This is a genomic window from Pseudomonas sp. SDO524_S393, assembly GCF_054071875.1.
On sequence record NZ_JBSVVZ010000012.1, the window covers coordinates 1 to 57,671 of the forward strand.

The following is a 57,671-nucleotide window of genomic DNA, read 5'->3' on the forward strand; positions in this document are numbered from 1 at the left end:
AGCCTGTAAACCATGTCCCCGGTTAGAAATGTAAACGATGTCTCCGGTTTGTACCGGGACAAGCCCGCTCACCACATGCTGAGGTTTCAGGATCAAACCTCAGCCTGGGCCCCTTCGAACCACTTGAGCTTCTCGCGCAGCACCACCACCTCACCCACGATCACCAGTGTCGGCGCATGCACTTCATGTTCCGCCACCAGGCGCGGCAGGTCGGCCAGGGTGCCAGTGAATACACGCTGGTTGGACGTGGTGCCCTGCTGGATCAACGCTGCCGGAGTGTCCGCTGCACGCCCATGCTGGATCAGCTGTTCGCAGATGATCGGCAACCCGATCAGCCCCATGTAGAACACCAGGGTCTGGGACGGTCCCACCAAGTCATGCCAGGGCAGGTCCGACGTGCCGTCCTTCAAATGCCCGGTGATGAAGCGCACCGACTGCGCATAATCGCGGTGGGTCAGCGGAATCCCGGCATAGGCCGCACAACCGCTGGCCGCCGTGATGCCCGGTACCACCTGGAACGGGATGCCGTGGGCCGCCAGCTCCTCGATCTCTTCACCACCGCGTCCAAAGATAAACGGGTCGCCACCCTTGAGACGCAGCACGCGCTTGCCCTGGCGAGCCAGGTCCACCAGTTGCTGGTTGATCTGGTCCTGGGGCACGGCGTGGTCGGCGCGACGCTTGCCGACGTATACGCGCTCGGCGTCACGGCGACACAGCTCGAGAATCGCCGGTGCGACCAGGCGGTCGTACAGCACCACGTCGGCCTGCTGCATCAGGCGCAGCGCGCGGAAGGTCAGCAAGTCCGGGTCGCCAGGGCCTGCGCCCACCAGATACACCTCACCCGGCGCATCCGGCGGAGCGCCGTTGACCTTCTCGATCAACAGGCGTTCGGCCTCGGCACCCTGCCCGGCCAGCTGGCGGTCGGCAATCGGACCTTGAAACACGTCTTCCCAGAACGCACGACGTTGCTGTACATCCGGGTAAAGGCTTTTGACCTGAGCCCGAAACCGCGCCGCCAGCCCGGCCAACTGACCATAGGTGGACGGAATCCAGGTTTCCAGCTTGGCGCGAATCAAGCGTGCCAGCACCGGCGCGTCGCCGCCGCTGGACACCGCGATCACCAACGGTGAACGGTCGACAATCGCCGGGAAGATCACGCTGCACAAGGCCGGCGCGTCCACCACATTGACCGGCACACAACGACGCTTGGCGTCACTGGACACTTGCGCGTTCAGTGGTTCATCGTCGGTAGCGGCGATGATCAGGGTGCAACCATCGAGGTCGGCCTCCTGATAACCGCGCAGAATCAGTTCCCCGCCACTGCCCAGCACCAACTCATTGAGTTGGCTTTCGATCTGGGGAGCAACCACCCGCAGCACTGCACCGGCATCGGCCAGCAGCCGGGATTTGCGCAAGGCAATCTCCCCACCGCCGACGACCAACACGCGACTGCCGCGCAGGTTATGAAACAGCGGCAGAAATTCCATTTAGCCGATGACCTCGACGCCCGCCATGTACGGCTTGAGCACGTCCGGCACGCGGATCGAACCGTCGGCCTGCTGGTAGTTTTCCAGCACTGCCACGAGGGTACGGCCTACGGCCAGGCCCGAACCGTTGAGGGTGTGCACCAGCTCCGGCTTGCCGGTTTCCGGGTTGCGGAAACGCGCCTGCATGCGGCGGGCCTGGAAATCGCCACAGTTGGAGCACGACGAAATCTCGCGGTATTTGTCCTGGCTCGGCACCCAGACTTCGAGGTCGTAGGTCTTCACGGCACTGAAACCCATGTCGCCGGTGCACAGCGCCAGCACACGGTACGGCAGTTCCAGCAGTTGCAGCACGCGCTCGGCGTTGGCGGTCATGCCTTCCAGCGCCTGCATCGACGTCGAAGGCTCCACCACCTGCACCATCTCGACCTTGTCGAACTGGTGTTGGCGGATCATGCCGCGGGTGTCGCGCCCCGAAGCACCGGCCTCACTGCGGAAGCACGGGCTATGGGCGACGAATTTCAACGGCAGTTGCTTGGCGTCGAGGATCTCGCCGGACACGATGTTGGTCAGCGACACTTCAGCAGTCGGGATCAGATAGAAGTCCGCTTCCCCCTCACGAGTGATCTTGAACAGATCCTCTTCGAATTTCGGCAGCTGGCCAGTGCCCTCCAGAGCAGGCGCCTGGACCAGATAAGGCGTGTAAGCCTCTTCATAGCCGTGCTCGCCGGTGTGCAGGTTGATCATGAACTGCGCCAGGGCACGGTGCAGACGCGCGATCGGGCCGCGCAGCAAGGCAAAGCGCGCACCGGACATCTTGGCGGCGGTTTCGAAGTCCAGGCCGCCGGTCAGCTCACCCAGGGCAACGTGGTCCTTGACCTCGAAATCGAAGGCTTTGGGCGTGCCCCAACGGCGCACTTCGACGTTGCCGTCTTCGTCCTCGCCCACCGGGACCGACTCATGCGGCAGGTTGGGAATGCCCAGCAGGATGTCGTCCAACGCCTTTTGAATGTTCTCCAGCTCGACTTTGCCATCGGACAGCTCGGTGCCCATGCGCTCGACGTCCGCCATCAGCGGTGCGATGTCTTCGCCACGCTGCTTGGCCTGACCGATGGATTTGGAGCGCGCATTCCGCTCAGCCTGCAGTGCTTCGGTGCGGGTCTGGACGGTCTTGCGCTGTTCTTCCAGCGCTTCGATGCGCGCAACATCCAAGGCAAAGCCACGGGATGCCAGGCGGTCCGCTACGTCCTGAAGGTTGCTACGTAACAGTTTGGAATCGAGCATGTCGGTCTCTCGTTTATCAAAGTTTGGTCAAGGACAGGCCGGCCCAGGTGGCGAGCAGCCCGCCGAACACACTGATGGCCAGGTACCCGAAGGCGACCGGGGCCTGCCCGCTTTCCAGCAGGCGCAGCGTATCCAGTGAAAAGGATGAAAAGGTCGTCAGACCGCCTACAAAGCCGACAATCAAGCCGGCACGAATTTCAATCGGCACTTCCGGGCGCAACAGGAACCAGCCGTACAACAGCCCGATGATCAGACAGCCCACCAGGTTGACCGCCAGTGTCGCCGCATAAAAATGCTTCGGCCAATTGGCGCTGACCCAAGTGCCGGTGGCGAAACGCAATAATGTACCAGCGATGCCGGCGACGGACACGGCAAGAATCGTCTTGAGCACTACTTTCTCCGCTGCCTGGGGCTGAGTCGATCGAGTTGGGCGAGGTGATTGAGCTTTTCCCCGATCTTCAGCTCCAGGCCACGGGGCACCGGCTGGTAGAACGGCTGCGGCTCGAGCGCCTCCGGGAAATAATCTTCGCCGGCCGCATAGGCGTCCGGCTCGTCATGGGCATAGCGGTATTCATCGCCATAACCGAGTTGCTTCATCAACTTGGTCGGCGCATTGCGCAAGTGCAGCGGCACTTCCAGGGAGCCATGCTCGGCGGCGGCACGCAAGGCCGATTTGAACCCCATGTACACCGCATTGCTTTTCGGCGCACAGGCCAGGTAAGTAATGGCCTGCGCCACCGCCAGCTCGCCTTCGGGGCTGCCGAGGCGCTCCTGTACATCCCAGGCCGCCAGGCACAGGCTCAGGGCGCGCGGGTCGGCGTTGCCGATGTCTTCGCTGGCCATGCGCACGACACGGCGGGCCAGGTACAACGGATCGCAACCACCATCGATCATGCGCGCAAACCAGTACAGCGCGCCGTCCGGGTTGGAGCCGCGCACGGATTTATGCAGCGCCGAAATCTGGTCATAGAAGGCTTCGCCGCCCTTGTCGAAGCGTCGGCGCGTATCGCCGAGCAAGCTCTGCAACAGGTCGACACCAATCTCGCCGCCGTCTTCGGCCAGGTCGGAAGCATTTTCCAGCAGGTTGAGAAAGCGTCGGCCATCGCCGTCGGCAGCGGTCAACAGAATCTGGAAACCGTCATCGCTGACACTCAACTGGCGCTTGCCCAGCCCCTTGTCTTCGTTCAGGGCGCGCTGCAAGAGCTTGCGCATCGCCGCTTCGTCCAGGCTCTTGAGCACATAGACCCGCGCCCGCGAAAGCAAAGCGTTGTTGAGTTCGAACGAGGGGTTTTCGGTGGTGGCACCGATGAAGATCAGCGTGCCGTCTTCGACATAAGGCAGGAACGCGTCCTGCTGCGACTTGTTGAAACGATGCACTTCGTCGACGAACAGAATGGTGCGCTTGCCGTACTGCCCGGCCTGCTGCTTGGCCACATCCACCGCCTGGCGAATCTCTTTGACCCCGGCGAGCACCGCCGAGACCGTTTCGAAGTGCGCATCCGAAACCTTTGCCAGCAGCCGCGCCAAGGTGGTTTTGCCCACCCCCGGCGGCCCCCAGAAAATCATCGAATGCAAGGCGCCCTGCTCCAGCGCTTCGCGCAAAGGCTTGCCGCGAGCGAGCAGGTGTTCCTGACCGACGTACTCATCCAGGTTGGTCGAACGCAAGCGCGCGGCCAAGGGCTGGGCAATCGGGTCACTGCGAAACAGGTCCATGGGCAGCGTGTTATTCCTGGATCACGTCGGCACCCTTGGGGATGTCGAACTTGAACGTGGAGGCCGGCACCGGTTGGTTGGCCTTGACCCCGGAGAACAGGATATCGGTACGCTGACCGACACTGTCGACCAGGCGCATGTTGTTGATCACACCATTGCCGAACGACAGGGACAGGGTGTCGAACAGCGTGTCCTTGGATTTTGGCTTGAGGGTGAATTCGATCACGTTGCTGGTTTGCTTGGAGGTGATATCGAAGCTGTCGTTGATCTTCGACACATCACCCGACAGCAACAGCGCCGGCGTCTGGTTCAGGCGCGGGTCGAGCTTCTTGATGGTTGCCTGTTCCAGGTCCGGATCCCACAGGGTGACCTTCTGGCCATCCGAGACGATGGTCTGCTCGGCCTTGCCTTCGGTATGCCAGTAGAACAGCCCGGGACGCTGCACGGCCATTTCGCCCGCGGTTTCCTGCAATTGGGTGCCACCGGCATCCAGGGTCAGTTGGGAAAAACGCGCGGTCAGGGTCTGGGACTTGTCCAACAGGTTCTTCAGGCTGGCGACGGAGGCCGGGTCGGCGTGCGCCGAAACAGCGGTCAGGGCCAGTGCCGGCAACAACAGCAGGCGGATAAGACGCATGGGAATCCTCATTGAGTCGTCAGGGCGAGCCGCGTGCTGCCACGCGGCCCGTGATCAGTCGCGCATCTGCCCGGGGGCGATGACTTCACGCGAGCCGTTGGTGTTCATTGCGGTCACGACGCCGGCCATTTCCATGGCCTCGATCATGCGGGCGGCGCGGTTGTAGCCGATCTTCAGCTTGCGTTGCACCGCAGAAATCGAGGCGCGACGGCTTTCGAGCACGAACGCCACGGCTTCGTCATACAGCGCATCGGTTTCCGCGTCTTCTTCGCCGCCACCGCCGCCATTTTCGAAGCCACTTCCAGCCTCTTCGACACCGTTGAGGATGTCGTCGTTGTATTCCGGCGCGCCACGCAGCTTCCAGGCCTCCACCACGCGGTGCACTTCATCGTCGGAAACGAACGCACCATGCACGCGAATCGGCAGGCTGGTGCCCGGCGGCATGTAGAGCATGTCGCCGTGGCCCAGCAACTGTTCGGCGCCGCCCTGGTCGATGATGGTCCGCGAGTCGATCTTGCTCGACACCTGGAACGCCATGCGCGTCGGGATGTTCGCCTTGATCAGGCCGGTGATTACGTCCACCGACGGACGCTGGGTCGCGAGGATCAGGTGAATACCGGCGGCACGGGCCTTCTGGGCGATCCGCGCAATGAGCTCTTCGACCTTCTTGCCGACGATCATCATCATGTCGGCGAATTCGTCGACCACCACCACGATGGTCGGCAGCTTGGTCAGTTTCGGCGCTTCGTCGTGAATGCTTTCGCGCTTGTACAGCGGGTCATCGATGGTCTCGCCACGGTCGTGGGCTTCCTTGATCTTGGCGTTGAAGCCCGACAGGTTGCGCACCCCCATCTTGGCCATCAGCTTGTAGCGTCGCTCCATCTCGGCGACGCTCCAACGCAGGGCGTTGGCGGCGTCTTTCATATCGGTGACCACCGGGCACAGCAAATGCGGAATGCCTTCGTAGATCGACAGCTCGAGCATTTTCGGGTCGATCATGATCAGCTTGGCGTCGTCCGGGCCGGACTTGAACAGGATCGACAGAATCATCGCGTTCACGCCCACCGACTTACCGGAACCAGTGGTACCGGCCACCAGCAGGTGCGGCATTTTGGCGAGGTCGGTGATCACCGGCTTGCCGCCGATGTCATGCCCCAGAGCCAGGGTAACCGGCGACTTGAAGTTGTCGTACTCCGGCGTGGACAGCACTTCGGAGAAGCGCACGATCTGGCGGTCTTCGTTGGGAATCTCGATACCCACGGTGGTCTTGCCTGGAATCACTTCCACCACGCGCACGCTGGTCACGGCCAGGGAACGGGCCAGGTCCTTCGCCAGGTTGGCGATGCGGCTGACCTTCACACCGGCAGCCGGCTGGATTTCGTAACGGGTAATGACCGGGCCGGGGTGGATCGAGTCCACGGCGACTTCGACGCCGAATTCCTTAAGCTTGATTTCCAGCAGATGCCCCACTGCCGCCAGGGACTCCGGCGAATAGTTGAGCTGTTTCTTTTCGGCCGGATCGAGAATCGAGATCGGTGGCAAGGTGCCCTCGACGGCACTGTCGACGAACAACGGTGCCTGTTTCTCTTTCTGCACGCGGTGGCTCGGCTCCGGCGGTTTGGGCGGCGCGGCGGCGATCACCGGCGGCACCTGTTTCTCGCGGTCCGACATGTGTTTGCTCAGGGCCTGCTCGCGCTCGATCAGGCGCTCCTTGACCTTGGCCTGCTCACGCCGGTCCGGCGTACTTGGGGCCACCACTTCGTTGACGCGGGTGTCCACCTCGCGCAGTTGCGCCACCATGCGCTTGCGGTCGACACGCGCCGCCCACCAGCGGTTGGCCGCGCCCTGGAACAACTCAAGCAGGTCGAGGGTGATCTTGCCGGTGACGTCCATCACCTTGAACCACGACAGGTCAGTGAACACCGTGAGACCGAACAGGAACAGCGCGATGAACATCAGGGTGCTGCCCTGGATATTCAGGGTTCTGCGCGCCAGGTCGCCGAGGCTTTCGCCCAGCGCCCCACCGGCGCCCGCCGGCAGGCCGGTGGGTGCATGAAAATGGATATGGGCCAGCGCAGCGCCGGACAGCACCAGGAACACCAGGCCGATCAGGCGCCAGGAAAACAGCCAGCCGCTCCACTGCCACGGCTCGTGACGCTGACGGAAGATCTGCCAGGTCTTGATCGCCAGCAGCAGCGGGAAGATATAGGCGAAGTAACCCAGCACCATGAACAGGATATCGGCGCTGTAGGAACCGGCAGGCCCACCGAAGTTCTGCACGTCTTCGATCTTGCTGTCGTGACTCCAGCCCGGATCGTCCTTGCCGTACGTGATCAAGGCCATCATCAGGAACAGGCACAGCGCGCCGATCGCGATCAGCGCGCCTTCCTTGAGTCGGTAATGCAGGTGCTGACGCCAGGCCGGCACAACTGCTGCTTTGGGTACTGCGGCGGATTTCTTCAAAACGGGTCTTTTCCTGCGCCTTCAGCGCGTCCATCTATTGAATGACTGTAAAGACTGCCCCATCCGGGCAGGTGAAAAATGAACGAGCGTCGTTGAATCTACGTTTAATGCAGCATGTTTGCTTGATGAAATGACGAAAGCGCCACACTGGCCGCATTGTACGGGTTTGCGTCCGCGATGCCACGCCCTTGCCCTTCACCCAGCAGCATAGCCAATTTATGTGTCACGACATGTCCAATTTGAGCATGCATTGTCTTTGCTGACAAAGGCTTATGAGCTGTTTTTGCCAATCCAGGCAAGCTTGGCAAATGGCCTGCATGGGTCAGACCCGATTACGACCACATCGCCAGCACCAAGTTGCAGAAACACCCACTTATGCTAATACACCCCAATCCCGGATTCGGGCTGGCCCCAGAGCGCCGCGTCGACAATAATCACCATTCCCGCGGCAGGTTGCTCGCCTGCCACTCCCCTCCCCTTCCGCAAGCCTGGATGCCATGCTGACCTGGTTACAACGCGATACCCTGACCTTCCCGCCATTGGCCAAGGCCATGCGTGAACCCAACGGCCTGCTGGCCGCCGGCGGCGACCTGTCAGCCGAGCGACTGGTGCAAGCCTATCGCCACGGCTGCTTTCCATGGTTCTCCGAAGGCCAGCCCATTCTCTGGTGGTCGCCGGACCCACGCACCGTGATCTTCCCGGACGAACTGCATGTTTCCCGCAGCCTCGCCAAGCTGTTGCGCCAACAGCGGTATCGCGTGACCTTCGACCAGGATTTTGCCGCCGTCATCCGCGCCTGCGCCGCACCCCGCGCCTATGCCGATGGCACCTGGATCACCGAAGGCATTCAGAGTGCCTATCTGGAACTTCACCGCCGCGGCCATGCCCATTCAGTGGAAGTCTGGGATGGACCCGAGCTGGTCGGCGGCCTGTACGGCCTAGCCATGGGCCAACTGTTTTTCGGTGAATCCATGTTCAGCCGTGCCGATAATGCCTCGAAGTTCGGTTTTGCCACGCTGGTCAGACAATTGCAGGCCTGGGGGTTTGTGCTGATCGACTGCCAGATGCCCAACGAACATCTGCACAGCCTGGGTGCCCGCTCCATTCCCCGTAGCGACTTCGCGGGCTTTTTGCGCGATCATCTGGATCAACCCAGCTCTGGACCGTGGGTTTGCTAGGCGACTTCCTCGCACCTGGCTTACACTTATTTCAAAGCTTATCCGAGGGTTGACCATGACCGAGTTGGCGCGCTTGAAGTTTTATGCCACTCAACCCCACTCTTGCAGCTATCTGCCCGATGAGCAGGCGACCACGCTGTTCCTCGACCCCAGCCAGCCAATGGATGTGCATGTGTACGCCGACCTGTCGGAAATGGGCTTTCGGCGCAGCGGCGACCATCTGTACCGGCCACACTGCCAGAACTGCAATGCCTGCGTTCCGGCACGCATCCCCGTGGCGCAGTTTCTGCCGGACCGTAATCAGAAGCGCATCCTCAAGCGCAACGCCGACCTGACCGTGACGCCGGCCAAGCCGCGCTTTACCGAAGAATATTTCGACCTGTATCAGCGCTATATCGAAGAACGCCACGCCGATGGCGATATGTTTCCACCCAGCCGCGACCAGTTTTCCACCTTCCTGGTGCGCGAACTGCCGTTTTCACGCTTCTATGAGTTTCGCCTCGACGGCCGACTGGTCGCCGTGGCCGTGACCGATCTGCTGCCCAATGGCCTGTCGGCGGTCTACACCTTTTATGAGCCCGCCGAAGAGCGTCGCAGCCTGGGTCGCTTCGCCATCCTGTGGCAAATCGGCGAAGCGTTGCGCCTGGAATTGGAGGCGGTGTATCTCGGCTACTGGATCAAAAACTGCAAAAAGATGAACTACAAGACCCAATATCGGCCTATTGAACTGCTGATTAACCAAAGATGGGTCACGCTTAACTAGAACCCCTTGGCTTGCCCCCCCTTTTTCGGGCACAATGCACGCCGCTTTTGCCTGGCGCAGTTGCACCGGGCCATTCACTGGATACCGAGGGCTTTACTGCATGTCGAAAGAAGACAGCTTCGAAATGGAAGGCACTGTCGTCGACACCCTGCCCAACACCATGTTTCGTGTGGAGTTGGAAAATGGGCACGTCGTAACCGCGCATATCTCCGGCAAGATGCGCAAGAACTACATTCGTATTCTTACCGGTGACAAAGTGCGCGTCGAGCTGACGCCCTATGACTTGAGCAAAGGGCGCATCACTTACCGCGCTCGCTAAGCAAGTCAATACAAAACGCCCGGTTATGCCGGGCGTTTTTGTGTGCGCGCGATTTAACAGTCACCACTTGACCCTGTGGGAGCAGGCAAGCCAGCTCCCACATTTGATCTTTACCACTCAATAGATATTGACCACCCCGCCTATCAAGACAGCAAAAAGGCGCCTTTCGGCGCCTTTGCTTTTTTCAACGATCGATCAAGCCATTTCAGCCGTGGTTTCGAACTCGAAGGTCAGCTCGCCATCCTTGAGATCGATGTGCACCACGCCACCATGGTCCGAGAGTTCGCCAAACAGGATCTCTTCGGCCAATGGCCGCTTGATCTTGTCCTGGATCAGACGCGCCATTGGGCGAGCGCCCATTGCCGCATCGTAGCCACCCTCGGCCAGCCAGCTGCGCGCCGCGTCCGTAACCTCCAGCTGCACGCGCTTGTCTTCCAACTGCGCCTGAAGTTCGGTGAGGAACTTGTCCACCACACTTTTGATGACCTCATGGCTGAGGCGACCAAACTGGATAATGGTGTCCAGACGGTTGCGGAACTCGGGCGTGAAGCTCTTCTTGATCACTTCCATCGCATCGGAAGAATGATCCTGATGGCTGAAGCCGATCGAAGCCCGCGCGGCGGTTTCGGCACCGGCGTTGGTGGTCATGATCACGATCACGTTGCGGAAATCCGCCTTGCGCCCGTTGTTGTCGGTCAGGGTACCGTGGTCCATGACCTGCAGCAGCAGGTTGAAGACTTCCGGATGCGCCTTCTCGATTTCATCCAGCAGCAATACGCAATGCGGTTGCTTGGTAATCGCCTCGGTCAGCAGGCCACCCTGGTCAAAGCCGACATAGCCCGGAGGCGCACCGATCAGGCGCGACACGGTGTGGCGCTCCATGTACTCGGACATGTCGAACCGCACCAGTTCGATCCCCATGGCCTTGGCCAATTGCCGCGCGGCCTCGGTCTTGCCGACGCCGGTCGGGCCTGCGAACAGGAACGAACCCACCGGTTTGTCCGGCGACTTGAGACCGGCCCGGGACAATTTGATCGCAGTGGACAGCGAATCGATGGCCGCATCCTGACCGAACACGGTCAGCTTCAGGTCGCGCTCCAGATTACGCAGCAGTTCCTTGTCGGAGCTGGTGACGTGTTTTGGCGGAATGCGCGCGATCTTCGCCACGATGTCCTCGACCTGCGGCACATCGATACGCTTGACGCGCTTCTCCACCGGCTGCAGACGCTGGAAGGCGCCCGCCTCGTCGATCACATCGATGGCTTTGTCCGGCATGTGCCGGTCGTTGATGTAGCGCGACGCCAGCTCGGCCGCCGAACGCAGGGCTTCATCGGTGTATTCGATGCCATGGTGCGCCTCGAAACGCCCCTTGAGCCCGCGCAGGATGCCGACGGTGTCTTCGACCGAAGGCTCGGACACATCGACCTTCTGGAAGCGACGCGCCAAGGCACGGTCTTTCTCGAAGATGCCGCGAAACTCCTGGAAGGTGGTCGAGCCGATGCAACGGATATCACCCGACGACAACAGTGGCTTGAGCAGGTTGGATGCGTCCATCACCCCACCCGACGCCGCACCGGCACCGATGATGGTGTGGATTTCGTCGATGAACAGGATGGCTTGCGGGCGTTTTTTCAGCTCGCCGAGCAACGCCTTGAAGCGCTTCTCGAAATCGCCACGGTACTTGGTCCCGGCGAGCAACGCGCCCAGGTCAAGGGAGTAGACGACGCTATTGGCCAGCAGGTCAGGTACCTGATTATCGACGATACGCTTGGCCAGGCCTTCGGCAATCGCGGTTTTACCCACGCCTGCCTCTCCCACCAGCAGCGGATTGTTCTTGCGACGGCGAGCGAGGATCTGCGCAACACGCTCGACCTCGAGCTCACGCCCCACGAGCGGATCGATCCGCCCCTGGCGCGCCAGTTCGTTGAGGTTGCTGGCATAGGCATCCAGTGGATTGCCCGAAGAAGAAGACTCACCGCCCTCGTCGTCCTGCATATCCTGCTCACCCTCGGAATGATCGCCGTGCCCAGGCACCTTGGAGATACCGTGGGCGATGTAGTTGACGACATCGATACGGGCAACGCTCTGCTGTTTCAGCAGGAACACTGCCTGGCTTTCCTGTTCACTGAAGATCGCCACCAGCACGTTGGCGCCAGTGACTTCACGCTTGCCGGAGCTCTGTACGTGGAAAACAGCACGCTGCAATACCCGCTGAAAGCCCAGGGTCGGCTGGGTTTCGCGGTCCTCGTCATGCACGGGGATCAGTGGCGTGGTGGAGTCGATAAACTCCTGCAGGTCATGCTTGAGTTTGTCGAGGTTGGCGCCGCACGCACGCAGAACGGTGGCGGCAGCTTCGTTATCCAAAAGTGCCAGCAGCAGGTGCTCGACGGTCATGAACTCATGACGCTTCGAACGGGCCTCCTTGAAGGCAAGATTGAGGGTGACTTCGAGCTCGCGGTTTAACATAGCTTCACCTCATACCCAAGTGGTCGGCGTTAACCGTCCTTCTCGATTTCACAGAGTAGCGGATGCTGGCTTTCCCTGGCGTACTGGTTGACCTGCATGGCCTTTGTCTCGGCGATGTCGCGGGTAAACACTCCACATACTGCCCGTCCTTCTGTGTGAACGGCCAGCATTACCTTGGTCGCCAACTCGCGGTTCAGGTTAAAAAACACCTCGAGCACTTCGACGACGAAATCCATCGGTGTGTAGTCATCATTGAACAAAACCACCTTGTACATCGGCGGCGCCTGTAGAGCAGGCTTGGCCTCCTGAACAGCAATGCCTGCAGAACCGTCGTCATCGTGTTCCTGATCCGGGCGATCCTGATTGAATGTTAGTCGAATCTGGCTGTTTGCATGCATGGAAAGAAGGTTCGTCAGTGGTTCAAATACAGTGGTGGGGGCGACCTGTCAGAATTTCAACTCTTACCGCCAGGCCGCCTTGACTATCGGCGAATCGGTGTTACAACCAATAGAACCCACAGTGGGTAAAAAAGGTCCGCGCAGTCAACCTTATTTATTCGGGTTAGGACGGATAAACTGGATGATACTCCAGTGATGGAGTCTGGTGCAGAGGGATATGGTTATGGCAAGCGGTAAGGTCAAATGGTTCAACAATGCCAAAGGCTATGGATTTGTCGTAGAAGACGGCAAGTCCGAAGATCTCTTTGCGCACTATTCAGCGATCAAGATGGATGGATACAAAACGCTGAAAGCGGGCCAGCCTGTAAATTTTGAAATCATTCAAGGCCCCAAAGGGTTGCACGCCGTGGACATCTCTGCCGCCACGAGCGCCCCTGCAGCCTCCGAAACACCCAGCGCTCATAAAGAGAAGAAAGTAACGGCCTGATCCTGGGCCGAGCGTGCAATCACGACAGAAGACCGGCCACCTCATTCAGTTCGAAGTGGCCGGTTTTTTTTGCGCCCTACATATGGGAAATCAACGCATCACCAAAGCCCGACGAAGACACCAGCTTCGCACCCTCCATCAGGCGCTCGAAGTCATAGGTCACGGTTTTGGCGCCAATCGCCCCGTTGGTGCCCTTGATGATCAAGTCCGCCGCCTCGGTCCAACCCATATGACGCAGCATCATTTCCGCCGACAGGATCAATGACCCCGGATTGACCTGGTCCTTGCCCGCATATTTCGGCGCGGTGCCGTGGGTCGCTTCAAACATCGCCACTGTGTCGGACAGGTTGGCGCCCGGCGCGATACCGATACCCCCCACTTCCGCCGCCAGCGCGTCGGAAAGGTAGTCGCCATTGAGGTTGAGGGTTGCAATCACATCATATTCGGCCGGGCGCAACAGGATCTGTTGGAGCATGGCATCGGCGATCGCATCCTTGACCACCACATTCTTGCCGGTCTTCGGGTTCTTGAACTGCATCCACGGGCCACCGTCAAGCAAGGTCGCGCCGAACTCCTCGGCCGCCACTTCGTAGGCCCATTCCTTGAAGGCCCCTTCGGTGAACTTCATGATGTTGCCCTTGTGCACGATGGTCAGCGAGCTGCGGTCGTTATCGACCACATATTGAAGGGCCTTGCGCGCCAGGCGCTTGGTGCCTTCTTTCGAGACCGGTTTCACACCGATCCCGCAATCCTGATCGAAACGGATCTTGGTGACGCCCATTTCCTCCTTGAGGAACTTGATCACTTTTACCGCTTCGGGCGAGCCGGCCTTCCATTCGATACCGGCATAAATGTCTTCGGAGTTCTCGCGAAAGATGGTCATGTCTACATCGCCGGGCTTCTTGACCGGGCTGGGCACGCCTTCGAACCAGCGCACCGGGCGCAGGCACACATACAGATCAAGTTGCTGACGCAGGGCCACGTTCAGCGAGCGGATACCGCCACCAACCGGCGTGGTCAGCGGTCCCTTGATGGACACCACGTAATCCTTGACCGCATCCAGGGTTTCCTGAGGCAGCCAGGTGTCCTGATCGTAGACTTGGGTCGCCTTCTCGCCGGCATACACCTCCATCCAGGAGATCTTGCGCTTTCCGCCGTAGGCCTTTGCCACAGCGGCATCGACAACCTTGATCATGACCGGGCTGATGTCGACACCAATGCCGTCGCCCTCGATGAACGGGATGATCGGGTTGTCCGGAACGTTGAGAGAATGGTCTGCGTTGACGGTGATTTTGTCGCCGACTGCCGGAACCTGAATCTTCTGGTATCCCATGTTGAACTCCCTCTATGGATTGAACATCTGGCTGCGTTCGAGCCTACTCCAGATAAATGACGTTCGAAACCTCACGCCCTGCTCATTTGCATCGAAAACAGCGTACTTAGTCGACTACAAGCCTGAAAGCCAAGGGAAAAGCGCCAATCTTGAGCACATTGTGCGACAAGGGGCGCAACCCGTTGCCTGCGACCTTTAGACCAATGGACGACACACCTTTTGTATGAAGGCTCGGCGTAAGCATAGCGACCTATGTATAATGCCGCCGCTGACCCAAGAGTCACGACAGCTGACCGCTCTAGACAGTAGCCCTCAGCCAGAAAGCAGGACTATTACAATAGTCCACCCGCTTGACGCTCGACTGATGCAACCCAACATCACCGCGAAGAAACCTCGACATTTCGCTCATGGATGACTTTGAACGAACGCGCTCCACCCGGCGCATCTCGAGTTTCTGCGCACGCTTTCAGCAAAGAAGAGAGTTAATCCGAATATGCCCACCCGCTCGAAGATCATCTACACCTTCACCGACGAAGCCCCAGCCCTCGCCACCTATTCACTGCTGCCTATCGTAGAGGCCTTCACCGCTTCAGCTGATATTGCCGTGGAAACCCGCGACATTTCCCTTGCCGGGCGCATCCTCTCAAGCTTCCCCGAGCAACTGGGCGCCAAGGCCGTACCGGACCACCTCGCCGAACTGGGCGCCCTGGCCGTTACCCCTGATGCCAACATCATCAAGCTGCCGAACATCAGCGCCTCCCAGCCGCAACTGCTGGCCGCGATCAAGGAGCTGCAAGCCCAGGGCTATGCCCTGCCGGATTACCCGGAAACCGTAACCACCGACGCGGAAAAAGAAACCCGCGCGCGTTACGACAAGGTCAAGGGCAGTGCCGTGAACCCGGTTCTGCGCGAAGGCAACTCCGACCGTCGCGCCCCGCTGTCGGTCAAGAACTATGCACGCAAGCACCCGCACAAGATGGGCGCCTGGGCCAAGGACTCCAAGTCCCACGTGGCGCATATGGCCGCCGGCGACTTCTACGGCAGCGAAAAAGCCGTACAGATCGAAGCGGCCGACACGGTCAAGATCGAGCTGATCGCCCAGGACGGTAGCGTTTCGGTCCTGAAAGAAAAGACCAAGGCCCAGGCCGGCGAGATCCTCGACTGCTCCGTCATGAGCAAAGCGGCGCTGCGTGACTTCATCGCCGCCGAAATCGAAGACGCCAAGAAACAAGGCGTGCTGCTGTCGGTTCACCTCAAAGCCACCATGATGAAGGTCTCCGACCCGATCATGTTCGGCCAGATCGTTGCCGAGTTCTATAAAGATGCCCTGGCCAAGCACGCCGACGTGCTGGCCCAGATCGGCTTCAACCTGAACAACGGCATCGGCGATCTGTACGCCCGCATCAAGGCCCTGCCGGCTGAACAGCAAGCGCAGATCGAAGCCGACATCCAGGCTGTCTACGCCGTTCGCCCATCCCTGGCGATGGTCAACTCCGACAAAGGCATCACCAACCTGCACGTGCCGAGCGACGTAATCGTCGACGCCTCGATGCCGGCCATGATCCGTGACTCCGGCAAGATGTGGGGCACCGACGGCCAACTGCACGACACCAAGGCCGTGATCCCGGATCGCTGCTACGCCACCATCTACCAGGCCGTAATCGAAGATTGCAAAGCCAATGGTGCGTTCGATCCAACCACCATGGGCAGCGTGCCGAACGTGGGCCTGATGGCGCAGAAAGCCGAAGAGTACGGCTCCCACGACAAGACCTTCCAGATCAAGGCTGACGGCGTGGTTCGCGTGTCCGACAGCAGTGGCCGCGTGCTGATGGAACAAGCGGTGCAAACCGGCGACATCTTCCGCATGTGCCAGACCAAAGACGCGCCGATCCAGGACTGGGTCAAACTGGCCGTCAACCGTTCCCGCGCCAGCAACACCCCGGCCGTGTTCTGGCTGGACCCGCTGCGCGCCCACGATGGCGTCGTGGTCGAGAAAGTTCAGGCTTACCTGAAAGACCACAACACCGAAGGCCTGGACATCCGCATCATGTCGCCGGTCGACGCGATGAAGTTCACCCTGGAACGTACCCGCAAGGGCCTGGACACCATCTCGGTGACAGGCAACGTACTGCGTGACTACCTGACCGACCTGTTCCCGATCATGGAACTGGGCACCAGCGCCAAGATGCTCTCCATCGTGCCGCTGATGAACGGCGGTGGCCTGTTCGAAACCGGCGCCGGCGGTTCGGCCCCGAAACACGTGCAGCAACTGGTTGAAGAGAACTTCCTGCGCTGGGATTCCCTAGGCGAGTTCCTGGCCCTGGCCGCGTCCCTCGAGCATTTGGGTGTGAACTACAACAACCCGAAAGCCCTGGTACTGTCCAAGACCCTGGACCAGGCCACCGGCCAGTTCCTCGACAACAACAAGTCGCCATCGCGCAAAGTCGGCAACATCGACAACCGCGGCAGCCACTTCTACCTGGCGCTGTACTGGGCTCAGGCCGTGGCTGCCCAGACCGAAGACACCGACCTGCAAGCGCGCTTCAGCGAGCTGGCCAAGACCCTGACCGCGAACGAAGCAACCATCGTTGCCGAACTCAACGCCGTTCAAGGCAAGCCAGTGGAAATCGGTGGCTACTACGCGCCGAACCCGGAGCTGACCGCCAAGGCCATGCGTCCAAGCAACACCCTCAACGCCGCCATCGCTGCGCTGAAGTAAGGTTGTAAACGCTGCAAAAAAGCCCCGGCCATGTGCCGGGGCTTTTGTTTATGCGCGGTTCCAGCATCATGCCTTGCGAACCAGCCCGACCACCACGCCCAACCCTGCCAGCACGAAACCTGCCGCCACTGGCGGGATAAGGCTCACCCCCGACCCGTTGATGATCAACCCGCCGATCAATGCGCCAAGGCCAATGGCTGCGTTGAACACCGCAACATTGATGGACGTTGCCGCGTCCGCCCCGCCCTCGATCAATGCGGCGCCCTTGAACACCGACGTCTGCAACAGCACGGGAATCGCGCCATAGGCTGCACCCCAGATCGCCAGAATGATCATGAAGCTCACCAGCGCCAAGCCCAACGCCACAAGCCCTGCCGCCATTAACGCCGTCACCAGCACCAGGCAGGTTTTCAGCGATTTTCCGGCAAAAGGGCCCACCACGAAATTGGCCACCACCCCCGCACCACCATAGACCAACAGTAGACGGCTGATGTCGAGCGCACTCATCTGCGCCAATTGTTCGAGGTAGGGCGTGATGTAGGTGTAGGCCAGAAAGTTACCCGTCACGATCAACGCCGTCGCTGCGAACACTGCCAGCAAGGGCCCACTCCTGAGCACCCTGCCCATTGCATCCCGAGTGGCCGCGCCCGAAATACGCACTGCCGGTACCGACCAGGTCACCGCCACGAAAACCACCAGACTCAATGCCCCCAACCCCGCGAACACCGCCCGCCAGCCAAGATGCTCACCCAGCACCGTGCCTGCCGGTATACCGAGGACAGTCGCCAGCGACACCCCGGCAAATACGGCCTGGGTAGCGCGCACCGCATTGCGGGCATGCACCAGGTGCACCGCCGTGACCACCGCCGTCGACCAGAACACCCCGATGGCGGCCGCCACCAGCAAACGCCCGACCAGCACCACGGCGTAGCTGGGGGCCAGCCACGTCACCAGATTGCCTGCGCAGCACACCGCCAGCAGGATTGCCATCAGCGCCTTGCGGTTGATCGAGCCGAGCAGTCCGGTCAACGGTGCCGCCGTCAACGCCACCACGAACGCGAAGCAGCTGACCAGATAGCCCGCTTGTCCGAGCGATACATCCAAGCCTGCTGCCATGGACGGCAATACACCCACCGGCATCAGCTCGGTGCTGACGAACGAAAAACAGCCCAGGCTCAGCGCCAGCACCGCTGCTGTGCTACGACCCCGGGAGACGGCCAACCGATGACCTTCGCCCGTGTTTTCCGGAGCGAAATGTGAAGCAGTGGTTTCCATGAAGTGTTCCAGATGGGTATTTGAGAAAAAGGATCAGTGAATCGGCAACGCGACACCGGACAGCTGCTCGCATTGCGCAAGAAAACGATCCTGCAGCTCGACGTCAAATGCCGCCTTGAGCGGCGCAGCCGGACGCTGGTGATAGAAGTAGCCGCCTGTCACGTAGCTGTCGCGAGCAGTACCGGCGGCCAGCCATGCCTGGGTGCGCGGCGCCAGCTCCAGATCATCCGTCGCTCCTTCGCCGCCCAGCTTGGTCGAGACCCAACCGGGCTCCAGGCTGTTGGAAAGCACGTCGGGCCAGCGCCGCGCCACGGCAAAGGCCAGCAGAACGTTATGCAATTTAGAGTCGGAATAAGCCCGCGTGCCGTTCCACGGGCGCCGCTCCCAGGCCAGGTCCTGCAACGACACGTCGGCGCAGTAGTGCATGCGCGAACTGACGTAAATCAAGCGGCTTGGGCGCTTGACCAGCGCCGTGAGGATATACGGCGCCAAAGCATTGATCGCGAACACATGGGGCAAGCCATCCACGGTTCCCACTCGCACCGGCTCTTCAAAACCGACACCGGCGTTATGAATGATCGCGTCGAATTCGCCCATCGCATTGATGCGCGAGGCCAACTCACGGGTTTGCTCAATGCTCGACAAATCGGCGTGCAATGCCGCTTCAGCGCCAGGCACCTGCTCAAGGGCATAGGCGGCGCGCACGGCATTGCGCGCATGCAGCACCACGCTGTGTCCTTCGTCCACCAATTGCCGGGCCGCCATCTGACCAAGGCCATCGGACGAACCGGTGATAAGAATACGTGCCATGTAGAAACCTCCAGGATGTGTGCCAGAGAAATTCTGCGGTCACGTATCCATGATTGCGATAGCATGAAAGTCATAACTTTTATGCGCGGGAATCAACAATGCCAACCCTCAGCTCCCACCTGCTCGAAGGCGTCGATGTGATGGCTGCCGTGGTCGACACCCGCAGCTTTGGTGGTGCCGCCGAAGCGCTGGACATGTCTCAGTCAGGCGTCAGCCGCTCGGTTGCACGGCTTGAGGCCCGCCTGGGTATCCGCGTATTCGAGCGCACCACGCGCTCGGTGCGGCTGACCGACGAAGGCCGGCAATTCTATGAGCAGGTGATGCCGCTGATTGCCGCGCTGGCGGAAGCCACCGGCAGTGCGGCCGGCGAAGTGCAGAAAGTCAGCGGACGCTTGCGGGTCAACGTCGACCCCTTGTTTGCCCAACACATCCTCGGCCCACGCCTGGGTCAGTTCATGGATGCTCACCCGGAGCTGGAAGTGGAGCTGCGTTGCCGTGACGAACTGGGCGACCTGATCGCTGACGGCTTTGATCTGGCTTTACGTTTCGGCCACCCGCAAGCTTCATCCCTGGTGGCCAGAAAATTGTTCGACACGCGCGTACTGGCCGTGGCCTCGCCCGCTTACCTGGAACGCTTCGGGCACCCCGGCCACCCACGGGAGCTGGAGAGCGGACAGCACCGCTGCATTCTGTTCCGCGAACCGATCAGCGGCAGGCCGTTTCCCTGGGAGTTTCATCAAGGGCGCAAGAAGCTGGTGGTGAAACCCAAGGGCACACTGACCCTCAACGAGACAGGCACCTTGTTCAGTACCTGCCTTGCCGGACTGGGGATCGGGCAGTTGTTCGAAATGGGGGCGGAAAAACACCTGGCCGCCAGTGAGCTGGTGCCGGTGTTCCCGCAATGGTCGGATTTGCGCTTCCCGCTGTATGCGTACTACCCGTCGCGGCACCATGTTCCGGCCAAGACCCGCGCGTTGCTGGAGTTTGTCGGGAAACTCGTATGATTTAGCCTTCGGTGAACAGCCGCACAACGCCCGTCATATTGAGGTCACCCAGGCCCTGTTCGATAGCCGTACCGAACACCTGGCGCGAGGCTTCTATGGTCGGCGCCAACTGCGCGCCACCCGCCGCGCTCACCACGTAGCCGAAATCCTTTTCGATCAGCGTCACCGGGAACTGCGGGGCAAAATTGCCCGCCGCCATGGACGCCGCGCTGCGTTGGGAGGCAACGCTGGACACCGAGGTTGCCGCCACCGCATCGAAGGCCTTGGTCAGGTCGACACCCTGCTTGCCGAGCATGCCAAACAGCTCGGCCAGGGTCGTGACCTGAACGCCCAGCAGCGCATTGGTCGCCAGCTTGACCAGTGCACCCGCCCCCAATGGCCCCACGTGATGCAACGAAGTGCCCATCGCCAGCAGCACGGTGCGAGCAGCCTCGACCACCGCCGGCGCGCCGCCCACCAGAAACACCAATTGCGCAGCTTCGGCTTGCGGTCGCGAACCGGACACTGGCGCATCGATCAGGGCCAGGCCCTTGACCTGCAACGCCTTACCCAGCGCCAGGATCCATTCGTGGGAAACCGTGGACGACTCGATCGCGATGCTGTCGGGCGCCATGCCCGCCGCGGCGCCGTGTTCCGGGCTCAACCACACGTCTCGGGACGCTGCATCGTCACGCACCATGCTCAAGACAATCGACGCGCCGCTGGCGGCCTCCCTCGGCGTGGTCGCCTGTCGTGCACCGGCGGCGACCAGCTCTTCTGCCGCCTTGGCGCTGCGGTTCCAGACCGTCACTGCATGCCCCGCCCGCAACAGGTTCAATGCCATGCGCGAACCCATCGCGCCCAGGCCCAATACTGCAATAGTTGCCATTGCTCACACTCCAGATAGGGAAATCATTCATCCACAAATACCCATCGCGCATTGAACTCCGCCAACACACGACAAAATATAAATTTTTACAATAAAATATATATTTATGCGAAAAGCAGTTTTTTGCAAGCCTCGCGAACAGGCCCGTATGATGTCGAGCGTTTTTAACCATCGAGAGGGACTCATGAGCTGGCAACCTCACATCACCGTCGCCACCATCGTCGAAGACAACGGCCGTTTCCTGATGGTTGAAGAACTCAAGGGGGGTCGCGCCGTGCTCAACCAGCCCGCCGGCCATCTGGACCCGAACGAAACCCTGACCGAAGCCGCGGTGCGCGAGACGCTGGAAGAAACCGGCTGGGACGTCGAAGCCACCGGCATTGTCGGCATCTATCTGTACACCGCGCCCAGCAACGGCGTGACCTACCAGCGCGTGTGCTTTATCGCCAAGGCGCTGAAACATCATCCGGAGTACACGTTGGACGACGGCATCGTCCGCGCCCGCTGGCTGACCCGCGACGAGCTGATTGCCCTGCGTGAAGACTGGCGCAGCGAACTGATCATCCGCTGCATCGACGATTACCTGGCCGGTCAGCGCCACAGTCTCGAGCTGATCCGCCCTTCTCTTTAGCCTTGCAGGCTCGAGCCTGTTAGAATCGCGTCCTTTTTCAAGACACCCGTTGAAACCCTATGCGTGATCCAGCCCCTTCTGACACACAAAAGAAGCGCGTCATCGTCGGCATGTCCGGCGGCGTGGACTCTTCCGTTTCCGCCGTTCTGCTCATGGAGCAGGGTTATGAGGTGGAAGGCCTGTTCATGAAGAACTGGGAAGAAGACGATGGAACCGAATATTGCACCGCCATGGACGACCTGGCGGACGCCCAGGCCGTGTGCGACAAGATCGGCATCAAGCTGCACACCGCCAACTTCGCCGCCGAGTACTGGGACAACGTGTTCGAGCATTTCCTGGCCGAATACAAGGCCGGTCGCACGCCGAACCCGGACATCCTGTGCAACCGTGAAATCAAGTTCAAGGCGTTCCTCGACTACGCCCTGATGCTGGGCGCCGACCTGATCGCCACCGGCCACTACGTGCGCCGTCGCGACATCGAAAACCGCACCGAACTGCTCAAGGGCCTGGACCCGAACAAGGACCAGAGCTATTTCCTGCACGCCGTCGGCGGCGAACAGATCGCCAAGACACTGTTCCCGGTCGGCGAACTGGAAAAACCCGAAGTGCGCCGGATCGCCGAGAAACACGGCCTGGCCACCGCCAAGAAGAAAGACTCCACGGGTATCTGCTTTATTGGCGAGCGCCGCTTCAGCGACTTCCTCAAGCAGTACCTGCCGGCGCAACCGGGCGAGATCAAGACCACCGAAGGTGAAGTCATCGGCCGCCACCATGGCTTGATGTACCACACCATCGGCCAGCGCCAGGGGTTGGGTATCGGCGGCTTGAAAGACGCCGGGGACGAGCCGTGGTATGTGCTGGTCAAGGACCTCGTCAACAACGTGCTGATCGTTGGTCAAGGCAACGAACACCCGCTGCTGTTCTCCGGCGCCCTGCTCGCCTCGGAGATCTACTGGGTCAATCCGATCGACCTGAGCACTCCGCGCCGCCTGACCGCCAAGGTGCGTTATCGCCAGGGCGACCAGGCTTGCACCCTGGAAAAAACCGCGACCGGCTACCGCGCGACTTTCGACGAGCCGCAACGCGCGGTGACGCCTGGGCAGTCGGTGGTGTTTTACGACGGTGAAGTGTGCCTGGGCGGCGGCGTGATCGAAGTGGCCGAAGCCTGGAGCAACCCGGCATGAGCCCGATCCAGGAGCAATTGACGGCGCTGGGCGGTGTGTTTCTGGCGGCGGTGCTGGTGGACAAGATCGCCAAGACCGGCCAGGTCACCGAGGCCGGGCTGACCTGCATGCTCGGCAGTCTGCTGATCCGCGACCCCAAGGACACCCTTGAAGTCTACGGCGGCGACGACCTGGCGCTGCGCGAAGGCTACCGCGCGCTGATCGGCGCCCTGGAGCGCGACCCCAGCACCCTGCAGCGCGAGCCGCTGCGCTATGCCCTGTCGATGCTCGGCCTCGAACGTCAACTGGCCAAGCGCGACGACATGCTGGAAACCATCGGTAACCGCTTGCCGCAGATTCAGTCCCAGGTGGAACATTTCGGCCCGGCCCACGAAAACGTGATCGCCGCCTGCGGCGCGTTGTACCAGGACACCCTGAGCACACTGCGCCAGCGGATTCAGGTGCACGGTGACATGCGCAACCTGCAACAGCCCAACAACGCTTCGAAAATCCGTGCGCTGCTGCTGGCCGGTATTCGCTCGGCACGGCTGTGGCGTCAGTTGGGTGGCCACCGTTGGCAGTTGGTCATCAGCCGTCGAAAATTACTCAAAGAGCTTTACCCGTTGATGCGCAACGAATAAGTCGCAGCAACCCGCCTTTTTCAGCACCACACGCGTAATACGCCGGTCAGTTGGCAACGGACCGGCGGATTTTTTCATGTATGATACGCGCCCCATTTCGTTGCCCGACTGTCCGAGAACACCCCATGCAGCTCTCTTCGCTCACTGCGGTTTCCCCTGTTGACGGCCGCTACGCCGGCAAAACCCAGGCCCTGCGCCCTATTTTCAGCGAGTACGGCCTGATCCGTGCCCGCGTTCTGGTTGAAGTGCGCTGGCTCCAGCGCCTGGCCGCTCACCCGGGCATCGGTGAAGTGCCGGCGTTTTCCGCCGAAGCCAACGCCGTGCTGAACGCCCTGGCCGACAACTTCGCTCTGGAGCACGCCGAGCGTGTCAAAGAGATCGAGCGCACCACCAACCACGACGTAAAAGCCATTGAGTACCTGCTCAAGGAACAAGCGGCCAAACTGCCGGAACTGGCCAAGGTCAGCGAGTTCATCCACTTTGCCTGCACCAGCGAGGACATCAACAACCTGTCCCACGCCCTGATGCTGCGTGAAGGCCGCGATGACGTGATGCTGCCGCTGATGCGCCAGACCGCCAACGCCATTCGCGAACTGGCCCTGCGCTTCGCCGACGTGCCAATGCTGTCGCGCACCCACGGCCAACCGGCTTCGCCGACCACCCTGGGTAAAGAGCTGGCCAACGTGGTGTATCGCCTGGAGCGCCAGATCGCTCAAGTCGCGGCCGTGCCACTGCTGGGCAAGATCAACGGCGCCGTGGGCAACTACAACGCCCACCTGTCGGCCTACCCGGAAATCGACTGGGAAGAAAACGCCCGCGCCTTCATCGAAGACGAGCTGGGCCTGGCGTTCAACCCCTACACCACCCAGATCGAACCGCACGACTACATCGCCGAGCTGTTCGACGCCATTGCGCGCTTCAACACCATCCTGATCGACTTCGACCGTGATATCTGGGGCTACATCTCCCTGGGCTACTTCAAGCAGCGCACCATTGCCGGTGAAATCGGTTCGTCGACCATGCCGCACAAGGTCAACCCGATCGACTTCGAAAACTCCGAAGGCAACCTGGGCATCGCCAACGCGCTGTTCCAGCACCTGGCCAGCAAGCTGCCAATTTCCCGCTGGCAGCGCGACCTGACCGACTCCACCGTACTGCGCAACCTCGGCGTGGGCTTTGCCCACAGCGTGATCGCGTACGAAGCCAGCCTCAAAGGCATCGGCAAGCTGGAGCTGAACGAGCAGAAGATCGCCGCCGACCTGGACGCCTGCTGGGAAGTATTGGCCGAGCCGATCCAGACCGTGATGCGTCGCTACAACATCGAAAACCCCTACGAGAAGCTGAAAGAATTGACCCGCGGCAAGGGCATCAGCCCTGAAGCGCTGCAAACTTTCATCGACTCGCTGGACATGCCGGCCGCCGCCAAGGCCGAGCTGAAACTGCTCACTCCGGCCAATTACATTGGCAATGCCGCGGCCCAGGCCAAGCGCATCTGATTCACGCAAGACCCTTGAGACGCCCGGCCGCGCCGGGCGTTTTTATTTCAGTCTGAAAAATGCTTTTTTTCAATAGGTTACACATGAATCCTGACATCCCTCTTCAACTTTTGGGCGGTATCACGGCACGGGAATTCCTGCGCGACTACTGGCAGAAAAAACCGCTGCTGATCCGTCAGGCCATCCCTGATTTCGAAAGCCCGATCGACGCCGACGAACTGGCCGGCCTGGCCCTGGAAGAAGAAGTCGAGTCGCGCCTGGTGATCGAGCACGGCGAGCGTCCTTGGGAACTGCGTCGCGGCCCGTTCGCCGAAGATGCGTTCAGCACCCTGCCCGAGCGCGAGTGGACCCTGCTCGTGCAAGCGGTCGACCAGTTCGTGCCGGAAGTCGCCGAACTGCTGGAGCAGTTCCGCTTTCTGCCGAGCTGGCGCATCGACGACGTAATGATCAGCTTCGCCGCACCTGGCGGCAGCGTGGGTCCGCACTTCGACAACTACGACGTGTTCCTGCTGCAAGCGCAGGGTAAGCGCAACTGGAAAATCGGCCAGATGTGCAGCTCCGAAAGCCCTCTGCTGCAACATGCCGATCTGCGCATCCTCGCTGAATTCGAAGAGAGCGCCGAATGGGTACTGGAGCCGGGCGACATGCTGTACCTGCCGCCGCGCCTGGCGCACTTCGGTATTGCCGAAGATGACTGCATGACCTACTCGGTAGGCTTCCGCGCACCCAGCGCCGCTGAAGTGCTGACCCACTTCACCGACTTCCTTAGCCAGTACCTCACCGACGAAGAACGCTACACTGACGCTGACGCCCAACCGGCGGCGGACCCACATCAAATTCAAGGCGATGCCCTCGACCGCCTCAAGAGCCTGCTGGCCGAGCACATGAGCGACGAACGCATGCTGCTCACCTGGTTCGGCCAGTTCATGACCGAGCCGCGCTACCCTGAACTGGTGGCCGGGGAAGAGCTGGGCGAAGACGACTTTATCGGCAGCCTGCAAGACGGCGCGATCCTGGTGCGCAACCCGAGCGCACGCCTGGCCTGGTCGGAAGTGGACGACGACCTCCTGCTGTTCGCCAGCGGCCAGAGCCGCTATCTGCCGGGCAAGCTGCGCGAACTGCTGAAGCTTATCTGCGCCGCCGACGCCCTGCACGCCGACAACCTCGACCCATGGCTGGCGGATGAAGAGGGTCGCGATCTGCTGCACGAACTGGTCAAGCAAGGAAGCCTGGGATTTGCCGATGAATAAGATTCACGTCAGTGTCGCGGATTGGCAAAAGGATATCGCCGAGATTCGGCGCATTCGTGAAGCGGTGTTTATCGCTGAACAGTCGGTGCCGCCGGAACTTGAGTGGGATTCGGAAGACGCCGATGCGGTGCACTTCCTCGCCTTCGAAGGTGACTTTCCGATTGGCACCGCGCGCTTGTTGCCCACGGGCGAAATCGGTCGGGTCTCGGTACTCAAGGATTGGCGTGGCCTGAACGTGGGCGGCAAGCTGATGGACGCGGTGATCGGCGAGGCCGAGCGGCGCGGCCAGACCCGGCAGTTTCTCAGTGCACAGGTGTATGCGGCGCCGTTTTATGAGCGGCTGGGCTTCAAGATCGTCAGTGACGAGTTTCTTGAGGTCGGGATTCCGCATGTGGATATGGTGCGCGAGGGCTGACTTCAGACCCCGTCGCCTGCATCGCAGGCAAGCCAGCTCCCACAGGAGAATGCATTTCAACTGTGGGAGCGGGCTTGCCCGCGATAGCTTTAGCAGCAACACCCCAAAATGCCCTGCACCGCCAGGGCATTTTGCCGTCTACGATTCAATTTGCGACCGGCCAGGCCGACAAACTGGCACTATCCAGCCTAAATGACTCGCAGAGATCACGGACATGTCCCTACGCACGCTGCTCACCGCCCTTCTCCTGACCGCCAGCGCCTCGGCCATGGCCGAAACGGAAGTCGTCAACCTGAGCAACCGCACCAGCGCCGACCTGCTGCCCGTGGCGCAGAATTTCATTGGCAAGGACGGCACCGTCAGCGCCTACGGCAACCAACTGATCGTGAACGCCGAACCCGGCAAGATTCAGGATCTGCGTACCCTGCTCTCACAGCTGGACACGCCAGCCAAGCGCCTGCTGATCACCGTCGACACCAACGAGAACAACCAGCAGAACACCGGCGACAGCCAGACCCGCATCATCAGCTACGGCACCGCCAGCCGTGACGGTGGCATCCAGCAGATTCAAGCCAGCGAAGGCGTACCCGCCTTGATCCAGGTCGGCCAGAGCGTACCGCTGACCACCACCCAGCAAGACAGCTACGGGCGCCTGCAGAACCAGACCCAGTATCGCAACGTCACCCAGGGGTTCTATGTCACCGCCAGCGTCACCGGCGAGACCGTACACTTGGCCATCAGTACCAACCGTGACCGCATGAGCCAGGAACGTCCCGATGTAGTGAACGTTCAGAGTACCGACACAACCATCAGCGGACGCCTGGGTGAATGGATCCCTCTGGCCGGCATCAATCGCGAGACCCAGGCCGACAAATCCTCTACAACCCGCAGCTACTCTACCCAAGGCCGGGATGACCTGACTTTACGGGTCAAGGTCGACACCCTGAACTGAAGCACCAAAAACTGACTAGTGAGTCGTATTAGACTAAAGATGTAGTGCTTTGAAAAAAGCACTACAAAACATTTGACGCGCTAAAAAAGCATGGGCATGATGGCCTCGCTCCCGCTAATCAGGGGCCCTGGCAAGGGCCTTCGGATCGCGCTCCAAGTCATCCCACCCGAGCCGATTCGTGTCTTTACCGCCCACAAGGCGTGTGTGACGAGGTTGCGACTGGAACGAAGTTGTCCCGAGGGACGGAAGCCAACCAGGTAACCCGGCTACACACTGACGAACGCCCCAGGGCCCACGACGCCCGAAGACTGTTCCCGGTCCGCCTTTACCTGCTCCACCCTCTCGCCAATCGTTCATCCCGTCGCATTCCCCGCCAGACCCGACATGACCGCCTAAGCTTCTGGTCAGCGAGCAGTCCTGCCCACGCATTGAATGCATGGCTGGAAAAAACGGACATTTCCAACAAGACGCGACGAGGTTTTTCCCCATGGCACTGACACGCGAACAGCAAATTGCAGCCCTCGAAAAAGACTGGGCTGAAAACCCGCGCTGGAAAGGCGTGACACGCACTTACTCCGCTGCTGACGTCGTCCGCCTGCGTGGCTCGGTTCAACCTGAGCACACTTTTGCAAAAATGGGCGCCGAGAAGCTGTGGAACCTGGTCACCCAGGGTGCCAAGCCGTCCTTCCGTCCCGACAAAGATTTCGTCAACTGCATGGGCGCCCTCACTGGCGGCCAGGCAGTGCAACAGGTGAAAGCCGGTATCCAGGCGATCTACCTGTCCGGCTGGCAAGTGGCAGCGGACAACAACTCCGCTGAATCCATGTACCCCGACCAATCGCTGTACCCGGTGGACTCGGTGCCGACCGTGGTCAAGCGCATCAACAACTCGTTCCGTCGTGCCGACCAGATCCAGTGGAAAGCCGGCAAGAACCCGGGTGACGAAGGCTACATCGACTACTTCGCGCCGATCGTCGCCGACGCCGAAGCCGGTTTCGGTGGCGTGCTGAACGCCTACGAACTGATGAAGAGCATGATCGAGGCAGGCGCTGCCGGCGTGCACTTCGAAGACCAGTTGGCCTCGGTGAAAAAATGCGGCCACATGGGCGGCAAGGTACTGGTACCCACCCAGGAAGCTGTACAGAAGCTGACCGCTGCTCGCCTGGCCGCTGACGTCGCCGGCGTACCGACCATCATCCTGGCGCGTACCGATGCCAACGCCGCCGACCTGCTGACATCGGACTGCGACCCGTACGACCAGCCGTTCGTGACCGGCACCCGCACCCAGGAAGGCTTCTATAAAGTGCGCGCCGGCCTCGACCAGGCCATCGCCCGCGGCCTGGCCTACGCGCCGTACGCCGACCTGATCTGGTGCGAAACCGCCAAGCCGGACCTGGACGAAGCCCGTCGCTTCGCCGAAGCGATCAAAAAGGAATACCCGGACCAACTGCTGTCCTACAACTGCTCGCCTTCCTTCAACTGGAAGAAGAACCTGGACGACGCGACCATCGCCAAGTTCCAGCGCGAACTGTCCGCCATGGGCTACAAGCACCAGTTCATCACCCTGGCCGGCATTCACAACATGTGGCACAGCATGTTCAACCTGGCGCACGACTACGCCCGCAACGACATGACCGCCTACGTGAAGCTGCAGGAGCAGGAATTCGCCGACGCCGCCAAAGGCTACACCTTCGTAGCGCACCAGCAGGAAGTGGGCACCGGCTACTTCGACGACATGACCACCGTGATCCAGGGCGGCACCTCGTCCGTGACCGCGCTGACCGGCTCGACCGAAGAAGAGCAGTTCCACTAAGCCGTACCGAGCACACGGCCATTGCGGCCCCAGGGAAGACCTAACCGCAGTGCCGCACACACATCACGCCCCGACTGGTTCGGGGCGTTTTTTTATCTCAAGATCACCACAACCCAATGTGGGAGCTGGCTTGCCTGCGATAGCGGTACAACAGTCACCGCATTCATTTACTGACACACCGCCATCGCGGGCAAGCCCGCTCCCACAAGGGGAATGCATTCAGTCAGGAGTTTTTTTGGCAAAACATTGATCCAGAGCGGTGTTTGCGCGAACCAGATCGGTTAAAAAATCCCCGTCAGCAACTAACCGACAATCAAGCAAGTAACGGCAACTTCCCCGGCCACTCGAGAAACATTCGCTTAAACCCCACCCAAACAATATTCATTATCATTTGGAGCATGAAAGCTTCGTTACCAGACAAACAAAACTTAATTGTTCAAAAGCCCGCTAATGCCCACAGCACAAGGGCTGCAGCCCCACAAAGGCGCACTATGTCCTTATTCCATCGAATAATTTCGCCACAGGAATTTTACTTGCCCGGTGTTTAGCCATAAAATCACCGCGATTGATTGCAGTGCGACATATCGTCACTGCATCGTTACTTTTTCAAGCTCAGAGACCCTTGCTCTCTGTTAAGGATTCCCAGCATGACCGAAGCGACAGGACTCATGGCCCACAACTGGGGCTTTGCCATTTTCCTCCTCGGTGTCGGCGGCCTCTGCGCCTTCATGCTCGGCGTCTCCAGCCTCCTCGGGTCAAAAGCCTGGGGCCGCAGCAAAAATGAACCGTTCGAGTCCGGCATGCTGCCTACAGGTGGCGCCCGCTTGCGGCTTTCAGCCAAATTCTATCTGGTCGCGATGCTGTTCGTGATCTTCGATATCGAAGCCCTCTTTCTCTTTGCCTGGTCTGTGTCCGTCCGCGAAAGCGGCTGGACCGGATTCGTCGAAGCCCTCGTTTTCATAGCAATTCTGTTGGCAGGCCTTGTCTACCTATTTCGAGTGGGCGCCCTTGATTGGGCTCCGGAAGCTCGTCGCAAGCGGCAAGCGAAGCTGAAACAATGAGGCTTTGGCGATGCAATACAATCTCACCAGGATCGACCCGGATGCTCCTAACGAGCAGTACCCCATCGGCCAACGGGAAACCGTTGCCGATCCGTTAGAGGATCAAGTCCACAAAAACATCTTCATGGGCAAGCTCGAAGACGTGCTGAGCGGTGCAGTCAACTGGGGGCGTAAAAACTCCCTGTGGCCGTACAACTTCGGCCTTTCGTGCTGCTATGTGGAAATGACCACCGCCTTCACGGCGCCCCACGACATCGCGCGCTTCGGCGCCGAAGTTATCCGGGCATCGCCGCGCCAGGCGGACTTCATGGTCATCGCCGGTACGTGCTTCGTGAAGATGGCACCCATCATCCAGCGTCTCTACGAGCAAATGCTGGAACCCAAGTGGGTGATCTCCATGGGTTCGTGCGCCAACTCCGGTGGCATGTACGACATCTATTCCGTCGTTCAAGGGGTGGACAAGTTCCTGCCCGTGGACGTCTACGTGCCCGGCTGCCCGCCTCGCCCTGAAGCGTTCCTGCAAGGCTTGATGCTGCTGCAGGAATCGATTGGCAAGGAGCGTCGCCCGCTTTCCTGGGTCGTTGGCGATCAAGGCGTTTATCGCGCCGAGATGCCTTCGCAAAAGGAAGAGCGCCGCGAACAGCGAATCGCAGTCACCAACCTGCGCAGCCCCGACGAAGTCTGATCCAGACCGCTTCTTCTATTAGAACGAAAACCTGGCTTCATTCTTTACGTTGACCGAAAGCGATAAAAAGACCATGACTACAGGCAGTGCTCTGTACATCCCGCCTTACAAGGCAGACGACCAGGATGTGGTCGTCGAACTCAATAACCGTTTTGGCGCTGATGCGTTCACCGCACAGGCTACCCGCACCGGCATGCCGGTGCTGTGGGTGTCGCGTGCCAAGCTCGTCGAAGTCCTGACCTTCCTGCGCAACCTGCCCAAGCCCTACGTCATGCTGTACGACCTGCATGGCGTGGACGAGCGTCTGCGCACCAAGCGCCAGGGCCTGCCGAGCGGCGCCGACTTCACCGTGTTCTACCATCTGATGTCGCTGGAGCGTAACAGCGACGTGATGATCAAGGTCGCGCTGTCCGAGAGCGACCTGAGCGTCCCGACCGTCACCGGTATCTGGCCAAACGCCAGCTGGTACGAGCGTGAAGTCTGGGACATGTTCGGCATCGACTTCCCGGGCCACCCGCACCTGTCGCGCATCATGATGCCGCCGACCTGGGAAGGTCACCCGCTGCGCAAGGACTTCCCTGCCCGCGCCACCGAATTCGATCCGTTCAGCCTGAACCTTGCCAAGCAACAGTTGGAAGAAGAAGCCGCGCGCTTCCGTCCGGAAGACTGGGGCATGAAGCGTTCCGGTGCGAACGAGGACTATATGTTCCTCAACCTGGGCCCGAACCACCCTTCGGCTCACGGTGCGTTCCGCATCATCCTGCAACTGGACGGCGAAGAAATCGTCGACTGCGTGCCGGACATCGGTTACCACCACCGTGGCGCCGAGAAGATGGGCGAGCGCCAGTCCTGGCACAGCTACATCCCGTACACCGACCGTATCGACTACCTCGGCGGCGTGATGAACAACCTGCCGTACGTGCTCTCGGTCGAGAAGCTGGCCGGCATCAAGGTACCGCAGAAGGTCGACACCATCCGCATCATGATGGCCGAGTTCTTCCGCATCACCAGCCACCTGCTGTTCCTGGGCACCTATATCCAGGACGTGGGCGCCATGACCCCGGTGTTCTTCACCTTCACCGACCGTCAGCGCGCCTACAAAGTGATCGAAGCCATCACCGGTTTCCGTCTGCACCCGGCCTGGTACCGCATCGGTGGCGTCGCCCACGACCTGCCGCGCGGCTGGGAAAAGCTGGTCAAGGAATTCGTCGAGTGGATGCCCAAGCGTCTGGACGAGTACACCAAAGCCGCCCTGCAAAACAGCATCCTCAAGGGCCGTACCATCGGCGTGGCGTCGTACAACACCAAAGAGGCCCTGGAATGGGGCGTCACCGGTGCCGGCCTGCGTTCCACCGGCTGCGACTTCGACCTGCGTAAAGCCCGCCCCTACTCCGGCTACGAGAACTTCGAATTCGAAGTACCGCTGGCCGCGAACGGCGACGCCTACGACCGCTGCATGGTCCGCGTCGAAGAGATGCGCCAGAGCATCAAGATCATCGACCAGTGCATGCGCAACATGCCGGAAGGCCCGTACAAGGCGGATCACCCGCTGACCACGCCACCGCCCAAAGAGCGCACGCTGCAGCACATCGAAACCCTGATCACGCACTTCCTGCAAGTTTCGTGGGGCCCGGTCATGCCGGCCAACGAATCCTTCCAGATGATTGAAGCGACCAAGGGCATCAACAGTTACTACCTGACGAGCGACGGCGGCACCATGAGCTACCGCACCCGGATTCGCACCCCAAGCTTCGCCCACTTGCAGCAGATCCCTTCGGTGATCAAAGGCGAGATGGTCGCGGACTTGATCGCGTACCTGGGCAGTATCGACTTCGTTATGGCCGACGTGGACCGCTAAGCATGAACAGCACGCTTATCCAGACAGACCGCTTCACCCTCAGTGAAGCCGAGCGCTCGGCCATCGAGCACGAGATGCATCACTACGAAGACCCGCGCGCGGCGTCGATCGAAGCCTTGAAGATCGTGCAGAAAGCACGCGGCTGGGTGCCGGACGGTGCCGTCTACGCCATCGGCGAACTGCTCGGCATCCCCGCCAGCGACGTTGAAGGCGTGGCCACGTTCTACAGCCAGATCTTCCGCCAGCCGGTGGGCCGCCACATCATTCGCGTGTGCGACAGCATGGTCTGCTACATCGGTGGCCACGAGTCCGTGGTCAGCGCGATCCAGAGCAAGCTCGGTATCGGCCTCGGCCAGACCACCCCGGACGGCCGCTTCACGCTGCTGCCGGTATGCTGCCTGGGCAACTGCGACAAGGCGCCGGCGTTGATGATCGACGACGACACGTTCGGCGACGTGCAGGCATCCGGCGTCACCCAATTGCTCGAGGGCTACCCATGACCCTGACTTCTTTCGGCCCGGCCAACCGCATCCAGCGGTCGCCTGAGACCCACCCGCTGACCTGGCGCCTGCGTGACGATGCCGAGCCGGTATGGCTCGACGAATACCAGGCCAAGAACGGCTATGTCGCTGCACGCAAAGCCTTTGCCGACATGGCCCAGGACGATATCGTCCAGACCGTGAAAGACGCCGGCCTCAAAGGTCGGGGCGGTGCAGGCTTCCCCACGGGGGTGAAGTGGGGCCTGATGCCCAAGGACGAATCCATCAACATCCGCTACCTGCTGTGCAACGCGGACGAAATGGAGCCGAACACCTGGAAAGACCGCATGCTGATGGAGCAACTGCCCCATCTGCTGATCGAAGGCATGCTGATCAGCGCCCGCGCGCTGAAAACCTACCGCGGCTACATCTTCCTGCGTGGCGAGTACACCACCGCCGCCAAGCACCTCAACCGTGCCGTGGAAGAAGCCAAGGCCGCTGGCCTGCTGGGCAAGAACATCCTCGGCTCGGGTTTTGACTTCGAGCTGTTCGTGCACACCGGCGCCGGGCGTTACATCTGCGGTGAAGAAACCGCACTGATCAACTCCCTCGAAGGCCGCCGCGCCAACCCGCGCTCCAAGCCGCCCTTCCCTGCCGCCGTGGGCGTGTGGGGCAAGCCGACCTGCGTGAACAACGTCGAGACCCTGTGCAACGTGCCGGCGATCATCGCCGACGGCGTGGACTGGTACAAATCCCTGGCTCGCGAAGGTAGCGAAGACATGGGCACCAAGCTCATGGGCTTCTCCGGCAAGGTCAAGAACCCGGGCCTGTGGGAACTGCCATTCGGTGTGACCGCCCGCGAGCTGTTCGAGGACTACGCCGGCGGCATGCGCGACGGCTATACCTTGAAAGCCTGGCAGCCCGGCGGCGCCGGTACCGGTTTCCTGTTGCCCGAACATCTGGACGCACAAATGTATGCCGGCGGCATCGGCAAGGTCGGCACCCGGATGGGTACGGGCCTGGCGATGGCGGTGGACAACACCGTCAACATGGTCTCGCTGCTGCGCAACATGGAGCAGTTCTTTGCCCGTGAGTCCTGCGGTTTCTGCACCCCGTGCCGCGACGGTCTGCCGTGGAGCGTGAAGCTGCTGATGGCTCTGGAAAAAGGCGAAGGCCGCGAGGGTGATATCGAAACCCTGCTGGGCCTGGTCGGTTTCCTCGGCCCGGGCAAGACCTTCTGCGCTCACGCACCAGGCGCCGTGGAGCCATTGGGCAGCGCCATCAAATACTTCCGCTCGGAGTTCGAAGCCGGCATCGCGCCCACCAGCGCCGCCGTCCCGCCTCCGGCGAAGCCGATCGTAGTCGGCGCGTAACGCTTAAAAAGGCGAAGGGTCCGTGCCCTTCGCCTTCTCATGTGCTGACGCCCTCAGGGCTGTGTAGATGCACATGAATAACAAGATTCCATTAGCCACGCCCGCTGACACCGGGCCAACGAAGAACTTTGAACCATGGCCACTATCCACGTAGACGGCAAAGCGCTCGAAGTCGATGGGGCGGACAACCTGTTACAGGCTTGTCTGTCGCTAGGCCTCGACATTCCGTATTTCTGCTGGCACCCCGCACTCGGTAGCGTCGGTGCCTGTCGCCAGTGTGCGGTCAAGCAGTACAACGACGAGAACGACACCCGTGGTCGCATCGTCATGTCCTGCATGACGCCCGCCACCGACAACACCTGGATCTCCATCGACGATGAAGAATCCAAGGCATTCCGCGCAAGCGTTGTGGAATGGCTGATGACCAACCACCCGCACGACTGCCCGGTGTGCGAGGAAGGCGGCCACTGCCACCTGCAAGACATGACCGTGATGACCGGCCACAACGAGCGCCGTTATCGCTTCACCAAGCGTACCCACCAGAACCAGGACCTCGGCCCGTTCATTTCCCATGAAATGAACCGCTGCATCGCCTGCTACCGTTGCGTGCGTTTCTACAAGGACTACGCCGGCGGCACCGACCTGGGCGTGTACGGTGCGCACGACAACGTCTACTTCGGTCGTATCGAAGACGGCGTTCTGGAAAGCGAGTTCTCCGGCAACCTCACCGAGGTCTGCCCGACCGGTGTGTTCACCGACAAGACCCACTCCGAGCGCTACAACCGCAAGTGGGACATGCAGTTCGCCCCGAGCATCTGCCATGGCTGCTCCAGCGGTTGCAACATCTCCCCGGGCGAGCGCTATGGCGAACTGCGCCGCATCGAAAACCGTTTCAACGGCTCCGTGAACCAGTACTTCCTGTGCGACCGTGGCCGTTTCGGCTATGGCTACGTCAACCGCAAGGACCGTCCACGCCAGCCATTGCTGGCCAACGGCACCAAGCTGAGCCTGGACGACGCGCTGGACAACGCCGCCGACCTGCTGCGTGGCCGCAACATCGTCGGTATCGGTTCGCCACGCGCCAGCCTCGAAAGCAACTACGCGTTGCGCGAACTGGTCGGCGCCGAGCACTTCTACTCCGGCATCGAAGCCGCTGAGCTGGAGCGCATCCGCCTGGTCCTGCAAGTGCTGAACGACAGCCCGCTGCCGGTTCCGAACATGCGCGACATCGAAGACCACGACGCCGTCTTCGTGCTCGGTGAAGACCTGACCCAGACCGCCGCCCGCATCGCCCTGGCCTTGCGCCAGTCGGTCAAGGGCAAGGCCGAAGACATGGCCGAAGCCATGCGCGTACAGCCTTGGCTCGACGCCGCCGTGAAGAACATCGGCCAGCACGCGCTGAACCCGCTGTTTATCGCAAGCCTGGCTGAAACCAAGCTGGACGACGTGGCCGAAGAGTGCGTGCACGCAGCTCCGGACGACCTGGCCCGCATCGGTTTCGCCGTGGCTCACGCCCTGGACGCCAGCGCGCCTGCCGTCGAAGGCCTGGACGCCGAAGCCGTGGAACTGGCCCAGCGTATCGCCGACGCCCTGCTGGCCGCCAAGCGCCCACTGATCATCGCCGGTACCTCGCTGGGTTCCAAGGCGCTGATCGAAGCCGCCGCCAACATCGCCAAGGCGCTGAAGCTGCGCGAGAAGAACGGCTCCATCAGCCTGGTCGTGCCGGAAGCCAACAGCCTCGGCCTGGCCATGCTCGGTGGCGAATCGGTCGACGCCGCGCTGCAAAGCGTGATCGACGGCAAGGCCGATGCCATCGTGGTGCTGGAAAACGACCTGTACACCCGCACCGACGCGGCCAAGGTTGACGCTGCGCTCAACGCCGCCAAGGTGCTGATCGTCGCCGATCACCAGAAGACCGCCACCAGCGACCGCGCCGACCTGGTCCTGCCCGCCGCCAGCTTCGCTGAAGGCGACGGTACCCTGGTCAGCCAGGAAGGCCGCGCCCAGCGTTTCTTCCAGGTGTTCGATCCGAAATACATGGACGCCAGCATCCTGGTACACGAAGGCTGGCGCTGGCTGCACGCCCTGCGCGCCACCCTGCTGAACCAGCCGATCGACTGGACCCAGCTCGACCACGTCACCGCCGCCGTTGCCTCGAGCACCGCGCAGTTGGCCGGCATCGTCGACGCCGCGCCGTCCGCTGCGTTCCGCATCAAGGGCATGAAGCTGGCCCGCGAACCGCTGCGTTATTCCGGTCGTACCGCCATGCGCGCCAACATCAGCGTGCATGAACCGCGTACCCCGCAAGACACCGACACCGCGTTCGCCTTCTCCATGGAAGGCTACTCGGGCTCCGTCGAACCGCGCCAGCAAGTGCCGTTCGCCTGGTCGCCGGGCTGGAACTCGCCGCAAGCCTGGAACAAGTTCCAGGACGAAGTCGGCGGTCACATCCGCGCTGGCGACCCGGGCACCCGCCTGATCGAAAGCACCGGTGACGCGTTGAACTGGTTCGCCGCCGTTCCCCGTCCGTTCAACCCGGCCCAGGGCACCTGGCAAGCCGTGCCGTTCTTCCACCTGTTCGGCAGCGAAGAGACCTCTTCCAAGGCCGCGCCGGTACAAGAGCGTCTTCCACAGGCCTACGTGGCGCTGGCCAAGTCCGAAGCCGACCGCCTGGGCGTCAACGACGGTGCACTGCTGAGCCTGAACGTGGCCGGCCAGACCCTGCGCCTGCCGCTGCGCATCAACGAAGAGCTGGGCGCTGGCCTGGTGGCGTTGCCCAAAGGCATCGCCGGCATCCCGCCCGCCATCTTTGGCAAAACCGTTGATGGTCTGCAGGAGGCAGCACAATGACCTGGTTCACCCCTGAAGTGATCGACGTGATCATTGCGGTCCTCAAGGCGATCGTGGTGCTGCTGGCCGTGGTGGTCGCCGGCGCCCTGCTCTCCTTCGTGGAACGTCGCCTGCTGGGCTGGTGGCAGGACCGTTACGGTCCGAACCGTGTGGGTCCGTTCGGTATGTTCCAGATCGCGGCCGACATGCTGAAGATGTTCTTCAAGGAAGACTGGACCCCGCCGTTTGCCGACAAGGTGATCTTCACCCTGGCACCGGTCGTGGCCATGAGCGCCTTGCTGATCGCCTTCGCGATCATCCCGATCACCCCGACCTGGGGCGTGGCGGACCTGAACATCGGCCTGCTGTTCTTCTTCGCCATGGCCGGTCTGTCGGTCTACGCGGTGCTGTTCGCCGGCTGGTCGAGCAACAACAAGTTCGCCCTGCTGGGCAGCTTGCGGGCTTCGGCCCAGACCGTGTCCTACGAAGTGTTCATGGGCCTGGCGCTGATGGGCATCGTGGTGCAGGTCGGCTCGTTCAACATGCGCGACATCGTCGAGTACCAGGCACAGAACCTGTGGTTCATCATTCCGCAGTTCTTCGGCTTCTGTACCTTCTTCATCGCCGGCGTCGCCGTGACCCACCGTCACCCATTCGACCAGCCGGAAGCGGAACAGGAACTGGCCGACGGCTATCACATCGAATACGCCGGCATGAAATGGGGCATGTTCTTCGTCGGTGAGTACATCGGCATCATCTTGATCTCGGCGCTGCTGGTCACCCTGTTCTTCGGTGGCTGGCACGGTCCGTTCGGCATCCTGCCGCAACTGGCCTTCGTCTGGTTCGCCTTGAAGACCGCGTTCTTCATCATGCTGTTCATCCTGCTGCGCGCCTCCATCCCGCGCCCACGGTATGACCAGGTGATGGATTTCAGCTGGAAATTCTGCCTGCCGCTGACCCTGATCAATTTGCTGGTGACCGCTGCGCTTGTGTTGTTGAACACGCCAGCCGGCGCGGTTCAGTGAGGATTTGACCCATGTTCAAATATATTGGCGACATCGTTAAGGGTACCGGTACCCAGTTGCGAAGCCTGGTGATGGTGTTCGGTCACGGCTTTCGCAAACGCGACACCCTGCAATACCCGGAAGAGGCGGTGTACCTGCCGCCGCGCTATCGCGGCCGCATCGTACTGACCCGGGACCCCGACGGCGAAGAGCGCTGCGTAGCCTGCAACCTGTGCGCGGTAGCCTGCCCGGTGGGCTGTATCTCCCTGCAGAAAGCTGAAACCGAAGACGGTCGCTGGTACCCGGACTTCTTCCGCATCAACTTCTCGCGCTGCATCTTCTGCGGCCTTTGCGAGGAAGCTTGCCCGACCACCGCGATCCAGCTCACGCCGGATTTCGAAATGGCCGAGTTCAAACGTCAGGACCTGGTGTACGAGAAAGAAGATCTGCTGATCTCTGGTCCCGGTAAAAACCCTGATTACAACTTCTATCGTGTTGCAGGTATGGCCGTTGCCGGCAAGCCGAAGGGCGCCGCACAAAACGAAGCCGAGCCGATCAACGTGAAGAGCTTGCTGCCTTAAGGAAGAAAGATGGAATTCGCTTTCTATTTCGCGTCCGGTATTGCAGTGGTGTCCACGCTTCGCGTGATCACCAACACCAATCCTGTGCACGCCCTGCTCTACCTGATCATTTCGTTGATCGCCGTGGCCATGACCTTCTTCAGCCTCGGCGCGCCGTTCGCCGGTGTGCTGGAAGTGATCGCCTACGCCGGCGCCATCATGGTGCTGTTCGTGTTTGTGGTGATGATGCTCAACCTGGGGCCGGCCTCGGTCGCCCAGGAACGCGTCTGGCTCAAGCCCGGCATCTGGCTCGGCCCGGTCATCCTGGCGGCCCTGCTGCTGGGTGAACTGCTGTATGTGCTGTTCGCTCACCAGAGCGGCCAGGCCATCGGCCACACCACCGTGGACGCGAAAGCCGTGGGCATCAGCCTGTTCGGCCCGTACCTGCTGGTGGTCGAACTGGCGTCGATGTTGCTGCTCGCCGCAGCCGTCACCGCCTTCCACTTGGGCCGCAACGAAGCCAAGGAGCAATGACGATGCCTGCTATCCCTCTGGAGCATGGTCTGGCGGTCGCCGGCATCCTGTTCTGCCTTGGCCTGGTCGGCCTGATGGTCCGCCGTAACATTCTGTTCGTGTTGATGAGCCTGGAAATCATGATGAACGCCGCGGCACTGGCCTTCATCGTCGCCGGTGCACGTTGGGGCCAGCCGGATGGACAAGTCATGTTCATCCTGGTGATCAGCCTGGCAGCCGCCGAGGCCAGTATCGGCCTGGCGATCCTGCTGCAACTGTATCGTCGCTTCCACACGCTTGATATCGACGCTGCCAGTGAGATGCGCGGATGAACATGATCTTTCTGACTTTCGTATTTCCCCTGATCGGTTTCCTGCTGCTGTCGTTCTCCCGTGGACGCTGGTCGGAAAACCTGTCTGCCCTGGTGGGCGTGGGCTCCATTGGCCTGTCGGCCATCGTGGCCGCCTACGTCATCTGGCAATTCAACGTGGCACCACCGGAAGGCGGTCACTACACCCTGGTGCTGTGGAAGTGGATGGCGGTGGAAGGCTTCAAGCCGGACTTCGCGCTCTACATCGACGGCCTGTCCATCACCATGCTCGGCGTGGTGGTGGGTGTGGGTTTCCTGATCCACCTGTTCGCATCCTGGTACATGCGCGGTGAAGCGGGCTACTCGCGCTTCTTCTCGTACACCAACCTGTTTATCGCCAGCATGCTGTTCCTGGTGCTCGGCGACAACCTGCTGTTCCTGTACTTCGGTTGGGAAGGCGTGGGCCTGTGCTCGTACCTGTTGATCGGTTTCTACTACAGCAACCGCAACAACGGTAACGCCGCACTCAAAGCCTTTATCGTGACCCGCATCGGCGACGTGTTCATGGCCATCGGCCTGTTCATCCTGTTCCAACAGGTGGGCACGCTGAACATCCAGGAACTGCTGGTGCTGGCGCCGCAGAAGTTCCAGGTCGGCGACTTCTGGATCACCCTCGCGACCCTGATGCTGCTGGGCGGCGCCGTCGGTAAATCCGCGCAACTGCCGCTGCAAACCTGGCTGGCGGATGCGATGGCCGGTCCTACCCCGGTTTCGGCACTGATCCACGCCGCAACCATGGTCACCGCCGGTGTCTACCTGATCGCCCGTACCCACGGCCTGTTCACCCTGGCGCCGGAAATCCTGCACCTGGTGGGCATCGTCGGCGGCGTCACCCTGGTACTGGCCGGTTTTGCCGCCCTGGTGCAAACCGACATCAAGCGGATCCTCGCCTACTCGACCATGAGCCAGATCGGCTACATGTTCCTGGCACTGGGCGTTGGCGCCTGGGACGCGGCGATCTTCCACCTGATGACCCACGCGTTCTTCAAGGCCCTGCTGTTCCTCGCCTCCGGTGCGGTGATCGTGGCCTGCCACCACGAGCAGAACATCTTCAAGATGGGCGGCCTGTGGAAAAAACTGCCGCTGGCCTACGCCAGCTTCATCGTCGGTGGTGCCGCCCTGGCCGCCCTGCCGCTGGTGACCGCCGGTTTCTACTCCAAGGACGAAATCCTCTGGGAAGCCTTTGCCAGCGGCCACCAGAACCTGCTGTACGCAGGCCTGGCAGGTGCGTTCATGACCTCGCTGTACACCTTCCGTCTGATCTTCATCGCCTTCCACGGTGAGGCCAAGACCGAAGCCCACGCAGGCCATGGCATCTCGCACTGGCTGCCACTGTCGGTGCTGATCATCCTGTCGACCTTCGTCGGCGCCATGATCACCCCGCCTCTGCACGGTGTACTGCCGCAAAGCGTCGGTCATGCCGGCGGCGAAGCCCAGCACAGCCTGGAAATCGCCTCGGGCGCCATCGCGATCGCCGGTATCCTGCTGGCGGCCCTGCTGTTCCTCGGCAAGCGTCGCTTCGTGACCGCGGTTGCCAACAGTGGCATTGGCCGTGTCCTGTCAGCCTGGTGGTTCGCCGCCTGGGGCTTCGACTGGATCTACGACAAACTGTTCGTCAAGCCTTACCTGGCCATCAGCCATGTACTGCGCAAAGACCCGCTCGACCAGACCATCGGTTTGATCCCGCGCACCGCCAAGGCCGGTCACACCGCCCTGAGCCGCAGCGAGACCGGCCAACTGCGCTGGTACGCAGCTTCCATGGCGGCGGGTGCCGTGCTGGTGATCGGCGCCATTGTCCTGGTAGCGGTCTGACTATGAACGTTGCGAAATTGCAAAAGGAAACGAGCCCGTCATGATTCTGCCCTGGCTAATCCTGATCCCCTTTATCGGCGGCCTGCTCTGCTGGCTGGGTGAGCGCTCCGGCGCCACCCTCCCCCGCTGGATCGCGTTGCTGACCATGTCCCTGGAACTCGCCCTCGGCCTCTGGCTGTGGGCCCATGGCGACTATTCATTCGCACCGGCGCCTGGCGCCGATCCGACCTGGGCCATCGAGTTCAAGCATGTCTGGATCCAGCGCTTCGGCATCAACGTGCACCTGGCCCTCGACGGCCTGTCGCTGTTGATGATCCTGCTGACCGGCCTGCTGGGTATCCTCTCGGTACTCTGCTCCTGGAAGGAAATCGAGCGCCACGTGGGCTTCTTCCACCTGAACCTCATGTGGATCCTGGGCGGCGTCGTCGGCGTATTCCTCGCCCTCGACCTGTTCATGTTCTTCTTCTTCTGGGAAATGATGCTGGTGCCGATGTACTTCCTCATCGCGCTCTGGGGTCACAGCTCTTCGGACGGCAAGAAAACCCGGATCTACGCGGCGACCAAGTTCTTCATCTTCACCCAGGCTTCCGGCCTGATCATGTTGGTGGCGATCCTGGGTCTGGTACTGGTCAACTTCAACAACACCGGCGTGATTACCTTCAACTACGCCGACCTGTTGAAGACCAAGATGTCCCTGACCACCGAGTACATCCTGATGCTGGGCTTCTTCATTGCCTTCGCGGTGAAGCTGCCGGTGGTGCCGTTCCACTCCTGGCTGCCTGACGCCCACGCCCAGGCACCGACCGCAGGTTCGGTCGACCTGGCCGGTATCCTGTTGAAGACGGCGGCCTACGGCCTGCTGCGTTTCGCCCTGCCGCTGTTCCCGAATGCGTCGGCCGAGTTCGCGCCGATCGCCATGACCCTGGGTCTGATCGGGATCTTCTACGGTGCATTCCTGGCGTTCGCACAAACCGACATCAAGCGTCTGATCGCCTTCTCGTCCGTTTCCCACATGGGCTTCGTATTGATCGGCATCTACTCCGGCAGTCAGCTGGCGTTGCAAGGTGCGGTGATCCAGATGCTGGCCCACGGTGTTTCCGCCGCTGCGCTGTTTATCCTGAGTGGTCAGCTGTACGAGCGCCTGCACACCCGTGACATGCGTGAAATGGGTGGCGTGTGGTCGCGCATCGCTTACCTGCCGGCGATCAGCCTGTTCTTTGCAGCCGCCTCCCTGGGCCTGCCGGGTACCGGTAACTTCGTCGGCGAGTTCCTGATCCTGATCGGCAGCTTCGTCACCGCCCCATGGATCACTGCGATTGCCACCTCCGGCCTGGTGTTCGGTTCGGTCTACTCGCTGATCATGATCCACCGCGCCTACTTCGGCCCGGCCAAGTCCGACACCGTCCTGAAAGGGATGGATGGTCGCGAACTGATCATGGTGCTCGGCCTTGCGGTGCTGCTGATCTACATCGGCGTGTACCCGCAACCGTTCCTGGACACTTCTGCCGCGACGATGCATGGCGTGCAGCAGTGGTTCAGCACCGCCTTCACTCAACTCGCTTCGGCCCGGTAAGAGCGCTATGGAATTCACGATCCAACACTTTATCGCGCTTGCGCCGCTGCTGATCACCAGCCTCACCATCGTCGTGGTGATGCTGGCGATCGCCTGGCGCCGCAATCACTCGCAAACGTTCCTGCTGTCCTGCGCCGGTCTGAACCTGGCCCTGCTGTCGATCATCCCGGCCCTCAAGGTCGCGCCACTGGCGGTCACGCCGTTGATGATGGTCGATGACTTCGCCCTGCTGTACATCGCGCTGATCCTGGTCGCGACACTGGCCTGCGTCACCCTCGCCCACGCCTACCTCGGCGAAGGCGGCACTGGCTACCCGGGCAACCGCGAAGAGCTGTACCTGCTGATCCTGCTGGCTGCGGCCGGCGGTATCGTACTGGTCAGCGCACAGCACCTGGCCGGCCTGTTCATCGGCCTGGAACTGCTGTCCATCCCGACCTACGGCCTGGTGGCTTACGCCTTCTTCAACAAGCGCTCCCTGGAAGCCGGCATCAAGTACATGGTGCTGTCGGCTGCCGGCTCCGCGTTCCTGTTGTTCGGTATGGCCCTGCTCTACGCCGAAGCCGGCAGCCTGAGCTTCACCGGTATCGGCCACGCCCTGGCCAACACCAACAGCCCGGCGCCGATTGCCCAACTGGGCCTGGCGATGATGCTGATCGGCCTGGCGTTCAAGCTGTCGCTGGTACCGTTCCACCTGTGGACCCCGGACGTGTACGAAGGCGCCCCGGCGCCGGTAGCCGCGTTCCTGGCCACTGCCTCGAAAGTGGCGGTGTTCGCGGTGATGGTGCGCCTGTTCCAGATCTCCCCCGCCGCCAACACCGGCGTGCTGAGCAACGTACTGACCGTGATCGCCATCGCGTCGATCCTGTTCGGCAACCTGCTGGCCCTGACCCAGAACAACCTCAAGCGTCTGCTGGGTTACTCGTCCATCGCCCACTTCGGCTACCTGCTGATCGCCCTGGTGGCGAGCAAGGGCCTGGCCGTGGAAGCCATCGGCGTGTACCTGGTCACCTACGTGATCACCAGCCTCGGCGCGTTCGGTGTGATCACCCTGATGTCCTCGCCTTACAAAGGCCGTGACGCCGACGCCCTGTACGAATACCGCGGCCTGTTCTGGCGCCGTCCGTACCTGACCGCCGTACTGACCGTGATGATGCTGTCCCTGGCCGGTATCCCGCTGACCGCCGGCTTCATCGGCAAGTTCTACATCGTGGCCACCGGTGTCGAAGCGCACGAATGGTGGTTGGTCGCTTCGCTGATCCTGGGCAGCGCCATCGGCGTGTTCTACTACCTGCGCGTGATGGTCACCCTGTACCTGATCGAGCCGAACCTGCGCCGCGTGGACGCCGAGCTGCACTGGGAACAGAAAGCCGGTGGCGTCATGCTGCTGGCCATCGCCTTGCTCGCGTTCTTCCTGGGTGTGTACCCACAACCGCTGCTCACCCTGGTGCAGCACGCGGTACTGGGCGTTTGATCATTTAGGTCGATGCAGTAACCAAAACGGCGCCTTCGGGCGCCGTTTTGCGTTTGTGGGATTAAGTATTTTTGTCTTGCCTTACTCGCCGAAATTTCCTCTCCCACATGCCTTCTCATCTGGCATCTACTCACTGAAATCGACCGTATGGTGTTTGCGCTTTAGGAAAGTTCCCACAGTCGGGTCACTTGACCCCAAACGGGTGGGCCACCAAACTATACGCAGACTACGTACAGAACATGGACGCTCTATTTATCGAACTACCGGCCTTCGAACGGCATCGCAAGGACTATCTGAGTGACGAGCTTTTCCACGGTTTTCAACAGGAATTGATGAAAAACCCGCAAGCCGGTGATGTGATCGAAGGAACAGGCGGGTTACGCAAGGTTCGCTTCTTCGATGAGCGACGCAACAAAGGCAAACGTGGTGGCCTGAGGATCATTTACTACTGGTGGTCGGGCGGTACGCAATTCTGGCTGTTTACGCTGTACGGCAAACATGAACAAGACGACCTGACACCGCAACACAAGAAAACCCTTGAACAGATGCTGGACAGGGAACTCAAAGCGAGAGCACATCATGAAGCGTGACATTTTTTCCGAACTGGTCGAAGGCTTCGACGCCCTGGCGGACGAACGCGAAAGCAAAATCACCTTGCGCACCCACAAGGTTTATTTCAATAAGCTGGCGCCCTTGAGTGCAGAGGAAGTCGTTGCCGTGCGCCAGCAACTCAACCTCTCCCGGTCGGTGTTTGCCATGTATCTGCGCACCAATACGCGCACGTTGGAAAACTGGGAACAAGGTCGGGCCCGGCCCAATGCCCAGGCAGCGACATTGATACGCTTGGTGGCCCGCTTTCCGGAAACAGTGGCGCAATTGGCGGCATTGAGCTGACAAACAAAGCCCTGTCAGTTCCAGGGCTTTTTCAGGTATGGCTACCGCCCACCCAACATATCGGCAAACGTCTCCCCGTCGGGCAGCCCTTCCCCCACCCAGATCGACGGCGCGACGCGGGGCGAGCCTTCGGTCCAGAACAGCGCATGGCCCGCCAGCCCTTGGGGATCGAGCTGTGCGTTCAATTGCGGTATGCCGTCGCCGATACGTTCCGGGTCAGGCAGGTCCAGCCAGCGTGATGGGCTGACGCTTCTGTGGGAATAGTTTGCCGGGGTCCAGCAACCCGGTAACGGCATTGCCGACACCGCGTCATCGAACGCCTCCAGCGAAAACCCCTCGCTCAGCGCCGACAGTGCCAGCCGTTCCAACTGGTCGTACCAGAACACATCGCGCTCCAGGCGTGCCAGCAGCGGTACATCCTGCCCCGCCGTCGCCAGGGTCAGGGGAAAGTAACGCCCCACCCGATCCACGCTCGGGATCATCACCCCCGACCAACCCTGCTCCCCACATACACCCGCTGCCAGCGCAAAGCGCCAGATCGGGCTGCACAGGTACACCTCCAGCCATTGCTCGCCCAGGCGCTCACGGCTGCGCTGCAAACCCGCCTGCAACCACGTGTCCCAGGTGCTCAAAAAGACGGCTGGCAAACGACGACTGACAAAGTCGCCATGGCTTGCGACCTTGCCGAAAAATCCATTCATGGCTGATTCCTAAAAGCTCGCAGGGCAATGGAACTGTTCGATGCCATCACGCCGGAACGGGTTGATCACGCTGCTGGCACGCAGCAGGTAAGCCACCCGATGGCCCTCCAGGTTGAAGGTCAGTTGCAACTGTTCGCCCTGAGTGTTCACCACGGCCTTGTCCATCATGCGCAACCAGCCCCAGGGTCCGTCGGTGCGCAGCGGGCTGGCCAGGCCCGGCGTGGCATCCAGGCGCACCAAACCACCGGACTTGCCGCTCGGCAAGGAGATGCTGGTGAAATCCGGCACGTTGCCCGTTTCAAACACCACCGGTTGGCCATCGATGTCCAGGCTGACCTTGCTCAGGGCCGGGTCGGCGCCGAGGGTTTTGAGGTCGAAGCGTATCGACGGCTGGCGCGCACCAGCCACGAAGAACATATCCCGCAGCCGTGCGCCACGCTGGAACTGGTTAAGCACGTCCTGGGAAATGTTCAGCGGCGTAACACCGGTGGAACGCCAGCGCCACTGGCTGCCGCTCATGTCGACATAAGCCGCTAGGTTCTTGCTGAAGAAATCGTCCATCAAGCCGCCCGGGCCGAAGAACTTGCCGAAGTCATCGGCAGTGGCATCCCGGGCCGAGCTGCGCACCAGCGGATAACGCCCCTCGATGGCGGCCCGGCAGAACGGAGCGCCGGTAGCCTCCCACAGTGCGTTCAGGCGCGCCTTCTCATTGCCCAGGGTCAGCGCGGTGCCACCCGACTCCACGTCCCGCAGCAGTGCCGACAACGGCGCAGGCTGGGTATCGCCCGCACGTTTCAAACGGGTCAGCACTTCATTGGACGGTGCCGGCGCCGCACTGCGACGGGCGGCATCGGCGCTGTCGAAAAACTGCCCGGCATCCTTCAGCGACGCCAGCACCTCATCCACCGGCTGCGGCGGCGTGCCGTTGCCCACCAGGCGGTGCAACGCAGCAAAATGCTGGTCCACCGGGTTGGCCGACGCCTCGGCGAGCGGCGCCGGACTGTCGCCCCCCAAGGCCGATTGCAACTTCTGGGTGGCCGCCGCGATCTTGTCGCGCACGCGTTGATCGGTGTCCTTGGCGGTCGCCGAGGTCAATGCGCCCTCCAGGGTGGTTTCCCTGGACACCGCTTGCAGCAAGCTACGCAGCGGCGAGTCGGTAGACGCCAGCGCATTGGTCACCTGGGAGGCCTGACCGAGACTGGTCAGGGGCGTCAGGTGCACATCCGCCAGGAAGGTATCCCACTGGCGAATATAGTCCGCGTAATACAGCGCCAGCACCGCCGCCTGCATCGCCGGGTTGCCGCCAGCGATCTGCGCCGACTCCTGGCGGTCCAGCACCCAGCTGTCCTTGGCCATATCGGCCACGGCTTGCGGGGTTTTGTCCGTGAGCGCACGGTACCCGGCCAGGCTGTAAACGCCGCTGACGCCACGGGACAGCGGCTCGCCACTGGCGCGGGTGAACAGCGACGACACATCACGCCCCACCGCGCCATTCACGCTCAACTCGGGCAAATGCTGCTGGTCCACCTGGCGCTTGACCCGGTTGTAGATGCGCTGGGACAGCGGCATGCTCGCCAGCGCCAGGCGTACCTTGGCGATCAGCGCGCTATCGAGTTGCACCGGCTCGGCTTCGTCGTCATCTTCCAGCAGCGCCGCAACATGGTCCGACAGTTGCTGCAATTGCGCAGGTGTAGCCTGGGGCAGTTCACGGCGCCAGTCCACATCGACCCACGCCTGCACCGACGCGGCATCGAAGAACTGCCGCTGGCCGAGCATCAGGTAGGCGCGCAGGGTTTCATAGAGAAACTCCTGGTTGCTCGCATCCCCCCGGCGCAGGGCATTTTCCATATTGGCGACGATATGCGGCAGCAACGTGCTGCGCAGCAGGCGACGGTACAAAGTCACCGCGCCGGCGCCGAGCTTATTGCCCTGGTACAGGCCCATGCGACTGAGCAGCGGCACATTGCTGTCGCCCGCGCCATAGCCGCCCGGCAAGGCGCGTGCGGCATTGAGCAACGGCAGCGTCACCAGCACATCGCCCTCGGCGGGCAGCGCCTTGGCCAGTTGCGCGACATTAGTCGCCGCGTTCGATGCGTCGGCGATCAGTTGCAGGTTGCGGTTGTAGCTGATGGTCATGCCCACCAGCAGCAGCACGAACAGCACGCCCGCGCCGATCCGCCCGGCCCGCCCGAGCAGGCGCCGGCGGCGCTCTTCCTGGTGATTGACACCCGCCAGCCCGGCTTCCTTGAAGATCACTTCGCGCAGCAGGCGGGTGATGAAGTAACTGCGCCCGCTGGACACGTTCGGCGCCAGCACCTTGCGGCCCAGGCCGAAGGACGCCGCCAGCGAGGTCAGCACCCGGTCGATCGGGCTGCCTTCCTGGGTGCCGCTGGTGAAATACACACCGCGCAACAGCGCCGGTTCCTGGTAGCGGTTGGCTTCGAATACGGTATTGAGGAACCGGGTCAGGCCATCGCCCAGGCTGGCGAACTGTTGCGGGAAGCTGTACAGCAAGGCACGCCGCGACAGGTCGCGCTCCTGCTGCAAACGTTCCAGCACACGCCGTTGCAACTGGCGCTCAAGGGCATCGAACTCACCCGGGAACGACGCCAGGCCGGTGTCCGGTGCGGGTGGCTGTTGCAGCGGAAAGGTCACACCCCACACCTGCGCGCGTTCGTCGCGGCCAAAGGTCTCGAAAAACTCCGAGAATCCCGCCAGCAGGTCGCACTTGGTGATGATCACATACACCGGAAAACGCAGGCCCAAACGTTCGTACAGCTCGCCGATACGCGCGCGAATCGCCACCGCCTGAGCCTGGCGCTGGGCCTCGGTCTGCTCAAGCAGGTCACTGACGCTCAGCGCCACGATCACGCCGTTGACCGGACGCTGGCGGCGGTACTTTTTCAACAGGTCGAGGAAACCGCCCCAGGCGGCCTTGTCCACTTCGGTGTAGCTGTCCTGGGTGGTGTAACGTCCGGCGGTGTCGAGCAACACCGCTTCGTCGGTGAACCACCAGTCACAATGCCGCGTACCGCCCACACCGCCAATGGCACCGCTGCCCATGGCCTCACGCAGGGGGAACTGCAGGCCCGAGTGGGTCAGCGCGGTGGTCTTGCCACTGCCCGGTGCGCCAACGAACATGTACCACGGCAGCTGATACAGGTACTGCCCGCTCATCTTCCAGCCCGGGTTGGCCTTGCGCAGCACCGCCATGGCCGCGCGCATGCGCTCACCCAACTCGGCCACTTCGGCCTGGCTTTCACGCACGCCGGGGGCCACCGCCGGGGCTTCGGCCACGCCGGCCATCAACCCCCGGTTGGCCCGCCAGGCGCGCCACAGGCGCCAGGCAAAGTAGCCGACCCAGACCAGCACGAACAGCCCGATCAAGGCCCAGCGCCGCGACTCGGGTGCCAGCGGTTCACTGCCGTTGAACGCCAGCAGCGGGCCTTCGTACCACACCAGCAGCGACAGCAGCGCCACGCCGATCAGCGACAGCAGCCAGGGTTTGAGCAGCCACAGAATGAAGCGCTCCACCGGGGACCATAACAACGAAAACAACGTAGAGAAATTCATGGCTATTGCGCCTGGGAAGGGATCAGCACGGTGATATCGACACGGCGGTTACGCGCGCGATTGGCCGCTGAATCGTTGGGGACCAGCGGCTCGGTTTCGCCACGGCCTTCGCTGCGATAGCGCTCGGTCGGCCCGGCCCGCTGTGCGAGCAAACGCGCGACGGTCTTGGCGCGCGCCTGGGACAGATCGAAGTTGGACCCCAGTCGCGAGGTCGCCGAAGGCCGCACGTTGTCGGTATGCCCGACCACCACCACATTGCCCGGCACCGTGGCCAGGGCGTCACCGATGCGCGCGAGCAAGCCGTCGAAGTTGCTCGACACTTCGGCACTGCCCGAGGCAAATACACCGTCGCCACGCAGGGTGATCACCGAGCGGTCGGCGCTGTCCTTGACCGCCACCAACCCTTGCGCCACTTCCGGCGCCAGGAACCCGGCCAGCCGCACCGGCGCAGGCTCTGCCGGCACCGCCACCTTGAGCGGCGACGCCACGCGAATCGAACCCAACTGAGCGAACACCGGGTCGGAGGCTCGATTGAGCAGCCAGCTGTAGGTCAGTTGCACACTCAGCAGCAACACCGCGGCCACCGACGCCAGCACCCACAGCGGCACACGGCGCAGCATCGACGCCTGGGGCGCTTCGGCACCCCGCCAGCGCGGCGACAGGTCCTGCTCCTGATTGCCGCGCTGCTGGTTGATCAACTGCAACAGGCGCTCGCGCAGCAAGCCCAACTGATCCAGGCCGCGATCCAATACGCGATAACGCCCTTCCAGACCGAGCGCCATGCACAGGTACATCAACTCGAGCACGTCGATGTGGGTGCGCAGGTCCTGACTGAGGCGCTGCAGAATCATGAAGAATTTTTCGCCGCCCCAGGCCTCGTTGTGAAAGGTCACCAACAAGCTGCGGCTGCCCCACACACCCGCGCCCCACGGCGTGCTGGCGATGGTTTCGTCCACCAGCGTGCACAGCGCGTAACGCGCGGCGGCGACGGTTTCCACGTCGACCTGGCTGGCCCGCGCCTGGGCCTCGAAGGCCTGCACCGCCTGGATCAGCCGTTGGCGCAGGCTTTCCATGTCGGGCATCGCCGTGAGGCTGCGCAGCGGCACCACCAGGTCGAGCAAGGGGTTGGCTGCCCGCACCAGCGGGTTGAGGCCCTGACCGTGCAGCACCAGCGCCGCCCGTTGCACATCGGCAGCAGGAGCACTCTGAGGTGCGGCACGGCGCCCGCCGGGCGTGGGGATCAGCAACGTGCGATCCGGGTCCTGGGTGCCTTCGAAAGTATCGTTCACGTCAGTCACCTTGCCTTAGTTCCGGATGGCCCAGAACTGCATGTCCAGCCCCGGGAACACCCCGGCGATATGCATGGCAAAACCGGCCGACTGGCTCAGCAATTGCCAATATTCGCTGCTGCGATCGAGTTCGAAATAGGTGAAGCCGGCGTGGAACGGCAACTGCCGTGGCGCCACCGGCAACGGACGCAGGCCAATGCCCGGCAGTTGCAGGTTGACCAGGTCGCGGATCTTCTCCACCGAGCCGATCTTGACCTGGGGCGGAAAGCCGTTGCGCACGTTCTCGGCGGACATCTGCGCCTGCACCGCGAGGATGAAGGTGGCCGAACGCAGCAGTTCCTGGTCGGGCAGCACCGCCACGCGAATGCCGTATTGGCGCTCTTCCAGCGGGATCGCGATGGCCCGCACGTCCATCACCGTCGACAGTGCGCGCCGCAGGTCGAGCATCACCGGGGCGAAGGTCTGCGCCAGGGCGCCATGGCGATACGCCGGGTAGCTCGTCGCGCGTTTGTCATCACGGGTAAAGGTCGCCAGCTCGCCGGCCAGTGCCGACAAGTCACGGTAAAGCTGCTCCGGGTGCAGGCCGGTCATCGCCACCAGATGCCGCACCAACGGCAGGCTGCGGTTGAGCACCTGCAACAGCAGGAAGTCGGCGATTTCTGCCGCGCCACTGCCATCGGGCCGGGTCAGGCGCGACGCCAGCGCTTCGACCCGTTGCTGCATCAGGCCCAGCAATTCTTCGTTGAACGCCTTCAAACGTTCAGCGGCGCGCACGTCCAGGCATGGCGGGCAGTATTCGCGGTCGAGCACCACACTTTTATCCGCGCGCTTTTCCACCACATGGGCGATGCCGAGGGTGGTGTAGGCGTCGGCCACATCACCTTCGAAGGCCAGGCGCAGGCGCAGCTTGCCGATGCTCATCAACGCGCTGCTGTCCAGGCCGTTGCTGTCCCAGGCTTCGTATTCGCTGCTGCGATGGCGCGCGAAGTTTTCAAAGCTGGGGTTATCGTCCACCTCCGGCACACCCGGACGCAGGCTCGGCAGCGCCAGCACCACTTTCAGGTCGCGGGCGTCGTCGGGGATTTCCAGCGGCAGCGGCATTTCATCGTCGAACGGCAGGCCGACAGGCGTGCCGTCCGGCAACACGCCGCTGTAGGCCAGCAACGACAGCTTGCCCATGGCCAGTTGCTGCGGGTCGATCTCCAGCCTGGAAAAACCCCAGCCGTAAGCACGCAGGGTCGCCACCCGGGCTTCCAGCTGGGTTTGCAGGAAACGGTCGTGTTGTTGCAGGTGCTGAGGCTGCAACAGCATGCCTTCGGACCAGACTACTTTGTTGTTCCAGGACATAAATTCTTCTCAACGTGAAAGCGTTTCGGGCTGACCGGTTTTGCGCTGATAAACAGATGTGTGCTGTGGGCAGGACTCTTGTGGTGAGCGGACCTTTTTTTGTGGTGAGCGGGCTTGTTGTGGTGAGCGGGCTTGTCCCGCGCTGGTGCGCGAAGCGGCCCCAATAAGGTCACCGCGTTATTCCTGTTAGACGCGCGGCGCCTGGTTTCAGGGCCGCTGCGCAGCCCAGCGCGGGACAAGCCCGCTCACTACAAAAAAGTCCGTTCACCACAAAAGAAGCCCGTTCGATACAACGGCTCGGTCTTCAAGTACGCATCCGTGCCACCTGTTCCTCGTACGCCTTGGAAAACAGCTCGCCGAACAAACGCTGCAAATCTTCATCGGCATCCCGCGCCAGGTCTTCGTAGCGCTCCACCAGGCGGTCCCACAGACGTGCCTTGCGCCGAGCCGGCATCCATTTGTCCAGGGCGCCATGGGTGGTACGGCGTTGTTCGACCCGCGCAGGATCAAAGCGCTGCACCACCGCGCCCAGTGCCGCGCGCATGCCGGCGATCACCGCCAGTTCGTGGGCCTTGAGGTCATCGAACGAGGCCCCCATGGCCTTGACCGGGCGCATATAGGCGGGCGAATCGCCGCCCAGCATCTGGGTCAGGGCGCTGTCGGCATCGGGGAAGAACTTGAGCGGGTTGTTCGAATACGCGCCGATCATGGTCATGTCGATATGGCTCTCGCGCTTGGTCAGTGCACGGGCCATCAGCACATCCATGGTGCCGGCGGTTGCGGCCCGCAGCATCTCGCCCACCAGTTGGGCCAGCTCGGTGGGGGTGCGGGAGGTGTGCAGGTCGGGCAGGCCCAGGCCTTGGAGCAACGCATGCAACACGGCGTCATCACGGGTGGGCGCGGTCAATGTGGGAGCGGGCTTGCTCGCGAAGCTCTCAAGGACGACGGGTTGTTCCTGGATGACCGCGTTATCGTTCTTCGCGAGCAAACCCGCTCCCACATTAGGGTCCGATGTCACCGCAGGCTGGGTCGAGAGGCCGAACAGCGGGTCATAATCATCCGGAATCACCTGCGGCTCCGCCTGCCGGATCGGCGGGTTGAACGCTTGCAGCTGCGGCGCCACATGGTCGCTTTCGGTGCCGCGAAACACCGGGGTCAGCGACGGGTTCAAACCCAGGGGATCCGACAGCGGCATCGCCCCGTCGAACAGCGCACCGCCCTCCAGGATACGCGCACCGGCCAGGTCGTCATGCAGCACCACAGGCACCACCACTTCAGGATCACGCAGCAACGGTTGCGGCACTTCCAACGGCGGCAGCGGGGCCGCCACCGGCGGTGGAGGCGGCACGAACAGCGGCGGCAGGATCCGCGTGGCCAGGGCGTCGTCTTCAGGCTCCGGCGCCACCGGCTGCTCCAGCCGCACGTCCATCGCGTAATCGCCGATCACCAGGCGGTCGCCCTCCTCCAGCAGGCGCTCGCGCCCCGTGCCCAACGGTCGCTCATTGACCAGGCTGGGGTTGCTGCCGGTGTCGGTGAGGTAAAACTGGCCGTCGCGCAGGTCGATCCGTGCATGCACCCGCGAGATGTATTTGCCCGGGTCGTCCAGGGTCAGGTCGTTGTCCGGCCCACGGCCAATCGAGCCACCGGCTTCGGTAAAGCGGCAGATGACATCACCGGGCATCGGTTGGTCGCGGTAACTTTTCACCAGCAGGATCAGGTTCATAGCAGTCTCCAGAAAGCGTTACTTGCCATCGTCGGCCTCCTTGGGCGGCAGCGGCACGCCGGCAGGTCCGGTAGCGGCGGACAGCGCCAGTGCGGTGGCGGCGGTACCGGCCTGGGGCAACGGAATGGGAATGGTCGAGGCGAGGATCATGGCCGGGGTGATGGTCAGGAAGGTGGTGCCGACTTTCATGGTGATGGTCGCACCCGCTTCGATCACCACGTTCATGCCGCCCTTGATATGTACGTCGAGGCCCGCGGTCACGCCGGTCTTCAACTTGCCGTCGATGATCATGTTGGTGCCGGCGGTCATCGATACGGCGCCGGTGGCCTTCTCGTTGCGGTTGCCACCGACGGACGAATGCCGGTCGCCGCCGACCTTCTCGCGCAGGTCCTTGTCGACCTTGGAATGGCGGTCGCCGCCGACCCAGTCCAGGGAGTCCTTGAGCACGCGCTGGTCGAGGTTCTTCTGCGCATGGAGAAACACCTGTTCCGAGCCTTTCTTGTCTTCGAAACGCAGCTCGTTGTAGCCTCCGCCGCCCTTGGACGAGTTGCTCTTGATCGTCGAGCGCGTGGCGTTTTCCGGCAGTGCATAAGGCGGCATGGTGTCGGCGTTGTAGACGCTGCCGGTGACCAGCGGCTGGTCGGGGTCGCCCTCGAGAAAGCTGACCACCACTTCCTGGCCGATGCGCGGCGTGTACAGGCTGCCCCAGCGCTTGCCGGCCCAGCCCTGGGCCACGCGGATCCAGCACGAACTGTTTTCGTCGCGCTTGCCTTCGCGGTCCCAGTGGAACTGCACCTTGATGCGCCCGTACTTGTCGGTCCAGATTTCCTCGCCCTGCTTGCCCACCACCATGGCCGTCTGCGGACCTTGCATCAGCGGTTTGCGCGATACACAGGGCGCCCGGAATTGCTGCTGGCGTGACAGGGCAACGAATTCGCAGGTGAGAACCGGCTGCGGATTGTCCGGCGGCGTCGGTTCATAGGTGTCCGAGGACAACGCATAGCGCGCTTCCAGCAACAGGAACTGAGCGTTCTGCTCGCTGCGCGGGTGTTCGGTGAGGGTCATCAAGGCACCGGGAAACAACCCGCGCGCGCGGGTGGCGCCGGTGACCCGCTGGGTGCCGGTGTGCAGCGACTCGATCAGCGTGCGCGCATAGGTTTCGCCGCGCTTGCGCTCGGTGTATTTGCCCGGGTAGTCATAGCGCTCATGGCGCGACTGCGGGTAGCTGCCGGCCAGGGTCGACTTGGCCAGCAGGTTGGCGGTGGGCTTTTCAAAATCGAAATCCTGCAGCGTATAGCCGCCCGGCTCCACATCGCCGCTCATGCGCCAGTCGTAGATCACCTCGCTTTCGCGCATGGCATGGTCTTCGGCCGGCATGAAGAGCATTTGCGCATAGCCAGGCGCCGGCGAATGCGCGCCATAAGAGTCGGCCAGTACCAGGGTGTGACGCCCGGCAGCGCTCTTGAAGAAGTAGTAGATGCCTTCCTGTTCCATCAGGCGGCTGACGAAATTGAAATCGCTCTCGCGGTACTGCACGCAATACGTCAACGCCTGGTAGCTGCCACTGAGGCCCGAGGTGTCGACATCGGCAATGCTGTAGGGCGCGAACACCTGCTTGAGGATGTCCGGCACGCTCAGTTCCTGGAAGATCCGGCAGTCGCTGGCCAGGGTCAAAAACCACAGCCACGGTCGCAACACCGCCTTGTACGTGGAATAGCGACCTTGGCGCCCGGTGAACGAAAAGTGGCTGACGTGCCCGCTGAAATAACGGCTGCCACCCTTGGGCAGGTCCACCGCGATGGTCATCTGGGTGGCCAGCAGGTCGTCGATATTCAGGTCGGCGCGCTCGCTGTAGAGCTCCAGTTGGTACTCGCTGAGTTGCGACAGCGCCTCGACGGCCTGCATGCGCCGAAACAGCAGCACGTCGGTGCCGAGCACACTGGTCACTTGTATTTCGCGGTGTTGTTGAAGAGTCGCCATCGTGGGTGTTCTACCTGCAAGGCAATGGGAGAATGCTGTCCAGGCCGCCCGAGCTACGCGCGATCAGTCCGCTCACCTGGAGAGAACAACCAGGCGAGCGGATTTATTCCACCCAAGGGTGCATCGACCTCGACAGGCGAGAGCGTTATGACGCCTCGAACGCGTACGTGAACTCGCCACCCTCGACACCGACCCGCACCTGGGTCGCCGGTGTGCCGAGCAGCAGGCGGTTGAGAAACTCGGTACTGATCGCCGGCAACATCGAGTTGGTCAGGATCGCGTCGATCATCCGCCCGCCGCTTTCCAGCTCGGTGCATCGGCTGGCGATCAGGTGCACCACGTCGTCGCTGTAGCTGAACGGGATCTTGTGGGTGCCGGCGATGCGTTTTTCGATGCGCCCCAGTTGCAGACGGATGATGTTGCCGAGCATGGCGTCGCTCAGCGGGTAGTACGGGATCACCACCAGGCGCCCGAGCAGGGCCGGCGGGAAGACTTCCAGCAGGGGCTCGCGCAGGGCCTTGGCGATGGCGTCCGGCGCGGGGGTGTTCTGCGGGTCGCGGCACAGGCGGCTGATCAACTGGGTGCCGGCGTTGGTGGTGAGCAGGATCAGGGTGTTCTTGAAGTCGATGATCCGGCCTTCGCCGTCCTCCATCCAACCCTTGTCGAATACCTGGAAAAACAGCTCGTGCACGTCCGGATGGGCCTTCTCCACTTCATCCAGCAGCACCACGCTGTAGGGCTTGCGCCGCACCGCTTCGGTCAGCACACCGCCTTCGCCGTAGCCCACGTAACCGGGCGGTGCGCCCTTGAGAGTGGAAACGGTGTGGGCTTCCTGGTACTCGCTCATGTTGATGGTGATGACGTTCTGTTCACCGCCATACAGCGACTCGGCCAGGGCCAGGGCGGTTTCGGTCTTGCCCACCCCGGAGGTGCCGGCCAGCATGAACACGCCCACCGGCTTGCCGGGGTTGTCGAGGCCGGCGCGGGAGGTCTGGATGCGCCGCGCGATCATCTCCA

The 57,671-nt window shown here is 61.8% G+C and carries 48 protein-coding genes (1 of these 48 running past the window's edge); 29 read left to right on the forward strand and 19 right to left on the reverse strand.

The genetic code is table 11. The features are described 5' to 3' along the window. Positions 1-92 precede the first annotated feature (92 nt). The 6 genes from cysG to ACW9IB_RS07635 are packed head-to-tail and all read right to left on the reverse strand — an operon-like array spanning position 93 to position 7,578. Positions 93-1,487, reverse strand: coding sequence for a siroheme synthase CysG (gene cysG, locus ACW9IB_RS07610; protein ID WP_457413037.1), 1,395 nt, complete (start codon positions 1,485-1,487; stop codon positions 93-95). Next, on the reverse strand, positions 1,488-2,768 hold the full coding sequence (gene serS / locus ACW9IB_RS07615) for a serine--tRNA ligase (protein WP_457413039.1): 1,281 nt from the start codon (positions 2,766-2,768) through the stop codon (positions 1,488-1,490). 16 nt (positions 2,769-2,784) lie between these two features. Beyond that, positions 2,785-3,159 carry a fluoride efflux transporter CrcB gene (gene crcB / locus ACW9IB_RS07620; RefSeq protein ID WP_457364119.1) on the reverse strand — a complete coding sequence of 125 codons (375 nt, stop codon included), beginning with the start codon at positions 3,157-3,159 and terminating at the stop codon, positions 2,785-2,787. Beyond that, positions 3,159-4,481 (reverse strand): replication-associated recombination protein A, encoded by a 1,323-nt coding sequence (locus ACW9IB_RS07625; RefSeq protein ID WP_457413041.1) that lies wholly within the window; start codon positions 4,479-4,481, stop codon positions 3,159-3,161. Before ACW9IB_RS07625 ends, crcB begins: the two co-directional genes overlap by 1 nt. A 10-nt stretch (positions 4,482-4,491) precedes the next feature. After that, positions 4,492-5,115, reverse strand: a complete 624-nt coding sequence (lolA, locus tag ACW9IB_RS07630) for an outer membrane lipoprotein chaperone LolA (RefSeq protein WP_457364121.1) — start codon at positions 5,113-5,115, stop codon at positions 4,492-4,494. A gap of 54 nt (positions 5,116-5,169) precedes the next feature. Continuing rightward, on the reverse strand, positions 5,170-7,578 hold the full coding sequence (locus ACW9IB_RS07635) for a DNA translocase FtsK (RefSeq protein ID WP_457364122.1): 2,409 nt from the start codon (positions 7,576-7,578) through the stop codon (positions 5,170-5,172). 497 nt (positions 7,579-8,075) lie between these two features. Here ACW9IB_RS07635 and aat point away from each other — a divergent pair, with 497 nt between their 5' ends. The 3 genes from aat (at position 8,076) to infA (ending at position 9,838) form a co-directional block, all read left to right on the forward strand. Continuing rightward, positions 8,076-8,756: a leucyl/phenylalanyl-tRNA--protein transferase gene (aat, locus tag ACW9IB_RS07640; protein WP_457364123.1), complete on the forward strand. Its 681-nt coding sequence runs from the start codon at positions 8,076-8,078 to the stop codon at positions 8,754-8,756. A gap of 55 nt (positions 8,757-8,811) precedes the next feature. Further along, positions 8,812-9,519, forward strand: a complete 708-nt coding sequence (locus ACW9IB_RS07645) for an arginyltransferase (protein ID WP_457364124.1) — start codon at positions 8,812-8,814, stop codon at positions 9,517-9,519. A gap of 100 nt (positions 9,520-9,619) precedes the next feature. After that, the gene (gene infA, locus ACW9IB_RS07650; RefSeq protein ID WP_002553999.1) at positions 9,620-9,838 is read left to right on the forward strand and encodes a translation initiation factor IF-1; all 219 of its coding nucleotides are present in this window, start codon (positions 9,620-9,622) and stop codon (positions 9,836-9,838) included. 195 nt (positions 9,839-10,033) lie between these two features. Here infA and clpA read toward each other — a convergent pair whose 3' ends face one another. Next, on the reverse strand, positions 10,034-12,304 hold the full coding sequence (gene clpA / locus ACW9IB_RS07655; protein ID WP_457364125.1) for an ATP-dependent Clp protease ATP-binding subunit ClpA: 2,271 nt from the start codon (positions 12,302-12,304) through the stop codon (positions 10,034-10,036). Between the two features lie 29 nt (positions 12,305-12,333). Beyond that, positions 12,334-12,702 carry an ATP-dependent Clp protease adapter ClpS gene (gene clpS / locus ACW9IB_RS07660; RefSeq protein WP_005789091.1) on the reverse strand — a complete coding sequence of 123 codons (369 nt, stop codon included), beginning with the start codon at positions 12,700-12,702 and terminating at the stop codon, positions 12,334-12,336. Between the two features lie 223 nt (positions 12,703-12,925). Here clpS and cspD point away from each other — a divergent pair, with 223 nt between their 5' ends. Further along, entirely contained in the window at positions 12,926-13,189 is a 264-nt protein-coding gene (gene cspD, locus ACW9IB_RS07665) for a cold shock domain-containing protein CspD (RefSeq protein WP_457413043.1), read from the forward strand. A 76-nt stretch (positions 13,190-13,265) separates the two neighbouring features. On the opposite strand, the gene icd is transcribed toward cspD, so the two are convergent. Then, positions 13,266-14,522 carry an NADP-dependent isocitrate dehydrogenase gene (icd, locus tag ACW9IB_RS07670; protein WP_457364127.1) on the reverse strand — a complete coding sequence of 419 codons (1,257 nt, stop codon included), beginning with the start codon at positions 14,520-14,522 and terminating at the stop codon, positions 13,266-13,268. A 493-nt stretch (positions 14,523-15,015) separates the two neighbouring features. On the opposite strand from icd, the gene ACW9IB_RS07675 reads away from it, so the two are divergent. Further along, on the forward strand, positions 15,016-17,241 hold the full coding sequence (locus tag ACW9IB_RS07675; protein WP_457413045.1) for an NADP-dependent isocitrate dehydrogenase: 2,226 nt from the start codon (positions 15,016-15,018) through the stop codon (positions 17,239-17,241). A 66-nt stretch (positions 17,242-17,307) separates the two neighbouring features. Here ACW9IB_RS07675 and ACW9IB_RS07680 read toward each other — a convergent pair whose 3' ends face one another. Together ACW9IB_RS07680 and ACW9IB_RS07685 are read right to left on the reverse strand one after the other, a co-directional pair. After that, positions 17,308-18,516, reverse strand: a complete 1,209-nt coding sequence (locus tag ACW9IB_RS07680) for an MFS transporter (RefSeq protein WP_457413047.1) — start codon at positions 18,514-18,516, stop codon at positions 17,308-17,310. A gap of 33 nt (positions 18,517-18,549) precedes the next feature. Continuing rightward, the gene (locus ACW9IB_RS07685) at positions 18,550-19,326 is read right to left on the reverse strand and encodes an SDR family NAD(P)-dependent oxidoreductase (RefSeq protein ID WP_457413049.1); all 777 of its coding nucleotides are present in this window, start codon (positions 19,324-19,326) and stop codon (positions 18,550-18,552) included. A 98-nt stretch (positions 19,327-19,424) separates the two neighbouring features. On the opposite strand from ACW9IB_RS07685, the gene ACW9IB_RS07690 reads away from it, so the two are divergent. Beyond that, entirely contained in the window at positions 19,425-20,330 is a 906-nt protein-coding gene (locus tag ACW9IB_RS07690; protein ID WP_457413051.1) for a LysR family transcriptional regulator, read from the forward strand. Between the two features lies 1 nt (position 20,331). Here the strand turns inward: ACW9IB_RS07690 and ACW9IB_RS07695 are convergent, their stop codons facing one another. Further along, complete coding sequence (locus tag ACW9IB_RS07695; protein WP_457413053.1) at positions 20,332-21,198, reverse strand: NAD(P)-dependent oxidoreductase; 867 nt, start codon at positions 21,196-21,198, stop codon at positions 20,332-20,334. Positions 21,199-21,382: 184 nt separating this feature from the next. Between ACW9IB_RS07695 and ACW9IB_RS07700 the strand changes: the two genes are divergently transcribed. The 23 genes from ACW9IB_RS07700 to ACW9IB_RS07810 all read left to right on the forward strand — a co-directional run bounded on the left by ACW9IB_RS07700 (position 21,383) and on the right by ACW9IB_RS07810 (position 46,041). Next, positions 21,383-21,829 (forward strand): NUDIX hydrolase, encoded by a 447-nt coding sequence (locus tag ACW9IB_RS07700; RefSeq protein ID WP_457364133.1) that lies wholly within the window; start codon positions 21,383-21,385, stop codon positions 21,827-21,829. 59 nt (positions 21,830-21,888) lie between these two features. Then, complete coding sequence (mnmA, locus tag ACW9IB_RS07705) at positions 21,889-23,013, forward strand: tRNA 2-thiouridine(34) synthase MnmA (RefSeq protein WP_457364134.1); 1,125 nt, start codon at positions 21,889-21,891, stop codon at positions 23,011-23,013. After that, the gene (gene hflD / locus ACW9IB_RS07710; protein WP_457364135.1) at positions 23,010-23,633 is read left to right on the forward strand and encodes a high frequency lysogenization protein HflD; all 624 of its coding nucleotides are present in this window, start codon (positions 23,010-23,012) and stop codon (positions 23,631-23,633) included. Before mnmA ends, hflD begins: the two co-directional genes overlap by 4 nt. Before the next feature lie 125 nt (positions 23,634-23,758). Next, complete coding sequence (gene purB / locus ACW9IB_RS07715) at positions 23,759-25,129, forward strand: adenylosuccinate lyase (protein WP_457413055.1); 1,371 nt, start codon at positions 23,759-23,761, stop codon at positions 25,127-25,129. An 83-nt stretch (positions 25,130-25,212) separates the two neighbouring features. Further along, the gene (locus tag ACW9IB_RS07720) at positions 25,213-26,379 is read left to right on the forward strand and encodes a ribosomal protein uL16 3-hydroxylase (protein WP_457413057.1); all 1,167 of its coding nucleotides are present in this window, start codon (positions 25,213-25,215) and stop codon (positions 26,377-26,379) included. Next, the gene (locus tag ACW9IB_RS07725) at positions 26,372-26,794 is read left to right on the forward strand and encodes a GNAT family N-acetyltransferase (protein ID WP_457413059.1); all 423 of its coding nucleotides are present in this window, start codon (positions 26,372-26,374) and stop codon (positions 26,792-26,794) included. Before ACW9IB_RS07720 ends, ACW9IB_RS07725 begins: the two co-directional genes overlap by 8 nt. Before the next feature lie 214 nt (positions 26,795-27,008). After that, positions 27,009-27,746, forward strand: coding sequence for a secretin N-terminal domain-containing protein (locus ACW9IB_RS07730; RefSeq protein WP_457413061.1), 738 nt, complete (start codon positions 27,009-27,011; stop codon positions 27,744-27,746). A gap of 487 nt (positions 27,747-28,233) precedes the next feature. Beyond that, on the forward strand, positions 28,234-29,559 hold the full coding sequence (gene aceA / locus ACW9IB_RS07735; protein ID WP_457364140.1) for an isocitrate lyase: 1,326 nt from the start codon (positions 28,234-28,236) through the stop codon (positions 29,557-29,559). 647 nt (positions 29,560-30,206) lie between these two features. After that, positions 30,207-30,620, forward strand: a complete 414-nt coding sequence (locus ACW9IB_RS07740; protein ID WP_457341178.1) for an NADH-quinone oxidoreductase subunit A — start codon at positions 30,207-30,209, stop codon at positions 30,618-30,620. A gap of 10 nt (positions 30,621-30,630) precedes the next feature. Further along, complete coding sequence (locus ACW9IB_RS07745; protein WP_457364141.1) at positions 30,631-31,305, forward strand: NuoB/complex I 20 kDa subunit family protein; 675 nt, start codon at positions 30,631-30,633, stop codon at positions 31,303-31,305. A 73-nt stretch (positions 31,306-31,378) separates the two neighbouring features. After that, on the forward strand, positions 31,379-33,163 hold the full coding sequence (nuoC, locus tag ACW9IB_RS07750; protein WP_457364142.1) for an NADH-quinone oxidoreductase subunit C/D: 1,785 nt from the start codon (positions 31,379-31,381) through the stop codon (positions 33,161-33,163). A gap of 2 nt (positions 33,164-33,165) precedes the next feature. Beyond that, positions 33,166-33,663: an NADH-quinone oxidoreductase subunit NuoE gene (gene nuoE, locus ACW9IB_RS07755; RefSeq protein WP_457364143.1), complete on the forward strand. Its 498-nt coding sequence runs from the start codon at positions 33,166-33,168 to the stop codon at positions 33,661-33,663. Then, positions 33,660-35,015: an NADH-quinone oxidoreductase subunit NuoF gene (gene nuoF, locus ACW9IB_RS07760; RefSeq protein WP_457413063.1), complete on the forward strand. Its 1,356-nt coding sequence runs from the start codon at positions 33,660-33,662 to the stop codon at positions 35,013-35,015. The genes nuoE and nuoF overlap by 4 nt, the downstream gene beginning before the upstream one ends. A 135-nt stretch (positions 35,016-35,150) precedes the next feature. Then, the gene (gene nuoG / locus ACW9IB_RS07765) at positions 35,151-37,865 is read left to right on the forward strand and encodes an NADH-quinone oxidoreductase subunit NuoG (RefSeq protein ID WP_457364145.1); all 2,715 of its coding nucleotides are present in this window, start codon (positions 35,151-35,153) and stop codon (positions 37,863-37,865) included. Continuing rightward, positions 37,862-38,869 (forward strand): NADH-quinone oxidoreductase subunit NuoH, encoded by a 1,008-nt coding sequence (nuoH, locus tag ACW9IB_RS07770; protein WP_457364146.1) that lies wholly within the window; start codon positions 37,862-37,864, stop codon positions 38,867-38,869. Before nuoG ends, nuoH begins: the two co-directional genes overlap by 4 nt. 11 nt (positions 38,870-38,880) lie before the next feature. After that, positions 38,881-39,429 carry an NADH-quinone oxidoreductase subunit NuoI gene (nuoI, locus tag ACW9IB_RS07775; RefSeq protein ID WP_003174725.1) on the forward strand — a complete coding sequence of 183 codons (549 nt, stop codon included), beginning with the start codon at positions 38,881-38,883 and terminating at the stop codon, positions 39,427-39,429. Between the two features lie 9 nt (positions 39,430-39,438). Continuing rightward, the gene (gene nuoJ, locus ACW9IB_RS07780; RefSeq protein WP_457364147.1) at positions 39,439-39,942 is read left to right on the forward strand and encodes an NADH-quinone oxidoreductase subunit J; all 504 of its coding nucleotides are present in this window, start codon (positions 39,439-39,441) and stop codon (positions 39,940-39,942) included. 2 nt (positions 39,943-39,944) lie between these two features. Continuing rightward, on the forward strand, positions 39,945-40,253 hold the full coding sequence (gene nuoK, locus ACW9IB_RS07785) for an NADH-quinone oxidoreductase subunit NuoK (RefSeq protein ID WP_003174727.1): 309 nt from the start codon (positions 39,945-39,947) through the stop codon (positions 40,251-40,253). Next, positions 40,250-42,103: an NADH-quinone oxidoreductase subunit L gene (gene nuoL / locus ACW9IB_RS07790; RefSeq protein WP_457364148.1), complete on the forward strand. Its 1,854-nt coding sequence runs from the start codon at positions 40,250-40,252 to the stop codon at positions 42,101-42,103. The genes nuoK and nuoL overlap by 4 nt, the downstream gene beginning before the upstream one ends. 40 nt (positions 42,104-42,143) lie before the next feature. Next, on the forward strand, positions 42,144-43,676 hold the full coding sequence (gene nuoM, locus ACW9IB_RS07795) for an NADH-quinone oxidoreductase subunit M (RefSeq protein ID WP_457364149.1): 1,533 nt from the start codon (positions 42,144-42,146) through the stop codon (positions 43,674-43,676). A 7-nt stretch (positions 43,677-43,683) separates the two neighbouring features. Then, positions 43,684-45,147 (forward strand): NADH-quinone oxidoreductase subunit NuoN, encoded by a 1,464-nt coding sequence (gene nuoN / locus ACW9IB_RS07800; RefSeq protein WP_457413065.1) that lies wholly within the window; start codon positions 43,684-43,686, stop codon positions 45,145-45,147. Between the two features lie 239 nt (positions 45,148-45,386). Further along, positions 45,387-45,737 carry a toxin gene (locus ACW9IB_RS07805; RefSeq protein WP_457413067.1) on the forward strand — a complete coding sequence of 117 codons (351 nt, stop codon included), beginning with the start codon at positions 45,387-45,389 and terminating at the stop codon, positions 45,735-45,737. Next, entirely contained in the window at positions 45,727-46,041 is a 315-nt protein-coding gene (locus ACW9IB_RS07810) for a helix-turn-helix domain-containing protein (protein ID WP_457364152.1), read from the forward strand. The genes ACW9IB_RS07805 and ACW9IB_RS07810 overlap by 11 nt, the downstream gene beginning before the upstream one ends. 41 nt (positions 46,042-46,082) lie before the next feature. On the opposite strand, the gene tagF is transcribed toward ACW9IB_RS07810, so the two are convergent. The 7 genes from tagF to tssH form a co-directional block, all read right to left on the reverse strand. Beyond that, entirely contained in the window at positions 46,083-46,742 is a 660-nt protein-coding gene (tagF, locus tag ACW9IB_RS07815; protein ID WP_457413069.1) for a type VI secretion system-associated protein TagF, read from the reverse strand. A 9-nt stretch (positions 46,743-46,751) separates the two neighbouring features. Further along, positions 46,752-50,315 carry a type VI secretion system membrane subunit TssM gene (gene tssM / locus ACW9IB_RS07820; protein ID WP_457413071.1) on the reverse strand — a complete coding sequence of 1,188 codons (3,564 nt, stop codon included), beginning with the start codon at positions 50,313-50,315 and terminating at the stop codon, positions 46,752-46,754. A gap of 2 nt (positions 50,316-50,317) precedes the next feature. Next, the gene (gene icmH / locus ACW9IB_RS07825; RefSeq protein ID WP_457364155.1) at positions 50,318-51,604 is read right to left on the reverse strand and encodes a type IVB secretion system protein IcmH/DotU; all 1,287 of its coding nucleotides are present in this window, start codon (positions 51,602-51,604) and stop codon (positions 50,318-50,320) included. 15 nt (positions 51,605-51,619) lie between these two features. Continuing rightward, a complete protein-coding gene (tssK, locus tag ACW9IB_RS07830) occupies positions 51,620-52,951 on the reverse strand; it encodes a type VI secretion system baseplate subunit TssK (RefSeq protein ID WP_457413073.1) in 1,332 nt (443 codons plus the stop codon). Positions 52,952-53,255: 304 nt separating this feature from the next. Further along, positions 53,256-54,674, reverse strand: coding sequence for a type VI secretion system-associated FHA domain protein TagH (gene tagH, locus ACW9IB_RS07835; RefSeq protein ID WP_457413075.1), 1,419 nt, complete (start codon positions 54,672-54,674; stop codon positions 53,256-53,258). A gap of 18 nt (positions 54,675-54,692) precedes the next feature. Continuing rightward, complete coding sequence (locus tag ACW9IB_RS07840) at positions 54,693-56,654, reverse strand: type VI secretion system Vgr family protein (RefSeq protein WP_457413077.1); 1,962 nt, start codon at positions 56,652-56,654, stop codon at positions 54,693-54,695. 145 nt (positions 56,655-56,799) lie between these two features. After that, positions 56,800-57,671, reverse strand: the final stretch of a protein-coding gene (tssH, locus tag ACW9IB_RS07845; RefSeq protein ID WP_457413079.1) for a type VI secretion system ATPase TssH. Its footprint extends 1,765 nt past the window's final position; 872 of the gene's 2,637 nt are visible here — the last part of the coding sequence; its start codon lies beyond the right edge, outside the window; the stop codon is at positions 56,800-56,802.

What these genes read in the sequence shown, in the direction of transcription:
- cysG (WP_457413037.1), bottom strand. Translation starts at nt 1,487, where the DNA reads ATGGAATTTCTGCCGCTGTTTCATAACCTGCGCGGCAGTCGCGTGTTG.
- serS (WP_457413039.1), bottom strand. Translation starts at nt 2,768, where the DNA reads ATGCTCGATTCCAAACTGTTACGTAGCAACCTTCAGGACGTAGCGGAC.
- ACW9IB_RS07625 (WP_457413041.1), bottom strand. Translation starts at nt 4,481, where the DNA reads ATGGACCTGTTTCGCAGTGACCCGATTGCCCAGCCCTTGGCCGCGCGC.
- lolA (WP_457364121.1), bottom strand. Translation starts at nt 5,115, where the DNA reads ATGCGTCTTATCCGCCTGCTGTTGTTGCCGGCACTGGCCCTGACCGCT.
- aat (WP_457364123.1), top strand. Translation starts at nt 8,076, where the DNA reads ATGCTGACCTGGTTACAACGCGATACCCTGACCTTCCCGCCATTGGCC.
- ACW9IB_RS07645 (WP_457364124.1), top strand. Translation starts at nt 8,812, where the DNA reads ATGACCGAGTTGGCGCGCTTGAAGTTTTATGCCACTCAACCCCACTCT.
- infA (WP_002553999.1), top strand. Translation starts at nt 9,620, where the DNA reads ATGTCGAAAGAAGACAGCTTCGAAATGGAAGGCACTGTCGTCGACACC.
- clpA (WP_457364125.1), bottom strand. Translation starts at nt 12,304, where the DNA reads ATGTTAAACCGCGAGCTCGAAGTCACCCTCAATCTTGCCTTCAAGGAG.
- clpS (WP_005789091.1), bottom strand. Translation starts at nt 12,702, where the DNA reads ATGCATGCAAACAGCCAGATTCGACTAACATTCAATCAGGATCGCCCG.
- cspD (WP_457413043.1), top strand. Translation starts at nt 12,926, where the DNA reads ATGGCAAGCGGTAAGGTCAAATGGTTCAACAATGCCAAAGGCTATGGA.
- icd (WP_457364127.1), bottom strand. Translation starts at nt 14,522, where the DNA reads ATGGGATACCAGAAGATTCAGGTTCCGGCAGTCGGCGACAAAATCACC.
- ACW9IB_RS07675 (WP_457413045.1), top strand. Translation starts at nt 15,016, where the DNA reads ATGCCCACCCGCTCGAAGATCATCTACACCTTCACCGACGAAGCCCCA.
- ACW9IB_RS07680 (WP_457413047.1), bottom strand. Translation starts at nt 18,516, where the DNA reads ATGGAAACCACTGCTTCACATTTCGCTCCGGAAAACACGGGCGAAGGT.
- ACW9IB_RS07685 (WP_457413049.1), bottom strand. Translation starts at nt 19,326, where the DNA reads ATGGCACGTATTCTTATCACCGGTTCGTCCGATGGCCTTGGTCAGATG.
- ACW9IB_RS07690 (WP_457413051.1), top strand. Translation starts at nt 19,425, where the DNA reads ATGCCAACCCTCAGCTCCCACCTGCTCGAAGGCGTCGATGTGATGGCT.
- ACW9IB_RS07695 (WP_457413053.1), bottom strand. Translation starts at nt 21,198, where the DNA reads ATGGCAACTATTGCAGTATTGGGCCTGGGCGCGATGGGTTCGCGCATG.
- ACW9IB_RS07700 (WP_457364133.1), top strand. Translation starts at nt 21,383, where the DNA reads ATGAGCTGGCAACCTCACATCACCGTCGCCACCATCGTCGAAGACAAC.
- mnmA (WP_457364134.1), top strand. Translation starts at nt 21,889, where the DNA reads ATGCGTGATCCAGCCCCTTCTGACACACAAAAGAAGCGCGTCATCGTC.
- hflD (WP_457364135.1), top strand. Translation starts at nt 23,010, where the DNA reads ATGAGCCCGATCCAGGAGCAATTGACGGCGCTGGGCGGTGTGTTTCTG.
- purB (WP_457413055.1), top strand. Translation starts at nt 23,759, where the DNA reads ATGCAGCTCTCTTCGCTCACTGCGGTTTCCCCTGTTGACGGCCGCTAC.
- ACW9IB_RS07720 (WP_457413057.1), top strand. Translation starts at nt 25,213, where the DNA reads ATGAATCCTGACATCCCTCTTCAACTTTTGGGCGGTATCACGGCACGG.
- ACW9IB_RS07725 (WP_457413059.1), top strand. Translation starts at nt 26,372, where the DNA reads ATGAATAAGATTCACGTCAGTGTCGCGGATTGGCAAAAGGATATCGCC.
- ACW9IB_RS07730 (WP_457413061.1), top strand. Translation starts at nt 27,009, where the DNA reads ATGTCCCTACGCACGCTGCTCACCGCCCTTCTCCTGACCGCCAGCGCC.
- aceA (WP_457364140.1), top strand. Translation starts at nt 28,234, where the DNA reads ATGGCACTGACACGCGAACAGCAAATTGCAGCCCTCGAAAAAGACTGG.
- ACW9IB_RS07740 (WP_457341178.1), top strand. Translation starts at nt 30,207, where the DNA reads ATGACCGAAGCGACAGGACTCATGGCCCACAACTGGGGCTTTGCCATT.
- ACW9IB_RS07745 (WP_457364141.1), top strand. Translation starts at nt 30,631, where the DNA reads ATGCAATACAATCTCACCAGGATCGACCCGGATGCTCCTAACGAGCAG.
- nuoC (WP_457364142.1), top strand. Translation starts at nt 31,379, where the DNA reads ATGACTACAGGCAGTGCTCTGTACATCCCGCCTTACAAGGCAGACGAC.
- nuoE (WP_457364143.1), top strand. Translation starts at nt 33,166, where the DNA reads ATGAACAGCACGCTTATCCAGACAGACCGCTTCACCCTCAGTGAAGCC.
- nuoF (WP_457413063.1), top strand. Translation starts at nt 33,660, where the DNA reads ATGACCCTGACTTCTTTCGGCCCGGCCAACCGCATCCAGCGGTCGCCT.
- nuoG (WP_457364145.1), top strand. Translation starts at nt 35,151, where the DNA reads ATGGCCACTATCCACGTAGACGGCAAAGCGCTCGAAGTCGATGGGGCG.
- nuoH (WP_457364146.1), top strand. Translation starts at nt 37,862, where the DNA reads ATGACCTGGTTCACCCCTGAAGTGATCGACGTGATCATTGCGGTCCTC.
- nuoI (WP_003174725.1), top strand. Translation starts at nt 38,881, where the DNA reads ATGTTCAAATATATTGGCGACATCGTTAAGGGTACCGGTACCCAGTTG.
- nuoJ (WP_457364147.1), top strand. Translation starts at nt 39,439, where the DNA reads ATGGAATTCGCTTTCTATTTCGCGTCCGGTATTGCAGTGGTGTCCACG.
- nuoK (WP_003174727.1), top strand. Translation starts at nt 39,945, where the DNA reads ATGCCTGCTATCCCTCTGGAGCATGGTCTGGCGGTCGCCGGCATCCTG.
- nuoL (WP_457364148.1), top strand. Translation starts at nt 40,250, where the DNA reads ATGAACATGATCTTTCTGACTTTCGTATTTCCCCTGATCGGTTTCCTG.
- nuoM (WP_457364149.1), top strand. Translation starts at nt 42,144, where the DNA reads ATGATTCTGCCCTGGCTAATCCTGATCCCCTTTATCGGCGGCCTGCTC.
- nuoN (WP_457413065.1), top strand. Translation starts at nt 43,684, where the DNA reads ATGGAATTCACGATCCAACACTTTATCGCGCTTGCGCCGCTGCTGATC.
- ACW9IB_RS07805 (WP_457413067.1), top strand. Translation starts at nt 45,387, where the DNA reads ATGGACGCTCTATTTATCGAACTACCGGCCTTCGAACGGCATCGCAAG.
- ACW9IB_RS07810 (WP_457364152.1), top strand. Translation starts at nt 45,727, where the DNA reads ATGAAGCGTGACATTTTTTCCGAACTGGTCGAAGGCTTCGACGCCCTG.
- tagF (WP_457413069.1), bottom strand. Translation starts at nt 46,742, where the DNA reads ATGAATGGATTTTTCGGCAAGGTCGCAAGCCATGGCGACTTTGTCAGT.
- tssM (WP_457413071.1), bottom strand. Translation starts at nt 50,315, where the DNA reads ATGAATTTCTCTACGTTGTTTTCGTTGTTATGGTCCCCGGTGGAGCGC.
- tssK (WP_457413073.1), bottom strand. Translation starts at nt 52,951, where the DNA reads ATGTCCTGGAACAACAAAGTAGTCTGGTCCGAAGGCATGCTGTTGCAG.
- tagH (WP_457413075.1), bottom strand. Translation starts at nt 54,674, where the DNA reads ATGAACCTGATCCTGCTGGTGAAAAGTTACCGCGACCAACCGATGCCC.
- ACW9IB_RS07840 (WP_457413077.1), bottom strand. Translation starts at nt 56,654, where the DNA reads ATGGCGACTCTTCAACAACACCGCGAAATACAAGTGACCAGTGTGCTC.